This window comes from Streptomyces sp. NPDC031497, assembly GCF_055580905.1.
This window is the reverse complement of sequence record NZ_JBVIKO010000033.1, coordinates 1-54,676: the sequence shown is the minus strand read 5'-3', so window position 1 is coordinate 54,676 and position 54,676 is coordinate 1. Positions and strand designations below refer to the sequence as shown.

The following is a 54,676-nucleotide window of genomic DNA, read 5'->3' as shown; positions in this document are numbered from 1 at the left end:
AACTTCAAGGGCCTCGGCGCCGGTCACGGCACCCAGCGCAAGCACCGCTCTCCCGGTTCCATCGGTGGCTGCGCCACCCCGGGCCGCGTGTTCAAGGGCCTCCGCATGGCGGGTCGCATGGGCAACGAGCGTGTCACCACCCAGAACCTGACCGTCCACGCCGTTGACGCGGAGAAGGGTCTGCTGCTCATCAAGGGCGCGGTTCCCGGTCCGAACGGCGGCCTCGTCCTGGTCCGCACCGCGGCCAAGGGGGCCTGAGGTAACCGATGAGCACTGTTGACATCCTTTCGCCTGCCGGCGAGAAGACCGGAAGCGTCGAGCTCCCCGCGGAGATCTTCGGCGTGGAGAAGGTCAGCATCCCGCTGATCCACCAGGTCGTCGTCGCGCAGAACGCGGCCGCCCGCCAGGGCACACACAAGACGAAGACCCGTGGCGAGGTCCGTGGTGGCGGCAAGAAGCCGTACCGCCAGAAGGGCACCGGCCGCGCCCGTCAGGGCTCGACCCGCGCCCCGCAGTTCGCCGGCGGTGGCGTCGTCCACGGCCCGCAGCCGCGTGACTACTCGCAGCGCACCCCGAAGAAGATGAAGGCTGCCGCTCTGCGTCACGCCCTCACCGACCGGGCGCGCCACAACCGCATCCACGTCGTCTCCGGCGTGGTCGAGGGCGAGAACCCCAGCACCAAGGCCGCTCGCACGCTGTTCGGCAAGATCTCGGAGCGCAAGAACCTGCTCCTGGTCGTCGACCGCGCCGACGAGGCCGCGTGGCTGTCCGCCCGCAACCTGCCCCAGGTCCACATCCTGGAGCCGGGCCAGCTGAACACGTACGACGTGATCGTCTCGGACGACGTGGTCTTCACCCAGGCCGCTCTCGAGTCCTTCGTCGCCGGCCCGAAGGCCAACGACACCGAAGGGACCGAGGTCTGATGGCTACCCGTCACCCGAGCATCGCCTCGAAGGCCGCCAAGGCCGCCAAGGCCGCGCGCGTCGCCAAGGCGCGCCGCCACGAGGCCGAGGGCAAGAACACCGTCGAGACCCCGCTGAGCAAGTCCTTCACGGACCACCGTGACGTGCTGCTCAAGCCGGTCGTCTCGGAGAAGAGCTACGCGCTTCTGGACGAGGGCAAGTACACGTTCATCGTCGCCCCGGGCGCCAACAAGACCCAGATCAAGCAGGCCGTCCAGGCGGTCTTCGACGTCAAGGTCACCGGGGTCAACACCCTCAACCGCCAGGGCAAGCGCAAGCGCACCAAGACCGGTTTCGGTCAGCGCGCGGGCTCCAAGCGCGCGATCGTGACCCTCGCCGAGGGCGACCGTATCGACATCTTCGGCGGTCCGACCGCGTAAGCGGGTCGGATCGTCCGATATCGGACGAGGACTGAGAAATGGGAATCCGCAAGTACAAGCCGACTACGCCGGGCCGTCGTGGCGCCAGCGTCGCCGACTTCGTCGAGGTCACGCGGTCCACGCCGGAGAAGTCGCTGGTCCGCCCGCTGCACAGCAAGGGCGGCCGTAACAACGCCGGTCGTGTGACCGTTCGCCACCAGGGTGGCGGACACAAGCGCGCCTTCCGAGTGATCGACTTCCGTCGTCACGACAAGGACGGCGTGCCGGCGAAGGTCGCGCACATCGAGTACGACCCCAACCGCACCGCGCGCATCGCGCTGCTGCACTACGCGGACGGCGAGAAGCGCTACATCCTCGCCCCGCGCAACCTGCAGCAGGGCGACACCGTGGAGAACGGTCCCGGGGCCGACATCAAGCCGGGCAACAACCTGGCCCTCCGCAACATCCCGGTCGGTACCACGATCCACGCGATCGAGCTCCGTCCCGGTGGTGGCGCCAAGTTCGCCCGTTCCGCGGGTGCCTCGGTGCAGCTGCTCGCCCGTGAGGGCGCCATGGCGACCCTCCGTATGCCGTCCGGCGAGATCCGCATGGTGGACGCGCGCTGCCGCGCCACCGTCGGTGAGGTCGGCAACGCCGAGCAGTCGAACATCAACTGGGGCAAGGCCGGCCGCAAGCGGTGGCTGGGCGTTCGCCCGACCGTCCGTGGTGTCGTCATGAACCCGGTCGACCACCCGCACGGTGGTGGTGAGGGCCGGACGTCCGGTGGTCGTCACCCCGTCTCCCCGTGGGGCAAGAAGGAAGGTCGTACTCGTTCGCCCAAGAAGGCGTCGAACAAGTACATCGTCCGCCGCCGCAAGACGAACAAGAAGCGTTAAGGACTGGTTGAGATGCCTCGTAGCTTGAAGAAGGGGCCCTTCGTAGACGACCACCTGATCAAGAAGGTGGATGTCCAGAACGAAGCCGGCACCAAGAACGTCATCAAGACCTGGTCCCGTCGCTCGATGATCGTCCCGGCCATGCTCGGTCACACGATCGCGGTGCACAACGGCAAGACCCACATCCCGGTGTTCGTCACCGAGTCGATGGTCGGCCACAAGCTCGGCGAGTTCTCGCCGACCCGCACCTTCCGGGGCCACGTCAAGGACGACCGGAAGTCGAAGCGCCGCTAACAGCGGATCGCATTCAGACACGTAAGAAACTGAAGGGACAACCATGGAAGCCAGGGCCCAGGCGCGGTACATCCGCGTCACGCCCATGAAGGCCCGCCGCGTGGTGGACCTCATCCGTGGCATGGATGCCACGGAGGCCCAGGCTGTTCTGCGATTCGCTCCGCAGGCAGCCTCCGTGCCGGTCGGCAAGGTGCTCGACAGCGCCATCGCCAACGCCGCGCACAACTACGACCACACCGACGCCGACAGCCTCTTCATCTCCGAGGCGTACGTCGACGAGGGTCCGACCCTGAAGCGGTTCCGGCCGCGCGCCCAGGGCCGTGCCTACCGGATCCGCAAGCGGACCAGCCACATCACCGTGGTCGTCAGCAGCAAGGAAGGAACCCGGTAATGGGCCAGAAGGTAAACCCGCATGGGTTCCGGCTCGGTGTCACGACCGACTTCAAGTCGCGTTGGTACGCCGACAAGCTGTACAAGGACTACGTCAAGGAAGACGTCGCCATCCGTCGGATGATGACGTCCGGCATGGAGCGCGCCGGTATCTCGAAGGTCGAGATCGAGCGCACCCGTGACCGTGTCCGCGTGGACATCCACACCGCGCGTCCGGGCATCGTCATCGGCCGCCGCGGCGCCGAGGCCGACCGCATCCGCGGTGACCTGGAGAAGCTGACCGGCAAGCAGGTCCAGCTGAACATCCTCGAGGTCAAGAACCCGGAGACGGACGCTCAGCTGGTGGCCCAGGCCGTCGCCGAGCAGCTGTCCTCCCGCGTCTCCTTCCGTCGCGCCATGCGTAAGAGCATGCAGTCGGCGATGAAGGCCGGCGCCAAGGGCATCAAGATCCAGTGCGGTGGCCGCCTCGGCGGCGCCGAGATGTCCCGCTCGGAGTTCTACCGCGAGGGCCGTGTGCCCCTGCACACGCTCCGCGCGAACGTGGACTACGGCTTCTTCGAGGCCAAGACGACCTTCGGCCGTATCGGTGTGAAGGTCTGGATCTACAAGGGCGACGTCAAGAACATCGCCGAGGTCCGCGCCGAGAACGCCGCAGCCCGTGCCGGCAACCGCCCGGCCCGTGGCGGTGGCGCTGGTGACCGCCCGGCCCGTGGTGGCCGTGGTGGCGAGCGGCGCGGTCGCAAGCCGCAGCAGGCTCCCGCTGCCGAGGCCCCCCAGGCCGAGGCCGCCGCCGCTCCGGCTGCTGAGAGCACCGGAACGGAGGCCTGACCGACATGCTGATCCCCCGTAGGGTCAAGCACCGCAAGCAGCACCACCCGAAGCGTCGTGGTGAGGCCAAGGGCGGTACCACGGTCGCGTTCGGCGAGTACGGCATCCAGGCCCTCACGCCGGCGTACGTGACCAACCGCCAGATCGAGGCGGCTCGTATCGCGATGACCCGCCACATCAAGCGTGGCGGCAAGGTCTGGATCAACATCTACCCGGACCGCCCGCTGACGAAGAAGCCTGCCGAGACCCGCATGGGTTCCGGTAAGGGTTCTCCGGAGTGGTGGATCGCGAACGTGCACCCGGGCCGGGTCATGTTCGAGCTGTCCTACCCCAACGAGAAGATCGCCCGTGAGGCCCTGACTCGCGCAGCCCACAAGCTGCCGATGAAGTGCCGGATCGTCAAGCGCGAGGCAGGTGAAGCGTGATGTCGGCCGGTACCAAGGCGTCCGAGCTGCGCGAGCTGGGCAACGAGGAGCTTCTGAACAAGCTCCGCGAGGCCAAGGAAGAGCTGTTCAACCTCCGCTTCCAGGCGGCGACGGGTCAGCTCGAGAACCACGGTCGGCTCAAGGCCGTCCGTAAGGACATCGCGCGGATCTACACCCTGATGCGTGAGCGCGAGCTGGGCATCGAGACGGTGGAGAGCGCCTGATGAGCGAGAGCAACGTGACTGAGAACGCAACCGAGGCGCGCGGTTTCCGCAAGACCCGTGAGGGTCTCGTCGTCAGCGACAAGATGGACAAGACCGTCGTCGTCGCCGTCGAGGACCGCGTCAAGCACGCGCTGTACGGCAAGGTCATCCGCCGTACGAACAAGCTCAAGGCGCACGACGAGCAGAACGCCGCGGGCGTCGGCGACCGTGTCCTCCTCGCGGAGACCCGGCCGCTGTCCGCGACGAAGCGCTGGCGCATCGTCGAGATCCTCGAGAAGGCCAAGTAGGTAATTCCCGCAAGGGAATTCCAAAAGTAAGTTCCTGCGGGGCATCCCTCGCAGGACAGTTCCGCCAGGCTCGGCAGGGGTTCCGTAACAGGACCCCTGCCGGGAACCGGCAGACACACAGGAGATAGACGTGATCCAGCAGGAGTCGCGACTGCGCGTCGCCGACAACACTGGTGCGAAGGAAATCCTTTGCATCCGTGTGCTCGGTGGCTCCGGTCGCCGCTACGCGGGCATCGGTGACGTCATCGTCGCCACCGTCAAGGACGCGATCCCCGGCGGCAACGTGAAGAAGGGTGACGTCATCAAGGCGGTCATCGTTCGCACCGTCAAGGAGCGCCGCCGTCCGGACGGCTCGTACATCCGCTTCGACGAGAACGCCGCTGTCATTCTCAAGAACGACGGCGACCCTCGTGGCACCCGTATCTTCGGCCCGGTCGGCCGTGAGCTGCGCGAGAAGAAGTTCATGAAGATCATCTCGCTGGCTCCGGAGGTGCTGTAAGCATGAAGATCAAGAAGGGCGACCTGGTCCAGGTCATCACCGGTAAGGACAAGGGCAAGCAGGGCAAGGTCATCGCGGCCTACCCCCGCGAGGACCGGGTCCTGGTCGAGGGTGTCAACCGGGTCAAGAAGCACACCAAGGCCGGTCCGACCGCTCGCGGTTCGCAGGCCGGCGGCATCGTCACGACCGAGGCGCCCGTCCACGTCTCCAACGTCCAGCTGGTCGTTGAGAAGGACGGCAACAAGGTTGTCACGCGTGTCGGTTACCGCTTCGACGACGAAGGCAACAAGATCCGCGTTGCCAAGCGGACGGGTGAGGACATCTGATGGCTACCACCACTGCTCCGCGTCTGAAGCTGAAGTACCGCGAGGAGATCGCGGGCAAGCTGCGTGACGAGTTCAAGTACGAGAACGTCATGCAGATCCCCGGCCTCGTCAAGATCGTGGTCAACATGGGTGTCGGCGACGCCGCCCGTGACTCGAAGCTGATCGAGGGCGCGATCCGCGACCTGACCACGATCACCGGTCAGAAGCCGGCCGTCACCAAGGCCCGCAAGTCCATCGCGCAGTTCAAGCTGCGTGAGGGTCAGCCGATCGGTGCCCACGTCACGCTCCGTGGCGACCGCATGTGGGAGTTCCTGGACCGCACCCTGTCGCTCGCGCTCCCGCGCATCCGCGACTTCCGTGGTCTGTCCCCCAAGCAGTTCGACGGCCGTGGCAACTACACCTTCGGTCTCACGGAGCAGGTCATGTTCCACGAGATCGACCAGGACAAGATCGACCGTACCCGGGGTATGGACATCACCGTGGTCACCACGGCGACCAACGACGCTGAGGGCCGCGCGCTCCTTCGTCACCTCGGCTTCCCGTTCAAGGAGGCGTGAGCGAGATGGCGAAGAAGGCTCTGATTGCCAAGGCTGCTCGCAAGCCCAAGTTCGGTGTGCGTGGCTACACGCGCTGCCAGCGCTGCGGCCGTCCGCACTCCGTGTACCGCAAGTTCGGCCTCTGCCGCGTGTGCCTTCGTGAGATGGCTCACCGTGGCGAGCTGCCGGGCGTGACCAAGAGCTCCTGGTAATCCCCCTTTTAGGGATTCCGGAGGCTCTCGGTAAGCAATGGGCGTGTCAGGTGCCCACCTCTTCATGGCTTAGGCTTGGAGGGTTGGGCGCCTGACGGTCGCCCGTACGACTTACTACGCCGTAGGTCCACCGCACCGCACCCGCCTCGTCTCGGATCGAGGAGAGGGATGGGCACCTGGAAACCCCGGCGAGAGAGGCCGAAGGCCAATTCATGACCATGACTGATCCGATCGCAGACATGCTTACGCGTCTGCGGAACGCGAACTCGGCATACCACGACTCCGTGACGATGCCGGCGTCGAAGATCAAGTCTCACATCGCGGAGATCCTCCAGCAGGAGGGCTTCATCACGGGCTGGAAGGTCGAGGACGCCGAGGTCGGCAAGAACCTCGTCCTGGACCTGAAGTTCGGTCCCAACCGTGAGCGCTCCATCGCGGGCATCAAGCGGATCTCCAAGCCCGGTCTCCGGGTGTACGCGAAGTCCACCTCCCTGCCCAAGGTGCTGGGCGGCCTCGGCGTGGCGATCATCTCCACGTCGCACGGCCTCCTCACCGACAAGCAGGCCGGCAAGAAGGGCGTAGGCGGGGAAGTCCTCGCCTACGTCTGGTAGCAGAAGGGAACGGAGGAAACAGCTATGTCGCGTATTGGCAAGCTCCCCATCACGGTTCCCGCCGGCGTGGACGTCACCATCGACGGCCAGACGGTCTCGGTCAAGGGGCCCAAGGGCTCGCTGACCCACACCGTTGTGGCGCCGATCGAGATCGCCAAGGGTGAGGACGGCGTTCTGAACGTCACCCGCCCCAACGACGAGCGTCAGAGCAAGGCCCTGCACGGCCTGTCCCGCACGCTGGTGGCGAACATGATCACCGGCGTGACCCAGGGTTACGTGAAGAAGCTCGAGATCAGCGGTGTCGGTTACCGCGTGACCGCCAAGGGCTCGAACCTCGAGTTCGCGCTCGGTTACAGCCACCCGATCCTCGTCGAGGCCCCCGAGGGCATCAGCTTCAAGGTCGAGAACCCCACCCGGTTCTCGGTCGAGGGCATCGACAAGCAGAAGGTCGGCGAGGTCGCGGCCAACATCCGCAAGCTGCGCAAGCCCGACCCGTACAAGGCCAAGGGCGTCAAGTACGAGGGCGAAGTCATCCGCCGCAAGGTCGGAAAGGCGGGTAAGTAAGCCATGGCATACGGACAGAAGATCCTCAAGGGCGACGCCTACAAGCGCGCCGCGATCAAGCGCCGCCACATCCGGATCCGTAAGAACATTTCCGGTACGGCGGAGCGTCCCCGTCTGGTCGTTACCCGCTCCAACCGCCACATCGTGGCCCAGGTGATCGACGACATCAAGGGTCACACCCTGGCGTCGGCGTCCACCCTGGACACCTCGGTCCGTGGTGGCGAGGGTGACAAGTCCGCGCAGGCCAAGCAGGTCGGCGCCCTGGTCGCCGAGCGTGCCAAGGCCGCCGGTGTCGAGGCCGTGGTGTTCGACCGTGGTGGCAACCAGTACGCCGGGCGCATCGCTGCCCTGGCGGACGCCGCCCGCGAAGCCGGGCTCAAGTTCTGAGCCGCTTGTAGCTAGCGGAAAGAGAGAGGTAATCCAATGGCTGGACCCCAGCGCCGCGGTGGCGGTGCCGGTGGCGGCGAGCGGCGGGACCGGAAGGGCCGTGACGGCGGCGCTGCTGCCGCCGAGAAGACCGCGTACGTTGAGCGCGTTGTCGCGATCAACCGCGTCGCCAAGGTTGTGAAGGGTGGTCGTCGCTTCAGCTTCACCGCGCTGGTCGTGGTGGGCGACGGTGACGGCACCGTGGGTGTCGGTTACGGCAAGGCCAAGGAGGTGCCGGCCGCCATCGCCAAGGGTGTTGAGGAGGCCAAGAAGCACTTCTTCAAGGTCCCCCGTATCCAGGGCACCATCCCTCACCCCATCCAGGGTGAGAAGGCCGCGGGCGTCGTCCTGCTCAAGCCGGCTTCGCCGGGTACCGGTGTTATCGCCGGTGGTCCCGTGCGCGCCGTGCTGGAGTGCGCGGGCGTTCACGACATCCTGTCGAAGTCCCTGGGCTCCGACAACGCGATCAACATCGTGCACGCGACCGTGGCGGCCCTCAAGGGCCTGCAGCGTCCCGAGGAGATCGCGGCCCGCCGCGGTCTGCCCCTCGAGGACGTCGCCCCCGCGGCTCTGCTTCGTGCGCGTGCGGGAGCGGGTGCGTAATGGCTCGCCTCAAGGTCACGCAGACGAAGTCGTACATCGGCAGCAAGCAGAACCACCGTGACACCCTGCGGTCCCTTGGTCTCAAGGGGATCAACACCGTGGTCGTCAAGGAGGACCGCCCCGAGTTCCGCGGCATGGTGCACACCGTCCGCCACCTCGTGACGGTTGAGGAGGTCGACTGATCATGGCGGAGAACAACCCGCTCAAGATCCACAACCTCCGTCCCGCCCCGGGCGCCAAGACCGCCAAGACCCGTGTGGGTCGTGGTGAGGCGTCGAAGGGTAAGACGGCCGGTCGTGGTACCAAGGGTACGAAGGCCCGTTACCAGGTTCCGGAGCGCTTCGAGGGTGGCCAGATGCCCCTCCACATGCGTCTTCCGAAGCTGAAGGGCTTCAAGAACCCGTTCAAGACCGAGTTCCAGGTCGTGAACCTCGACAAGCTGGCCGCGCTGTACCCGGAGGGTGGCGAGGTCACCGTCGAGGGGCTCGTCGCCAAGGGTGCCGTTCGCAAGAACAGCCTCGTCAAGGTGCTCGGCCAGGGTGAGGTCTCCGTGGCGCTGCAGGTGACGGTCGACGCCGTCTCCGGCTCCGCCAAGGAGAAGATCACCGCCGCCGGCGGCACCGTCACCGAGCTCGTCTGAGCACTCGGACGTCATCGATGACGTAAGCGATCCCGACCGGGGATACCCTCACAGTGGGGTATCCCCGGTTGGTCGTTCCTAGGGGGCGTGGTCGCCGGTAAGGTGGCCTGCGCTGTTCTTTTTCCTCATTCGTCGAACCTCAAGACCGTCACCCTTGACGCAGTTGCGCGGGGGTCGCAGGAGGCACCGTGCTCACCGCGTTCGCCCGGGCGTTCAGGACGCCCGACCTGCGCAAGAAACTGCTCTTCACGCTGGCCATCATCGTGGTCTACCGGGTCGGTACCCATATCCCGATCCCCGGCGTCAACTACAAAGCCGTCCAGACGTGTGTGAACGAGGCCTCCGGCAACCAGGGCCTGTTCGGTCTCGTCAACATGTTCAGCGGCGGCGCGCTGCTGCAGATCACGATCTTCGCGCTCGGCATCATGCCGTACATCACCGCCAGCATCATTCTGCAGCTGCTGACCGTGGTCATCCCGCGCCTGGAAGCCCTGAAGAAGGAGGGCCAGGCAGGTACGACGAAGATCACCCAGTACACCCGTTACCTGACGGTGGCCCTCGCCATCCTGCAGGGCACCGGCCTGGTGGCCACCGCCCGCAGCGGCGCCCTCTTCTCCGGCTGCACGGTCGCCTCCAGCATCGTGCCGGACCAGGCGATCTTCACCACCATCACGATGGTGATCTGCATGACCGCCGGTACGGCCGTCGTCATGTGGCTCGGTGAGCTGATCACCGACCGCGGCATCGGCAACGGCATGTCGATCCTGATGTTCATCTCGATCGCCGCGACGTTCCCGTCCGCGCTGTGGGCCATCAAGAAGCAGGGCACCCTGGCGGGCGGCTGGATCGAGTTCGGCACCGTCATCGCGGTCGGCCTGATCATGGTCGCCCTGGTGGTCTTCGTCGAGCAGGCCCAGCGCCGGATCCCGGTCCAGTACGCCAAGCGCATGATCGGCCGCCGGTCCTACGGCGGCACGTCCACGTACATCCCGCTCAAGGTGAACCAGGCCGGTGTGATCCCGGTCATCTTCGCCTCGTCGCTGCTCTACATCCCGGCACTCGTGGCACAGTTCGCCGGCGGCAACTCGGGCTGGAAGCAGTGGATCTCCACGAACCTGACCAAGGGTGACCACCCGATTTACATCACCCTGTACTTCTTGCTCATCGTTTTCTTCGCGTTCTTCTATGTCGCCATCTCCTTCAACCCCGAAGAAGTAGCCGACAACATGAAGAAGTATGGTGGCTTCATCCCGGGCATCCGGGCTGGCCGACCGACCGCTGAGTACCTGTCGTACGTGCTCAACCGGATCACCTGGCCGGGTTCGCTGTATCTGGGCCTGATCGCTCTCGTACCGACGATGGCGTTGGTTGGCTTTGGGGCAAGCCAGAACTTCCCGTTCGGTGGCACCAGCATCCTGATCATCGTGGGTGTGGGCCTCGAAACGGTGAAGCAGATCGAGAGCCAGCTCCAGCAGCGCAATTACGAAGGGTTCCTCCGCTGATGCGAATCGTCCTCGTCGGGCCGCCGGGAGCCGGTAAGGGAACGCAAGCCGTTCGCCTCGCCGAGAAGCTGAAGATCCCGCACATCTCCACGGGCGACCTGTTCCGGGCCAACATCAGCCAGCAGACGGAGCTCGGAAAGCTCGCGAAGTCCTACATGGACGCCGGCAACCTCGTCCCGGACGAGGTCACCATCGCCATGGCCAAGGACCGCATGGAGCAGCCGGACGCCACCGGCGGTTTCCTGCTGGACGGGTTCCCGCGCAACGTCTCGCAGGCCGAGGCGCTCGACGAGCTCCTGAAGAGCGAGGGCATCAAGCTCGACGCGGTACTCGACCTCGAGGTCCCGGAGGACGAGGTCGTCAAGCGGATCGCGGGCCGCCGCATCTGCCGCAACGACTCGTCCCACGTCTTCCACGTGACGTACACCCCGCCGAAGGTCGAGGGTGTCTGCGACATCTGCGGCGGCGAGCTGTACCAGCGCGACGACGACTCCGAGGACACCGTCCGTACGCGGCTGGAGGTCTACCACACACAGACCGAGCCCATCATCGACTACTACAAGTCGCAGGGCCTGGTCCGTACGATCTCCTCGCTTGGCCCGGTGGAGGAGATCACCCGGCGCGCGCTGGAGGCGCTGGGGCAGAACGAGGACGACAAGAAGTAGTTCCACGGCGGTTCCGGCCGCGGTGCCCCCTCGGGTGCCGCGGCCGTACTGTTGTACAGGTATCCGGTTGACGTTGACGTGAGTGACGGAGAGCGCAGGCCCCCATGGTGCAGATCAAGTCCCCCGAGCAGATCGCCAAGATGCGGGCGGCGGGCCTGGTCGTAGCCGCCATCCACGCGGCCACCCGGGAGGTGGCGGTCCCCGGTGCCAGCACCAAGGACCTGGACGAGGTGGCCCGCAAGGTCCTCGCCGAGCACGGCGCCAGGTCGAACTTCCTCGGGTACGGCGGCTTCCCGGCCACCATCTGCACGTCCGTCAACGACGTGGTCGTCCACGGCATCCCCGCGGAGAACGTCGTCCTCAAGGACGGCGACATCATCTCCATCGACTGCGGTGCGATCGTCGACGGCTGGCACGGTGACGCGGCCTACACGGCCTTCGTGGGCTCCGGCCACGCTCCGGAGCTGATCGAGCTCTCCCGGGTGACCGAGGAGTCGATGTGGGCCGGCATCGCGGCGATGAAGCAGGGCAGCCGGCTGGTGGACGTGTCCAGGGCGATCGAGACGTACATCCGCCGGCAGCCGAAGCCGGGCGGCGGCCGGTACGGGATCATCGAGGACTACGGCGGCCACGGCATCGGCACCGAGATGCACATGGACCCGCACCTGCTGAACTACGTCGACCGGCGGCGGGGGAAGGGGCCGAAGCTGGTTCCCGGGTTCTGCCTGGCCATCGAGCCGATGGTGTCGCTGGGGACGCCGCGGACCGAGGTGCTGGAGGACGACTGGACGGTCATCACGACCGACGGGACGTGGTCCTCGCACTGGGAGCACAGCGTTGCGCTGACCGAAGAGGGTCCCCTGGTGCTGACGTCTCCCGACGGGGGTAAGGCGAAGCTGGCCGAGCACGGGATCACGGCTGCGCCGGATCCCCTGGGCTGAGCACCTTTCGACGCCGCGGCTGGGTGGGGGCTGGTCGCGCCCGCGCGGCGGCGCCGCATATCGAAACAGCCCCGCGCCCCTGACGGGGTGCTGTGGTTCCGTGCGCTTAATGATCTGCTCTGTGGGGCAGACTCCACCGATTCGTCTTTCCGGGTGCGCTGACGTAGACTGACTCGTCGGCTCTCGTGCACCCGCATGTCCGCATGCGCCCGTGGGGTATCCCAAGCGGGACGCGTGGGAGTCGATCAAGGTAGTCGATTCGAAGGGCGAAGCGTGGCCAAGAAGCAAGGTGCCATCGAGATCGAGGGCACTGTCGTCGAGTCTCTTCCGAACGCGATGTTCAAGGTGGAGCTCCAGAACGGCCACCAGGTCCTGGCACACATCAGCGGCAAGATGCGTATGCACTACATCCGCATCCTCCCTGACGACCGGGTCGTGGTGGAGCTGTCTCCGTACGACCTGACGCGTGGCCGGATCGTCTACCGATACAAGTAGATCTTGCCCAGGTCCCGTGCGAGCGGGGCTGCCGGCAACTGACCCGGAGAACCTCAATCCCATGAAGGTCAAGCCGAGCGTCAAGAAGATCTGCGACAAGTGCAGGGTGATCCGCCGTCACGGTCGGGTCATGGTCATTTGCGAGAACCCGCGCCACAAGCAGCGCCAGGGCTGACGCACGACCGATCCCTCTGCATTCATCGCAGAGATTCGCGCGACGCAAGCTGAATTTGTTCATACGCAGGACCCGAGCCGGAGACGGCTCGACACCCCCGGTTCGGAGGCCGGGGACCCAGGCCGTACCAAATCTTTGAAACACAAGAGGCCGGCGGCTGGGATCCGGTCCTGCGGAAGACCTCCGAAGATCACCAGGAGCCATTGAAGTGGCACGCGTTTCCGGTGTTGACATCCCGCGCGAAAAGCGTGTGGAAGTCGCCCTCACCTACGTGTTCGGCATCGGCCGTACGCTCTCCCAGCTGACGCTGGCCGAGACCGGCATCGACCCGAACACCCGCGTCCGTGACCTGACTGAAGAGCAGCTGGTCGCGATTCGTGAGTACGTCGACAACAACATCAAGACCGAGGGTGACCTCCGTCGCGAGATCCAGGCCGACATCCGCCGCAAGGTCGAGATCGGCTGCTACCAGGGTCTGCGGCACCGCCGCGGTCTGCCCGTCCGCGGTCAGCGCACCAGCACCAACGCCCGCACCCGCAAGGGCCCGCGTCGCGCCATCGCCGGCAAGAAGAAGCCGGGCAAGAAGTAGTCCACAGCGGACAACGCTTCATCAGCGGTCTTCGCTGTAGGACCGACCACCTCCCCGTAGGAGTTACTAGATGCCCCCCAAGGGTCGTCAGGGCGCTGCCAAGAAGGTGCGCCGCAAGGAAAAGAAGAACGTCGCTCACGGCCACGCGCACATCAAGAGCACGTTCAACAACACGATCGTCTCCATCACGGACCCGTCCGGCAACGTGATCTCCTGGGCCTCCGCCGGCCACGTCGGCTTCAAGGGCTCCCGGAAGTCCACGCCGTTCGCCGCGCAGATGGCCGCCGAGTCGGCTGCCCGCCGCGCGCAGGAGCACGGCATGCGCAAGGTCGACGTGTTCGTGAAGGGCCCGGGTTCCGGTCGTGAGACCGCCATCCGTTCCCTGCAGGCCACGGGCCTCGAGGTCGGCTCCATCCAGGACGTCACCCCGACCCCGCACAACGGCTGCCGTCCGCCGAAGCGCCGCCGCGTCTGACGCGACGCCTTCGGGCCTGAGGTTTCCGGGCGGTACGGCTCCGTAAAAGGGCCGTATCGCCCGTACCCTTGCAGTACCAGTAGGGCGTCAAATAGCGGGCGCCCGCAACTGAAGGATCCACACCATGCTGATCGCTCAGCGTCCCTCGTTGACCGAAGAGGTCGTCGACGAGTTCCGCTCCCGGTTCGTGATCGAGCCGCTGGAGCCGGGCTTCGGCTACACCCTCGGCAACTCCCTGCGTCGCACCCTCCTGTCGTCGATCCCCGGCGCTGCTGTCACCAGCATCCGCATCGACGGTGTCCTGCACGAGTTCACCACCGTGCCGGGCGTCAAGGAGGACGTCACCGACCTGATCCTCAACATCAAGCAGCTGGTCGTCTCCTCGGAGCACGACGAGCCGGTCGTGATGTACCTGCGCAAGCAGGGCCCGGGTCTGGTCACCGCCGCCGACATCGCGCCCCCGGCCGGTGTCGAGGTGCACAACCCCGACCTGGTCCTCGCCACGCTCAACGGCAAGGGCAAGCTGGAGATGGAGCTGACGGTCGAGCGTGGCCGCGGTTACGTCTCCGCCGTGCAGAACAAGCAGGTGGGCCAGGAGATCGGCCGAATCCCGGTCGACTCCATCTACTCGCCGGTGCTCAAGGTCACGTACAAGGTCGAGGCGACCCGTGTCGAGCAGCGCACCGACTTCGACAAGCTGATCGTCGACGTCGAGACGAAGCAGGCGATGCGTCCCCGTGACGCCATGGCCTCCGCCGGTAAGACCCTGGTCGAGCTGTTCGGTCTCGCCCGCGAGCTGAACATCGACGCCGAGGGCATCGACATGGGCCCGTCCCCCACGGACGCCGCCCTGGCCGCGGACCTGGCGCTGCCGATCGAGGAGCTGGAGCTCACGGTCCGCTCCTACAACTGCCTCAAGCGTGAGGGCATCCACTCCGTGGGTGAGCTCGTCGCCCGCTCCGAGGCCGACCTCCTGGACATCCGCAACTTCGGTGCGAAGTCCATCGACGAGGTCAAGGCGAAGCTGGCCGGCATGGGCCTGGCCCTCAAGGACAGCCCGCCCGGATTCGACCCGACGGCTGCGGCTGACGCCTTCGGGGCCGATGACGACGTCGACGCCGGGTTCGTCGAGACCGAGCAGTACTAAGAGCTCGGGACCGACTGCCCGTTCCAGGCTGCGGGACCGTTGTGGCTGGTCGCGCAGTTCCCCGCGCCCCTTGGGGCGCGGGGTCTCCGACAGACGACCGTCTGCTCGGATACTGACTCCGGTACCTGATACGGCCGGGGCAGACACACAGGAGAAGAACCATGCCGAAGCCCACCAAGGGTGCCCGTCTGGGCGGCAGTGCCGCGCACGAGAAGCTGCTCCTCGCGAACCTCGCGAAGGCGCTGTTCGAGCACGGCCGTATCACCACCACCGAGGCGAAGGCCCGCCGTCTGCGGCCGTACGCCGAGCGTCTGGTCACCAAGGCGAAGAAGGGCGACCTTCACAACCGCCGTCAGGTGCTCCAGGTCATCACGGACAAGAGCATCGTGCACACGCTCTTCACCGAGATCGGCCCGCGGTACGAGAACCGTCCGGGTGGTTACACCCGTATCACCAAGATCGGTAACCGTCGTGGCGACAACGCGCCGATGGCTGTCATCGAGCTGGTCGAGGCGCTGACGGTCGCGCAGCAGGCGACGGGTGAGGCCGAGGCCGCGACGCGGCGTGCCGCCAAGGACGCCGACGAGGTCAAGGCTGCTGAGACTGTCGAGGTCGAGGACGCCAAGGTCGACGTGACCAAGGCCGACGAGGCCGAGGACGCTGCCGAGGAGTCGAAGGAGGCGTAAGGCCGTCCTTTGACTGCGGCGCCGTAGTGGCTGGTCGCGCAGTTCCCCGCGCCCCTGAGGGGCGCGCTGGTGGGCCCGTTCCTTTCGAGGGGCGGGCCCGCTTCTGTGTTCCTGAGAGGATCTCCGTGTGAGTGACGAAGTTCAGCCCGGCCACGTCCGCATCCGCCTCGACCTGTCCTACGACGGGAGCGGGTTCCACGGATGGGCCAAGCAGGCCGGGGGGAAGCGGACCGTACAGGGGGAGATCGAGGAGGCGCTGCGGGTCGTCACCCGGTCACAGGAGACGACGTACGACCTGACCGTGGCCGGACGGACGGACGCCGGGGTGCACGCGCGCGGGCAGGTGGCGCATGTCGATCTGCCGGCCGGGGTGTGGGAGGAGCAGCGCGAGAAGCTCCTGAAGCGGCTCGCGGGGAGGCTGCCGAAGGACGTGCGGGTGTGGGCGCTGGGTGAGGCGCCGGCGGGGTTCAACGCGCGGTTCGCGGCGCTGTGGCGGCGCTATGTGTACCGGGTCGGGGACCGGCCGGGGGGCGTGGATCCGCTGCTGCGCAACCACGTCCTGTGGCACGACTGGGAGTTGGACGTCGCCGTGATGGACGCGGCCGCCAAGTCACTGGTCGGGGAGCACGACTTCGCGGCGTACGCGAAGAAGCGGGAGGGCGCCTCGACGGTCCGGGAGATCCTCGACTTCGGGGTGCGCCGTACCGCCGGCGGTGTCGTCGAGATCGAGGTCCGGGCCGATGCCTTCTGCCACAACCAAGTGCGGTCCATGGTGGGCGCGTTGCTGTTCGTCGGCGACGGGCACCGGGGTGTGGAGTGGCCGCGGAAGGTGCTGGACGCGCGGGTGCGGGACAGCGCCGTGCACGTCGTGCGGCCGCACGGGCTGACGTTGGAGGAGGTCGCGTATCCGGCGGACGACCGGCTTGCCGAGCGGCAGCGGGAGGCCCGCCGGGTACGCGGCGAGGTGCATGGGGTCAGCCGGCCAGGACCTTCTTGAGGGTCGGCTTGAGATACGGGATCAGTGTCTTGGCGTAGCCCGAGGTGATGTGGCTGTCGTCGGTGAAGACGACCTGGTCGCCGATGACGGCCGGGCAGACTTCCTGCGCGCAGAACAAGGGCACCGTGTCGATGATGTAGGCGCCGTGTTTCTCGGCCACCTGCTGCTCCATGGTCCGGAATTTCGGGAACTCGAGCGCTTCGCTCCTCTTCCGGTTGCAGGCGGACAGGTCATTGGTGTGGGTGGCGAGGCAGTCCGGGATGTTCTGGCCGGGCTCCGGGGTGTCCGTCATGTAGACCAGTTGGGCGCTGTTGTTCTTCAGGGCCGCGAACAGGGCTTCGGCTCCCGCTCTGGTCGCTTCCCGGCGAGCACGGTCGGAAATGACGATGATGTCGGGCTTGATCTCGTCAAGTGCCGCGAAGGCGGAATTCCGCCAGCTGGTGCATTCCGTGTATTCGCGGTTGAGCTCGGGGTTGGTGATGTCGTAGACCTGCGGGGAGCATCCTCCCTTGGACACGATCACGATCCTGGTGTGCAGCTCCTGCCCGATCTTGTCGAAGGCGTCGCTCCACTGCCAGGCGTGCGAGTCCCCCATGAGGACCATGGTCTGCTTGCCCTTCGCATCCCCCAGTACGCAGGCGTCCGCCAGGTTGAACTCCTTGTCGGTGGTGCTGTCGATGCAGCTCTTGTTCGCGTGGTCATCGGGGGATTTCTGCAGCGAACTCTGTCCGGCCGCGGACAGCCGGGTCTGGAGTGCGGCGTCTTCCACCGAGGCCTGGTTGCTGTATCCGGACGCGACGGTGGTGGTGGACGCCACCGTGTCGAGGTTCAGGGGAAGGAAGATCGCCAGGGCAGTCGCCCCGGCCGCGGTGGCGGTGGTCGTACCGCCGAGCAGGATTCCCTTCCACGGGCGCAGTACCAGGTCCACGTTGTTGCGGAACCGGCGTTCGACCACGTAGTGCATGGCGACGGCCAGGATGAACGACGCCGACGCGACCCGGAAGCGGTCGGAGTAAGTGATGTCCCGGTCGGCGATGTACGGCCAGAGGATCAGGAGTGGCCAGTGCAGGAGGTACCAGCCGTAGCTGACATTGCCGACGAAGTTGAACACGGGATTGTCGAGGAGCCGTTCCACGCCGAGCCGTGGCGCAGCACAGCCACCCGCGATGATCATGGCGGCTCCGAGGACGGGACCCGCGACCGCGTACCCCGGCAGCGGGGTTTCGTCGGAGATGAGCAGCGCCGTGACCAGGGTGGTCGCGAGCCCCAGCCAGGAAACGGCCGCCGCCAGAGCCGAGTTCAGGCGGGAGAGGGACCGGGCCACAAGGGCGAGGAAGACACCGGTGGTGAGTTCCCAGATACGGGTGTGGGTGGAGAAGTAGGCGAGGGGCTGGTTGACCGAGGTCAGGGTGTAACCCAGGTAGAACGAGCTGCCGATGACGGCCGTCAGGAACAGCCCGACCAGGGCCCGGTTACGGAACATCTTGCGGCTCAGCCAGACGGTGACGACCAGCGCCACCGGGGCGACGAGGTAGAACTGTTCCTCGATGCCCAGCGACCAGAAGTGCTGATACGGGGACTGGCTGCCGTCGTTGGCGAAGTAGTCGGTACCGGTTTCGACGAGGCGCCAGTTCATGATGCTGAGGGCCGAGCTGAGCCCGTCCTTCATATACGTGTCGAAGCGGAGCGGGCTGCCGAACACCCAGGCCACGATCGCGGTGGCGATGATGGTGACCGCCATGGCGGGGCCGAGGCGCCGGAAGCGGCGGGCCCAGAACTTGGTCAGGGAGACCTTGCCGGTCTTGTCGATCTCGGCGAGCAGCTGGCCGCCGATGAGGAACCCGCTGAGGACGAAGCTGACGTCCACGCCGCCGTGGATGTCGACGATGCCACAGTGCATGGCGACGACCATCATGATGGCGACGGCACGCAGGCCCTGGATGTCCGGCCGATACTTGCGAAGGCGCTGTTCACTCGCGGCCGTTGAACGATGGCTGGTCACGTCTCTCCAGTAACTGTCCGGTCGGGCCGGTGAATTCAGTGGGCCGTCGGGCAGGCGGCAGCCGTCCCGCTGACGCGCACCCCCTGGGCGGGAATGCGGATGCCGCAGGACAGCCGCAACTGGGCGGGCAGTTCGTTCTCCGCGCCGACGTGGGAGTGGCAGCCCACCACGGCCTCGCGCAGAAACGATTCGCTGCCGATCGAGGAGTCGTGGTCCACCACGGACTCATGGATCCGGGCGCCCTCGGCCACGGTGACGCGCTCGCCCACGATGGAGCGGTCGACGACCACACGCGGGCCGATGACGGCGTGCGGGCCGATCGTCGAACCGCCCGTGACGCGGGCGGTCGGGTCGACGGTGGCGGTGGGGTGGATCAGGGCCTCGGCGGGCGGGCCGACCAGCGGCGAGGCCGCGCGGCCGGTGACCAGGTCGGCGGAGCCGTGCACGAAGGCCAGCGGGGTGCCGAGGTCACGCCAGTAGTCGGCGGTGGTGTGGCCGAAGACGCGGCCGCCCCGGGCGACGAGCCCCGGGAAGGTCTCCTGCTCGACCGAGACCTCGCGGTCGGCCGGGATGGCGTCCAGGACCGACCGGCGGAAGACGTAGCAGCCGGCGTTGATCTGGTCGGTGACGCACTCCTCGGCCGTCTTGGGCTTCTCCAGGAAGGAGAGCACCCGCCCGTCCCCGTCGGTGGGGACGAGCCCGAAGGCGCGCGGGTCGGCGACCCGGGTGAGGTGCAGGGTGACGTCGGCCCGCCGGGCCTCGTGCCGCTCCAGGACGGCGCGCAGGTCGACGCCGGAGAGGATGTCGCCGTTGAGGACGAGGACCGGGGCGTCGGACGGGCCGCGCAGCAGGCGGCCGGCGTTGCGGATGGCGCCGCCGGTGCCCAGCGGGACCTCCTCGACGGCGTAGGAGATCTCCAGGTCCTGGGAGAAGCCCCGGAACTCGTCCTCGAAGAGGTCGGCGAGATACGAGGTGGCGAACACCAGGTGCTCGACACCGGCCGCCATCAGCTTGGCCACCTGGTGGCGGATGAAGGAGGAGCCCGCGACGCCGAGAAGCGGCTTCGGGGTGTGGTTGGTCAGTGGGCGCAGGCGGGTTCCCTTGCCGCCCACCAGAATGATGGCTTCTTGCATGATTGCCTCGCTCGGTCAGCTAGCGGTGTCAGTCCCGGGGCCCGCGTAGTCGGAGGTGAAACAGGACTTGATCGCCTTCTCGGAGAGGGGGCGGCCGGCGAAGTCGAGCCGGGAGGCAACCTTGTCGTCGGGCTTGTCGTTGGGGTCGTCGTCGAAGTAGATCGACCACCAGTAGACGCCGCTCATCTTCCGTTCCTGGACCACCCGGCAGACGGCGGTGTACCAGTTGGCCTGCACCTGGAGGTTGACGGCGCGCTTGGTGTAGAAGTTGCCGGGGGAGCGGTAGGCACCGTTCATGGCGCCGATGCCGGCCTCGGCGACGGTGATCTTCGGCAGGGTGCCGGTGGCCTTCTTGTCCAGCCAGTCGTCCCAGCCGTTGACGAGGGTGTCCACCGAGGCGTCGTCGCCGACCTTGACGGGGAAGTACGCGTCGATGCCGAGGTGGCTGACGGGCATGGAGATCGGGCCGCTGACGTAGTTGTCCCAGTTCGCGTCGTACGCGACCTCGCCGGTGAACTCCTTCTCGGCCCTGTCCACGAGCGCGTTCCAGCGGTCGTCGCCCTCCATGGAGTTCAGCTCGGTGCCGATGACGAAGGTCGCCGCCTTCTCGCCCTGGGCCGCCTTCAGGTAGGGCGTCAGGAACTTCTCGTACGAGGCGAACCAGGCGTCACGGTCGGAGGGGGCGATGTTGCCGCGCCAGTTGCCGTCCGCGATGTCGAGCGACGTCTCGTCCATGAGCGGCCGTACGGTCGTGCGCAGTCCGGCCTCGTGGAAGATCGCCAGTATCCGGGCGAGCCGCTCGGGGGTGGGGGTCTTGGTGCCGCCGGTGATCTTCGTCGAGGACTTCTTCCCGGTGAAGAACGGGAAGGAGACGCTGACGGAGTTGGCGTGCAGGCCGACCAGGTAGTTCGCGTGGAGCCGGGCCTGCTTCTCCACGTAGGTGAGGGAGTGCTCCGGGTTGTCCTCCCAGTAGAGCTGGACGCCCCACTGCGGCATGCCCTTCTTCCACTCCTTGCCGACCTTGGCGACCTCGGTGTTCTCCGAAGCGGTCGCGGTGCCGGTGCCGGACTTCGACCCGGCCGGGTGGGTGGGCTCGCTGCCGTCGAGCACCAGGTGGGGCATGAGCGATCCGGACGACCACTGCAGGGGGTGGTCGCCGATCACGAAGGGGGCCGCGACCACGAGGGAGACGACGGTGACGGGGAGCACGGCGAGCATGGGCAGGCGTGCGCGCTTCATGGGTGTGAGGTCTCTTCCGGGTCAGGCGGGCTTGGCGATGACGACGAACTTGTTCTCCTCACGGCGGAGGAACTTCCAGAGGCCCTTGATGCCCCCGATTCCTTCGATGAGGGAGAAGTAGGGCAGCAGCAGGAGGACCGCCACCGGCTCCCACCACCTGCGCCGGCCGCTGACCGAGGCGATCGCGTTGAGCCGCAGCCCTTCCCAGTACGCCCAGATCACATACGCGAAGCTGATCGACCACAGAATGACCACGGACTGGGTCACGGGCGAGGTGTTCATGTCGCCGATGAACCAGGCGACGAAGATGATCGTGCCGACGTGCTGAAGAGGTCCGAGGATCCAGCTCGTCACGCAGATGGTCAGGAACCAGCGGTAGCGCAGCGGGACCCTGCGGTTGAAGCAGAGGGCGACCAGGCCCCAGGCCCAGCGCTCGCGCTGCTTGATGAAGTCCTTGGCGTTGGCCGGTGAGGCACCGTAGCAGCGGCCGTTGAACCAGTCGCTGCGACCCGGGTAGAGACGGCAGAAGGTCAGGGCGAGCCGGGCGTCCTCGACGATCTCCCTGGGGCCGAAGTCCCAGCCGATCTCGGCCTCGATGGAGGCACGGATGACGAGCAGCTCGCCGTGCACGCCGGCGGCCGGGGTGCCGAGGCCGGTGAAGGCCCGGAAGCGCGCGATGTCGTCGGCGGGGCGGATGGCGTCGGCGAACCAGGTCAGCAGGGACACCGCGTTCTCGCGCGGGTAGGTCAGGATGCCCTGCGCCATGTGCTTGACCTCTTCGGGGGTCGCGCGGCGCTGGCGGTTGATGAACTGGGCGAGGGACGCCGAGGTGTCGGGGCCGACACCGGTGTCGTCGTCCATGTGCAGCACCCAGACGTGCTCGAGGGCCTCGCGTTCCTCGATGCGCAGCTCGTGGGCGTAGTTGTTGGCCCGGGCCTTGAAGCGGGTGCCGTTCTCGGTCTCGTACGCCTTGGGCACGGTGACGACGCGGATCAGCGGGCTGACCGCGGCCAGCTCGTCGATCCGGGCCCCGGCCTCGCAGCCCTCCTCGGTGAGCACGTCCACGCGCATGTACGGGAACCACTCCGGGAGGTGCTCCACGTAGGAGAGGACGGAGCGCTCCAGGGCCGGGTAGGTGTCGTGCCGTCCGATGGTGGGGACGAGAACGATCAGGAAGTCCTGGTCCACCAGGGCCGGCGGGGTCATCAGATGCGCCTTGCGGAGCCGGCGTCGGATGAGGAAGAAGCCCTGTACTGACACGAGTACACCGGGAACCGGCAGCGCCCAGCAGATGGTGACGAGCCACGCCAGCGGCGAGTCGCTGGGCGTGTACGACCACAGGCTGAACAGGGTCAGGAAGACCAGCGGGATCAGGAACGGCAGGATGCCCGGTTTCCAGGCGGCGGTGCGCTTCGCCAGTTTCGCGGCGTGCCGCGAGTGCGGCGCACCGCTGTCGACCGTTGTCGATGCCATGACGGCTGTGGAACTCCCCGTGAGATCGGTGGCGCGCGGAGGCATCGACGGACCTCGGCCGCGGCGTGGCAGGGCATGCCAGGACGGCTTCGCTGTTCCGGGTTCGATCCCCCCGCGCCTTCTATGGCGCCTCGGCCAGCCGCCTCTCAGATGCCCCCCCGGGCGCCCGAACCACTGACCGAACAGAGCAGCGATCATTGCATGTATGTGCGGTACATGGGAATGCGTGTGTGGAAGTTGTGTTCAGAAGTTAACCTCAGGGACTCTTGTGCAGCGTTCCCCAGTCCAGGTCCCCGACGTGCGCGGGGCGTCCACCGGTGATCACTTTCGGTGAGCCGTAGGTCCGCTTCACGTCGGCCGTGGTGTTCTTCGTCCGGGGCTCGGCGAGATTGTCGTACGACAGCGCCTGGCCCCACACCGTCCACATGACCCACGGCGTCCGGGTGAGGGTCCGGGGCTGCGCCGCGTTCAGCGGGACATGGAAGGACTCGGCGACGATGCGCGGCCTGCGGTACTCCTCCAGGCCCCGGTACCAGACCTCGGTCCAGGCGCCCCCGAGCGGCTTGGCCGGGGTGTCGCTGTAGGCGTCCACGCCGACGACGTCGACATAGCGGCCGCCCGGGTAGTACGCGCCGGGCCGGTGGCCGTAGGTGCCGTCCCAGGAACTCGGCGACCAGACGAAGATCAGGTTGTGCAGGCCGCGACGGTGCACCAGGTGGTCGTGGGCCAGCCGCCACAGCTTCCGGAAGGCGGCCGGATCCTGCCCCGCCCACCAGAAGCCGTGGCCCGGCCGGGTGTTCATCTCGTGGTACGGGCGCAGCAGCACCGGTACCCCCTGGCCGGCGAGATAGCCGAGATGGTCCGCGAGGAAGTCGAGGTCGTGCAGCAGGGCCCGGTGCTCGGCGCTGCCCGGGGTGACCACCCGGCCGAACCAGCCCCGGTCCTCGGCGCCGGGGGAGTTGCGCAGCAGGGTCTGCTCGAACCCCTTGACCGCGCTGCCCGGGTAGGGCTGGTGGAAGGAGAAGCCGACCAGGCCCGCGGGGCCGCCGCCGTTGTGCGGCAGGGAGACCTCGGCGCCGGAGGCGCAGTCCTGGTGGGTGCCGGAGGGCCGGTAGGAGCCGTCGGCGGCCCGGGGCAGGCCCGACCACACACCGACCGCGAGGTCCACGGCGTCCTCGGTGTACCCCCAGAAGCGTCGGCAGGCCGGCCAGGCCCGGGAGTAGGAGCGTGCCGTGCCCACCGCCCAGCCCGGCTGCCCGTAACCGGGGCCGAGGTCCAGCTCCACGAAACCGGGCAGCCGTCCGGTGATGTCCCGGGCCTTGCGGTAGTAGTAGCCCGGCTGTTTGGTGCCCCGGTAGTCGCCGTACCCCGCGTTGTAGCGCTCGTTCTGCAGCTCCACGTGCTGCCCGATCACCGTGCGGGTGGCACGGCCGCGGCGGGCGTCGTTCTCCAGGCCGGCCAGCAGCGCGTAGACCCGGCGGGCCGCGGGCGTCGCCTCGGGGTCACGGTCCCGCAGATCGGTGGGGACGAGTTGCGGCATCTGCGCGCCGTCCGCGTCGTCCCGCAGGGCCCGCCACAGTGCCAGCGGACCCAGCAGCCCGGCGGCGGCACCCGCCCCGACGAGCCCGACCCGTCCCCGCATGCGCATGACCCTCGCCCGCCCCCGTTCCGTCACCGACCGGACCCCGCGGCCATTCTGCCGCCGGTCAGGACCTGGGCGGGTTCGGTGAGGCCGTGGCTGTGGCCGTCGTTGTCGACGCGGTGCACCTGGTGGAGCCGGCAGTCGGACGTGCTCTGGGCGTCCAGGCCGTGACCGGTGCGGCGCGGGACCGTCACCTCGTCCATGCCGACGTCCTTGACGTCCGGGTCGCTCCGGACGCCGTCGGCCGCCGCGCCGGTGGCGTCCTTCTGGTCGCGGCCGTCCAGGGTGAGGCCGTGGAGGCGGCGGCCGTCGCGGTGGGCGGAGTCGGTGTCCCGCACGTTCAGCCGGCCCGCGCCGGGGCCGGAGACGGCGCCGGCCGGGGCCGCGGCGGCGGCCGTGGTGGCGAGAGCCGGGCCGCCGAGGCCGGCCGCGCCGGTGAGCAGTCTGCGTCCGGACGTGTGGGTCATGAGTCCCCCCAAGGGCTCGACGACCGGTGATCTCCTTGATCACCGGTCGGGCCCGGGGAGAGTCTCACGCGCTCCGCGGATACGTCACTGGTTCGCGGCCGCCGAGGCCTGGGCCTCGCCCCGCCTGCGGATCTGCCGGAAGGTGAACTCCGCCAGGTCGTCACCGGTCTGGAAGACCTTGGTGTCCTTGGTGGTGACGTCCTTGCCGTTGAGGAAACCGGCGGTGGTGAAGTAGGCGTACCGGCCGTAGGAGTTGGTCGTCGTACGGCAGACGCCGGAGGCGCAGAAGGCCTTCACCCCGGAGCCGGCCAGTGCGGTGACGAAGCCCTTCTTGTCGGCCTCGGTCTTGGCCTTGGCCGCCTGCGCCTCGGTGTCGAAGACGGCCACGCCGACCGTCACCGCGGCGCCGTCCTTGAAGTAGGTGACGCGCAGCAGCCGGGTGCAGTCGTTCTTGGTGAGGATGTTCGGGAGGGTGCCCTTGGCGGCCGTGGCGCACTTCTTGGTGTCGGCCGTGGCGCCCTTCTTGTACACCGTCTCGCCCATGGTCAGCTGGGTGCCCGGGAAGAGGGTCTCGGCGCTGAGCGGCGCCGTGTCCTTCTTCACACTGGATATGAACTCCTCGGGGTCCAGCGGCGGCGGCGCACTGGTCGGCGCGAAGGACGGCGTCGAGTCCGCCGAGTCGCTCGGCAGCGAGGCGCTCGCCGGCAGGTTGCTGGGTGTGCCGGAGGCGTTGTTGTCGCCGTTCGCGGACACCACGGCCATGGCGACGGCCGTGCCGATCGCCAGCGTGGCGACCACGCCACCACCGATGAACAGCACTCTGCGCCGCTTGTTCCGCGTCTCCGAGGCCTCGGCGAGCGCGGCCCAGTCCGGGGTCTGGTCGGCGCCGCCGTTCCAGGGCTGCTGCGACTGCGGTTTCCAGGGATCCCACTGGGACTGGGGTCCCCCCTGCCCATAGCTCATGGGGCGCATCTTAGACGGGGCCCGGGGGTACTGGTGTGACAGTACGAAGGGTGATAGTGGACCTTTGGGGCACGGCGGAGCATCCCGGCGTCATCGCGCGCCTCCGATGTCTGCGCGAGCTCGTTTTGACCCGTCCGGGGGCGCCCCGGTACGCTGACTCTTCGTTGTGTATTGGCTTGCTCATTCTCACGGGACGGGCCCTTACACCGGTCCACCGGGCCGATGACCAGCAATCCCACGTACGCGGTATGCGTCGCCGCAGTGGATCGGGCTGTCGTGATCGTTTCGGTGACCTGTTCAGGACCATTCACTCGAAGCGAAGGCTACGAACCGTGCGTACGTACAGCCCCAAGCCCGGCGATGTGACGCGCCAGTGGCACGTCATCGACGCTCAGGACATCGTCCTGGGTCGTCTCGCCACCACCGCCGCGTCCCTTCTGCGGGGCAAGCACAAGCCGATCTACGCTCCTCACGTCGACACCGGTGACTTCGTCATCATCATCAACGCCGACAAGGTGCACCTGTCCGGCAACAAGCGGACCCAGAAGATGGCGTACCGCCACTCCGGCTACCCGGGCGGTCTGCGCTCCGTCCGCTACGACGAGCTGCTGGACAAGAACCCCGAGAAGGCCATCGAGAAGGCCGTCAAGGGCATGCTCCCCAAGAACACGCTGGGCCGTCAGATGCTCTCGAAGCTGAAGGTCTACAAGGGTGACGTGCACCCGCACGCTGCGCAGCAGCCGGTGCCGTTCGAGATCACCCAGGTCGCGCAGTAAGTCCGGCCACCCCCTAAGACTGAAGAGAATCTGAGGAGAATCGTGGCCGAGACCACTGTTGAGCAGCCGGTCGAAGAGACCGAGCTCGTCGACATCGACAGCTACACCACCGAGTCGGACGTCCCCGTCGAGGGCGAGTACACCTCCGAGTCGCTCGCGTCCCGCTTCGGCGACCCGCAGCCGGCCGCCGGCCTGGGCCGTCGCAAGAACGCCATCGCCCGCGTCCGGATCGTCCCGGGCACCGGCAAGTGGAAGATCAACGGTCGCACCCTTGAGGACTACTTCCCCAACAAGGTGCACCAGCAGGAAGTCAACGAGCCCTTCAAGGTGCTGGAGCTCGAGGGCCGCTACGACGTCGTCGCCCGCATCGCCGGTGGCGGTGTCTCCGGTCAGGCCGGTGCGCTCCGTCTCGGTGTCGCCCGCGCCCTGAACGAGGCCGACGTCGACAACAACCGCGGCCCGCTCAAGAAGGCCGGCTTCCTCAAGCGCGACGACCGTGCGGTCGAGCGCAAGAAGGCCGGTCTGAAGAAGGCCCGCAAGGCCCCGCAGTACAGCAAGCGTTAATCGCTCGCTGCCTGCCCGTACGCATATACGGGCCTGGCCCGCGTATCCGGGTTCTGGGTCGGCGCGTACTCCGAACGCCCCGGCGGCACGCCACATGTGCCGTCGGGGCGTTCGTTTATCCCAGCCAAGGGCGTATAACGACACAAGACGCTCAAAGGCTGGTGTGATCGCATGACTAAGCGCCTGCCATCATTTCCTGGCAGCAAAGACGCTTCTTCAGGAGGACAAGTGGGACGACTCTTCGGCACGGACGGCGTGCGCGGCGTCGCCAACGCGGACCTGACGGCCGAGATGGCGCTCGCGCTGTCGGTGGCCGCGGCGCACGTGCTGGCCGAGGCGGGCACGTTCGAGGGCCACCGGCCGAAGGCGGTCGTCGGACGGGATCCCCGCGCGTCCGGGGAGTTCCTGGAAGCGGCCGTGGTCGCGGGCCTGGCGAGCGCGGGCGTCGACGTCCTGCGCGTCGGGGTGCTGCCCACCCCGGCGGTCGCCTTCCTGACCGGCGCACTCGGCGCCGACCTCGGCGTCATGCTCTCCGCCAGCCACAACGCCATGCCCGACAACGGCATCAAGTTCTTCGCCCGCGGCGGCCACAAGCTCGCCGACGAGCTGGAGGACCGGATCGAGGCGGTCTACGAGTCCCACCGCCACGGCGAGCCCTGGGAGCGGCCCACCGGCGCGGGCGTCGGCCGGGTACGGTCCTACGAAGAGGGCTCCGAGCAGTACATCGCCCACCTGCTGTCGGTCCTCCCGAACCGGCTGGACGGGCTGAGGATCGTCCTGGACGAAGCGCACGGCGCGGCCGCGGGGGTCTCGCCGGAGGCGTTCCGCCGGGCCGGCGCGGACCTCGTCACGATCGGCGCGGAGCCGGACGGCCTCAACATCAACGACGGCTGCGGCTCCACCCACCTGGACAAGCTGAAGGCCGCGGTCGTCGAGCACGGGGCCGCCTTCGGCATCGCGCACGACGGCGACGCGGACCGGTGCCTCGCCGTCGACCACACCGGCGAGGAGATCGACGGCGACCAGATCCTGGCCGTGCTGGCGCTGGCCATGCGGGAACGGGGTGCGCTGCGCTCCGACACCGTCGTCGCCACCGTCATGTCCAACCTCGGATTCAAGCTGGCGCTGGAGCGGGAGGGGCTGCACCTCGTCCAGACCGCGGTCGGCGACCGGTACGTCCTGGAGGAGATGAAGGAGCACGGGTACGCCCTCGGCGGCGAGCAGTCCGGGCACGTCATCATCCTCGACCACGCGACGACCGGTGACGGCACGCTGACCGGGCTGCTGCTGGCGGCGCGGGTCGCGCAGACCGGGCGGTCGCTGCGGGAGCTGGCGGGCGTGATGGAGCGGCTGCCGCAGGTGCTGATCAACGTGCCGGACGTCGACAAGTCCCGGGTGAAGACCTCCGGGGACCTGGCGGCGGCGGTCGCGGAGGCGGAGCGGGAGCTGGGGGAGACGGGGCGCGTGCTGCTTCGCCCTTCGGGCACCGAGCCGTTGGTACGGGTGATGGTGGAGGCCGCGGACATCGAGCAGGCCCGGTCGGTGGCGGGGCGGCTGGCCGACGCCGTGAAGTCCGCGCTGGGGTAGGTTTTTCGCCGGGTTCGGGGCGGCGGGGACGGGCGCGGCGGGCTGCCGGTTCGCCGTGGCCGGTCACGCCCACGCGGCGGAGCCGCACATGGCACAGCCTGGCGCCCCTTTCGGGGCGCCCTGCCTCGGGTCAGGTGCCGGCAAGGCCGTTCTAGAGCTTGCGCAGCCTCAGTCGCTGCACCTTGTGGTCCGGGCCCTTGCGGACGACCAGGGTGGCGCGGCCCCGGGTGGGGGCGATGTTCTCGACCAGGTTGGCCCTGTTGATGGTCCGCCACAGACCGCGGGCGTACTCCAGGGCCTCCTCCTCGGACACCTGGGTGTACTTGGTGAAGTACGAGTCCGGGTTCTGGAAGGCGGTCGCGCGCAGCTTGCGGAAGCGGTTGAGGTACCAGCGCTCGATGTCCTCGGCGCTCGCGTCGACGTACACGCTGAAGTCGAAGTAGTCGGCGAGGCCGACCCGGGTGCGGCCGTCCTTGCCGGGCAGGGCGGGCTGGAGGACGTTGAGCCCTTCGACGATCAGGATGTCCGGACGCCGGACGGTGAGCTTCCGGTCCGGCACGATGTCGTAGATCAGGTGCGAGTAGACGGGGGCGGTGACCTCGTCCTTGCCGGCCTTGATGTCGGCGACGAAGCGGGTCAGGGCCCGGCGGTCGTACGACTCGGGGAAACCCTTGCGTGCCATCAGACCGCGGGCTTCGAGCTCCTTGGTGGGGAGCAGGAAGCCGTCCGTCGTCACCAGCTCCACGCGCGGGTGCTCGGGCCAGCGGGAGAGCAGGGCCTGCAGGAGCCGGGCGACGGTCGACTTCCCGACGGCGACCGAGCCGGCCACGCCTATGACGAACGGGGTGCCGGACTGGGAGCCCTGCTCGCCGAGGAAGGTGTTCAGGGCGCCCCTGAGCCCGTCGGTGGCACCGACGTACAGATTGAGCAGGCGGGACAGCGGGAGGTAGATGTCCCGCACCTCGTCGAGGTCGATGACGTCGCCGAGGCCACGCAGCTTCTCGACCTCCTCGGCGGTGAGCGGCAATGGCGTCTTGTCGCGCAGCGCGCTCCACTCGGAACGGGTGAGGTCGACATAGGGAGTCGCCTCCGGCCTGTGCCGGTGGGCGCTCCGGGGCATCGGGGAGACCGGAGAGATCACAATCCATTGTTAACGGAGTTTGAACTGGGTGGGGGGTGGGGTCGGTCACGTGCGGCTTCGGTCATGTGAAGTCGGCATAGGCGAGGTGGATGTCGCAGACCCGGCACCGGAAGAGGTAGGCGGTCGGCCGGCCGTCCTTGTCGAGCGAGTCCAGCAGGCCGTCGCCCTGACCGGCCGGCCACTGCCGGCGCAGGTGCTCGACCGCGCTCGGATACGCCTCGAGTTCCCCGGCCCCGACGCGGCCGAGGAAGGCGGCGCCGTCGCCGCAGTGCGTCAGCCAGTACGGGGACTGCCAGGCGTGGAACCCCGGGGTGCGTTCCAGGATGGTCAGCACGACGTCTCGGGGTACGTCACCGTCGACGGTGTCGGTGAAGGAGGCGCCGTAGCGTTCGGCGGCGGTGCCGAAGGCGATGCAGTACGGGCAGATGCCGGTGTCCGGGGCGTCGGCGGCGTGGACGGGGCCGGTGTAGACCCACCCGCGTCTCTGCCCGCAGCACGCGCATGCCTCGTCGGAGGCGGTCACGGAGCCGGTGGCGACCGGGCTCGGGTGGTACGGGAAGTGCGGAAGGACCGGCCGTCGGGGCTCTTCCGGCTGCGGGTCGATGACCTGGGAGACGGTCCGGCCGGTCAGGGCGGCGGGCGGCACCACGATCGCGTCCGCGCGGAGGGACTCCGGAAGGTGCTCGCGCCCGGCCTCGTGTCCCAGGATCGCCGGGCCGTCCTGAGGCAGCATCACCGCGCCCGCGCGACGGGCGAGTTCGGCTATGCGGTCGAGGACGGCCCCGGTGGAGAATCTGCTGAAGGAGAGCCCCTCGGAACCGCCGTAGACCTCTGAGCCCCCTCCGTCCTCGGCTTCGAGATCCCAGGACTCCGGCAGCCCGGAGGCGGGCATGCCGCCGACGGTGACGGGACCGAGCACCTCGCGTATAGCGGTCTCGTCCATGGGCACCGGCTCGCCGCCGACGAACCGGCAGAGGTGGATGCTGTAGCTCACGCTGCCGTCCTTGGTCTGTTCCGGGGGTGAGGGAGCTGTGTTCACGGCGCGCCCACGGTAGTCCTGTGGCATTCCTGCGTGCGGGACCGGTGGAGGGGAGCTGCGGGCGACCGGTGACGGCCGGATGAGGTCGGCCGGGTTTCATCAGCACGGATCGGCGCGATGATTTCCGATTTCGGGCACGCTGAGCCGTGTTCGGGTGGGGGTCGGCACTTAGGCTGCCGCTCATGTGCGGAATCGTGGGATACGTGGGGGCGCAGTCGGCGCTCGATGTGGTGGTCGCCGGGCTGAAGCGGCTGGAGTACCGCGGGTACGACTCCGCGGGCGTCGCCGTGCTCGCGGACGGCGGGCTGGCCTCGGCGAAGAAGGCCGGAAAGCTGGTCAACCTGGAGAAGGAGCTGACGGAGCGGCCGCTGCCGGCCGGTGCCACCGGGATCGGGCACACCCGCTGGGCCACACACGGCGGGCCGACGGACGCCAACGCGCATCCGCACCTCGACAACGCGGGCCGGGTCGCCGTCGTCCACAACGGGATCATCGAGAACTTCGCCGCGCTGCGCGCCGAGTTGGCGGAGCGCGGGCACGACCTCGCCTCCGAGACGGACACCGAGGTGGTCGCGCACCTGCTGGCGGAGGAGTTCTCCGTCACCGCCGATCTCGCGGAGGCGATGCGGCTGGTGTGCCGGCGTCTGGAGGGCGCGTTCACGCTGGTCGCGGTGCACGCCGACGACCCGGACGTGGTGGTGGGCGCACGCCGGAACTCCCCGCTGGTGGTGGGCGTTGGAGAAGGCGAGGCCTTTCTCGCCTCGGACGTCGCCGCGTTCATCGCCCACACGCGGGCGGCGATCGAGCTGGGCCAGGACCAGGTGGTGGAGCTGCGCCGGGACGGCGTGACGGTGACGGGCTTCGACGGCGCCCCGGCGGACGTCCGCTCGTACCACGTCGACTGGGACGCGTCGGCAGCGGAAAAGGGGGGTTATGACTACTTCATGCTCAAGGAGATCGCCGAGCAGCCCAAGGCGGTCGCCGATACGCTCCTGGGCCGCATCGACGCGGCCGGCTCCCTGACCCTCGACGAGGTCCGGATCGGCGCCACCGAGCTGCGCGAGGTGGACAAGGTCGTCATCGTCGCCTGCGGTACGGCCTTCCACGCCGGCCTGATCGCCAAGTACGCCATCGAGCACTGGACCCGCATCCCCTGCGAGGTGGAGCTGGCCAGCGAGTTCCGGTACCGGGACCCGATCCTGGACTCACGGAGCCTGGTGATCGCCATCTCCCAGTCCGGCGAGACCATGGACACCCTGATGGCCCTGCGGCATGCGCGGGAACAGGGCTCCAAGGTCCTGGCGATCTGCAACACCAACGGCTCGACGATCCCGCGCGAGTCGGACGCGGTGCTGTACACCCACGCCGGTCCGGAGGTCGCGGTCGCCTCGACCAAGGCGTTCCTCACCCAGCTGGTGGCCTGCTACCTGGTCGCCCTGTACCTCGGTCAGGTGCGGGGCACCAAGTGGGGCGACGAGGTCGGCGCCGTGATCCGGGACCTCTCGCACATCTCCGGCGAGGTCGAGCGGGTCCTGGAGACCATGGAGCCGGTACGGGTGCTCGCGCGCTCCCTCGCCGACAAGAAGACGGTGCTGTTCCTCGGCCGGCACGTCGGCTACCCGGTCGCCCTCGAAGGCGCCCTGAAGCTCAAGGAACTGGCCTACATGCACGCCGAGGGCTTCGCGGCGGGCGAGCTGAAGCACGGCCCGATCGCGCTGATCGAGGAGGACCTGCCGGTGGTGGTCGTCGTCCCCTCGCCGCGCGGCCGGTCCGTCCTCCACGACAAGATCGTCTCCAACATCCAGGAGATCCGGGCCCGGGGCGCGCGCACGATCGTGATCGCGGAGGAAGGCGACGAGGCGGTGGTCCCGTACGCCGACCACCTGATCCGCATCCCGGCCACTCCCACCCTGCTCCAGCCCCTCGTCTCCACGGTCCCCCTCCAGGTCTTCGCCTGCGAACTGGCCACGGCCCGCGGCAACGAGGTCGACCAGCCGCGCAACCTGGCGAAGTCGGTGACGGTGGAGTGAGGCGGGGCGGCCGGGCGGGCCTGCGGCGGCCGGGCGGCTCGTAGAGTGCCCGGGTGAGCATCATCGGGGTAGGGATCGACGTCGCCGAGATCGACCGGTTCCGGGAGTCGCTGGAGCGGACTCCCGGGCTGGCCGGGCGGCTGTTCGTGGAGCGGGAGTTGTTCCTGCCGAGCGGGGAGCGGCGCGGTATCGCCTCGCTCGCGGCCCGGTTCGCGGCCAAGGAGGCGCTGGCCAAGGCGCTGGGCGCACCGCCCGGGCTGCTCTGGACGGACGCGGAGGTGGTCGTGGAGGACAGCGGGCGGCCGCTCCTGCGCGTGAAGGGCAGCGTGGCCGCGTGTGCGGCGGAACTCGGCGTACGGTCCTGGCATGTGTCGCTCAGCCATGACGCCGGGGTGGCGTCCGCGGTGGTGATCGCGGAGGGGTGACCCGGGCGGCCGGGCGGATGCGCGCCCCGGCGGTTCCGGGGGAGACTCGGGGCATGCGGACTGCTTACAGCGTGGAGACGGTACGGGCGGCCGAGCGGGAGTTGATGGCGCGGCTGCCGGAAGGGGCGCTGATGCAGCGGGCCGCCGCGGGGCTGGCCGCCGCCTGCGCCGAGTTGCTCGGACGGGTGTACGGCAGCCGGGTGGTGCTGCTGGTCGGCAGCGGTGACAACGGCGGCGACGCGCTGTACGCCGGGGCGCGGCTGGCCAGGAGAGGTGCGGGGGTCGCGGCCGTGCTGCTCGCGCCGGAGCGCACCCACGCCGGCGGCCTGGCGGCGCTGCGCCGGGCCGGCGGTACGGCCGTACTCGCCGGTGCCGCCGAGGAGTTGATTCTGCGGTCCGATCTCGTCGTGGACGGCATCGTGGGGATCGGGGGGTCGGGCGGGCTGCGGCCCGAGGCGGCCGCGCTGGTCGCCGTGGTGGAGCGCTCGCGGGCCGTCGTCGTCGCCGTGGACCTGCCCAGCGGGGTGGAGGCGGACAGCGGCGAGGTGCGGGGAGCGGCCGTACGGGCGGACCTGACCGTCACCTTCGGGACGCACAAGCCGGGGCTGCTGATCGATCCGGCGCGGGAGTACGCCGGTTCGGTGCGGCTGGTCGACATCGGGCTCGAACTGCCCGAGGAGGCCGAGCTGGAGGCGTTGCAGGACGTGGACGTGGCGCGGCTGCTGCCGACGCCGTCCGCGGAGAGCGACAAGTACCGGCGGGGAGTGGTGGGGATCGCCGCCGGGTCGGCCCGTTATCCCGGGGCCGCGGTGCTGGCCGTCGCGGGGGCGTTGCGGGGCGGGGCCGGGGCCGTACGGTACGTCGGGCCCGCCGGGGACGAGGTGCTGGCGCGCTTTCCCGAGACGCTGGTGTCGGACGGGGGGCCGCGCAAGGCCGGGCGGGTACAGGCATGGGTGGCCGGGCCGGGGGTCGGGGACGACGCCGAGGCCGTCGCCGAGGTACTGGAGGCGGACGTGCCGGTGCTGGTCGACGCGGACGGGCTGCGGCTCGCCGACCGGGACGTGGTGCGCGCTCGTACGGCGCCGACGCTGATGACCCCGCACGCCGGGGAGGCGGCGGCACTGCTGGGGGTACCGCGGGAGGAGGTCGAGGCCGGCCGGCTCGCGGCGGTGCGGGAGCTGGCGGGGGCGTATCGGGCGACGGTGCTGTTGAAGGGGTCGACGACGCTGGTGGCGGAGCCGGGGGGAGGGGCGGCCGTGCGGGTGAACGCGACGGGGACGCCGTGGCTGGCCACCGCGGGGAGTGGGGATGTGCTGTCGGGGCTGGCGGGGTCGCTGCTGGCGTGCGGTCTTGACGGGCGGGACGCGGGGAGTGTGGCGGCGTATCTGCACGGGCTCGCGGGGCGGTTCGCGGCGCAGGGGGCGCCGACGGTCGCGCATGCGGTGGCCGAGGAGTTGGGGGCGGCGTGGAGGGGTGTTTTCCCACCCACCCGCCCGACTCGGTAGGCCAGGACCTCACCGTCACGGGGCAGCGCCGCGGTTCAGGTGCGGGTGGGTGGGGGCTGAGCGCGCTCACGCGGCGGTAGCCGCACATCCGATTCAGCCCCGCGCCCCTGAGGGATGCGTGCTGCTCGCGTCGGCCGCGGAGTTGGGCTCCGTGCCCCTGAGGGGTGTGGCCCGCTTGCGTCGGTCGCCGAGTCAGGTCCCGTGCCGTTGAGGGGTGTGTCCTGCTCGTGTCGGTCGTGGGGTGAGGTCGGCTCCGTGCCTCTCAGGGGTGTCCCCCGTCTCGCCCGAGACGCCTGCATCCGTCGGGTGACCTGGCCGCGCGGCTTCGTCGGATTCCTGGGTGCGCGGGGTTGTCTGATCGCATGATTAGTGGACGAATCATGTGTTATCGGGGCGGTTCTGTGCGTGGGGTCGCGGGAGCCCTCGTCGCCGCCGTGGTCGTTCTCTGCCTCGGGGCCGGGAGCGCCGCCGCGGACACCGCCCCCAACCCGCCCTCCGCCGTCGCCGAGTCGGAGCTGGTGCCGGGGGTCGCCCCCGGGCCCGGGCAGCCCTGGCAGGTCGACACCCCCGACCAGATGCTGGCGCCGAAGGTGTACACGCCCAGCGCCAAGGAGGACGCCGTCGAGCCCAAGCCGGCGCCGCCGGGGGCGTACGACCTCGTCGAGTACGTGCCGCTCAGCGACGCCGTCGCCAAGGTGAGCTGCTCCAAGCTGACCGGGCCGTATCAGAAGCAGATCGAGCAGTGGCTGAAGCTGAAGGTGGACGGCAAGCAGTCCACCGCCGACTGCAAGGCCATCCAGAAGTTCCAGAAGACGTACAAGATCAAGCCGGCCATCGGGTTCGCGGGGCCCGTGACCTGGTACCAGATGATGCTCCTCTCGGCGAAGAAGAACCCGAACGCCAAGAAGAACTGCCCCGTGAAGTCGTACCGGGTCGCCTGCGTCGATCTCAACCGGCAGGTCACCTGGGTGCAGAAGGGCGGCAAGGTGGTCTTCGGGCCGGTGCAGATGCGCAGCGGACGCAAGGGGTACGCGACCCGGGCCGGGTGGCACACCGTCTACTGGCGGCACAAGAACCACTGGTCGACCCTGTACAACTCGCCCATGCCGTACGCCCAGTTCTTCGACGGCGGCCAGGCCTTCCACGCGGTCTACGGCTCCATCTACACCACCGTCGGCTCCTGGGGCTGTGTGAACCTCAAGCTCGGCGACGCGAAGAAGCTGTGGGGCGTGCTGAAGAAGGGCGACAAGGTGTACGTGTGGGGGCACCGGACGGGTACCTGAACCGGTGCCGGCGGGTACCCGAAGGCGACCGGGGCCCGTACCGGGGCCTGTGCCGGAGGGCTGTCAGGGGCCTCTGAGACACTGGGGGCGCGATGAGTGAGACAGCTACTGCACCGACCGCGCCCCTGCGGGCCCGCGCCGAGATCGACCTGGCCGCCCTGCGGGCCAACGTACGGACCCTGCGCGCCCTCGCGCCGGGCGCGGCCCTGATGGCCGTGGTGAAGTCCGACGCCTACGGCCACGGGGCCGTCCGGTGTGCCCGCGCGGCCGTCGAGGCGGGCGCGAGCTGGCTCGGTACGGCCACCCCGGAGGAGGCCCTGGCGCTGCGCGCGGACCCCGGGCTGCCCGCGGACGTGCGGATCATGTGCTGGCTGTGGGCCCCGGGCGGGCCGTGGCGGGAGGCCGTCGAGGCCGACCTAGACGTGTCGGTGAGCGGGATGTGGGCGCTGCGGGAGGTCGTCGCGGCCGCCCGTGCCGCCGGTCGCCCCGCGCGTGTGCAGCTCAAGGCCGACACCGGGCTCGGGCGCAACGGCTGCCAGCCCGGTGACTGGCCCGGGCTGGTCGCCGAGGCGCTGCGCGCGCAGACGGCGGGCCTGGTCCGGATCACGGGGCTCTGGTCGCACTTCGCCTGCGCCGACGAGCCCGGCCATCCCTCCATCACCGCCCAGCTCACCCTCTTCCGCGAGATGCTCGCCCACGCCGAGGAGCAGGGCGTGCGCCCCGAGGTGCGGCACATCGCCAACTCGCCGGCCACCCTCACCCTCCCCGAGTCCCACTTCGACATGGTCCGCACCGGTATCGCCCTCTACGGCCTCTCGCCCAGCCCCGAGCTGGGCAGCGCGGCCGACTTGGGGCTGCGCCCGGTGATGACCCTCTCCGCCTCCCTCGCCCTGGTGAAGCACGTCCCGGGCGGCCACGGCGTGAGCTACGGGCACCACTACGTCACGCCCGGCGAGACCACCCTCGGGCTGGTCCCCGTCGGCTACGCGGACGGCATCCCGCGCCATGCCTCCGGCACCGGACCGGTGCTGGTCGGCGGCAAGTGGCGGACGGTCGCCGGTCGCGTCGCGATGGACCAGTTCGTCGTCGACCTCGGCGGCGACGAACCCGAAGTCGGCTCCGAGGCCGTGCTGTTCGGTCCGGGCGACCGGGGCGAGCCCACCGCCGAGGACTGGGCCCAGGCCGCGGGCACCATCGCCTACGAAATCGTCACCCGCATCGGAACCCGGGTTCCCCGCGTCTATGTGAACGGGCAACCGAGTGGGCAAGAACCAGGGGACGGGGACTGACCTCCGGGGTTCGGCAACGGCAGAACCCGGTTACATCTGTAACAGCAGCAACAGAGGCAACACTCACCTCGTCAGCATCACCCGTATCACCTAACGAGCGAACTGCAGTACGGCGAAGAGGAGCGGTACGTGAGCGAGAGCAGTGCGGAGGCCGTAGCGGACGCCGCGGCGGCCGTCGCTTCCGCCACGGGGGCGGACGGGAGTTGGCTCAAGGTCACCGGTATCGCCGGGGCCGCCATAGGAGTGCTCGCCGCCGGGGCGGCCGCGGGGGTCGCCCTGGAGCGGATGACCGTCGGCCGCGGGATGCGCCGCAAGGCCCGGCTGGCCCTGGACTCGGCGGGACCGTACGGCACCCTGCGCGGCACGCCCGGCAAGGCGTACTCCGACGACGGCACCGAGCTGTACTACGAGGTGGACGAGGTGGAGCCCGACCTCGGCCCGGCCGTCTCCCCGCGCCGCCGGCGGCTCTTCGGCCGCAAGGCCCCCGCCCCCGTCACCGTCGTCTTCAGCCACGGCTACTGCCTCAACCAGGACTCCTGGCACTTCCAGCGGGCGGCCCTGCGCGGGGTCGTCCGTACCGTGCACTGGGACCAGCGCAGCCACGGCCGCTCAGGGCGGGGCGTCGACCAGCACGAGCGGGGCGTTCCGCTCACCATCGACCAGCTGGGCCGGGACCTGAAGGCCGTCCTCGACGCGGCCGTCCCCGAGGGGCCGATCGTGCTGGTCGGGCACTCGATGGGCGGCATGACCGTGATGGCGCTCGCCGCGCAGTACCCCGAGCTGATCCGCGAGCGGGTCGTCGCCACCGTCTTCGTCGGTACGTCGTCCGGGCGGCTCGGCGAGGTCAACTTCGGGCTGCCGGTCGCCGGCGTCAACGCGGTGCGCCGGGTGCTGCCCGGAGTGCTGAAAGCGCTGGGCACCCAGGCCGCGCTGGTGGAGAAGGGACGGCGGGCCACCGCCGACCTGTTCGCCGGGATCATCAAGCGGTACTCGTTCGCGTCCCGGGACGTCGACCCGGCGGTCGAGCGGTTCGCCGAGCGGATGATCGAGTCCACCCCGATCGACGTGGTCGCCGAGTTCTACCCGGCCTTCACCGACCACGACAAGACCGCGGCCCTCGCCTACTTCCAGGATCTGCCGGTGCTGGTGCTGGCCGGAGTGCAGGATCTCGTCACCCCCAGCGAGCACAGCGAGGTCATCGCCGATCTGCTGCCCGACGCCGAACTGGTGCTGGTCCCGGACGCCGGGCACCTGGTCATGCTGGAACACCCGGAAGTGGTCACCGACCGCCTCGCCGACCTGCTCACCCGCGCGGGTGCCGTGCCGGCAGGGGCTACGGTAAGTGGCTATGGAAGCACCAGCAGCACGGCACAGCCAGGCTGACGGCCTGGCCGGGGCCGAGGCCGGCAACGGCACGGAGTTGATCGTTAACTCTCCCGGGCAGATGGGGGAACTGGGGCGCCGACTGGCCAAGTTGCTGCGCGCCGGTGACCTCGTGATGCTCAGCGGGGAACTCGGCGCCGGCAAGACGACGCTGGCCCGCGGGCTGGGCGAGGGGCTCGGTGTGCGCGGGGCCGTCACCTCGCCGACCTTCGTGATCGCCCGCGTCCATCCGTCCCTCGTGGCCGGGCCGCCGCTCGTCCACGTCGACGCGTACCGCCTGGACGGCGGCCTCGACGAGATGGAGGACCTGGATCTCGACGTCTCGCTGCCCGAGTCGGTGATCGTCGTGGAGTGGGGCGAGGGCAAGGTCGAGGAGCTGACCGAGGACCGGCTCGTCGTACGGATCCACCGGGCCGTCGGGGACACCACGGACGAGGTGCGGCACGTGACCCTGACGGGGCTCGGGGAGCGGTGGGCCGGGGTGGCTCTGGGGGCCCTGTCCGCCTGACCGGCGGGCGGAGCCGTGTCCGCCGTCGCGGTGGGTGCGGGCCGGGGGTCGCGTGAACACCCCGACCGTGAACATCCCGACCGTGAACATCCCGACCGTGAACACCCCGGCTGAACATTCCGACCGTGAACATTCCGACAAGGCGTCGGCAAGATATTGCGTTTCGTGACTCGGGCGTGGTCACATGGTACCCAGCCCGTAGTTAGGTGTACCTAACTTCGTCCGCCCCGCAGCTCAGGAGGCGTCCATGCCCGCGTCCACGTCCCAGGAGCGGCGGCCGGTCCCGGTCGCCGGAGTTTCCATGCGCGAGCTTCTGGCGTCCTGTGCGGCCGCTGACGCGGTGTCTCGGCCGCCGAGAGTGCCGGAGCTGCCTCTGAGGCCGGTCGAGCAGGGCCGTAGGGCTGCCTAGGCGGGGCGGCCGGTAGGTTCTCCGGCGCGGCTGTGTGGGGGCTGAGCGCGCAGTTCCCCGCGCCCCTTACGGGGTGCGTTCCTCGGGGGCGTTCAACGGATCACCATCACCTTCACGCCGATCGTCGCGAACATCCACATCGCGTAGCCGTCGGGGCGGGTTTCGCGGATGCCGCCTGTTCTGACCGTCGGGTCGGGGGGTTCGATCGTGGTGGTACCGGTGACCGCGCTGAAACCGATCGCCGAGCCGTCCTTCGTGGTGGTGAAGCGGACCACGTGCTCGATGGGAAGACCGTCCGTGCCCGTGACCGCCTTCGAGCGGGACGTCACCCAGTAGGCGCCCACCGGCGGGTCGATCGTGCCGGGCCGCACCGGGAAGGTGCGCTCGACGCGCTCGTGCTCGTTGACGAGCCAGACCCGGTCGTCGTCCACCGAGTACACCACCCGTTCACCCGTTCCGGAGTTGTTCGGCAGGGCGGTGGGATGGAGCTGGTCGCGGGGTGCCTTGGCCGCCGGTTCTCCCGGGGCGGGGCTCGACGAGGGCCGGGAGCCGAGGCCGGGCGGAACGGTGGCCGAGGCCTGGTAGGCGAGGAGACCGACCGCCCCGACGGCCGCCGCGGTGAGGCCGGCCACGATTCCCGAGCTGGTCCCTGACACGTGCGCCACCTCTGACTCGCCGTATATGTCGTACTTCGTACAGACCGTAGCAGCCAGTGACCGTCGGCCCCTGGCGGCCGTGCTCGCGGCGTCGGAGCCGTAGGCTGTTCGCGTGCTCTTGCTCGCTCTGGATACCGCCACCCCCGCCGTCACCGTCGCGTTGCACGACGGTGAGGCCGTCATCGCCTCGTCGAGCCAGGTGGACGCGCGCCGGCACGGCGAGCTGCTGCTGCCGGCCGTCGACCGCGTTCTCGCCGAGGCCGGGGTCAAGCTGGACGCCGTCACCGGGATCGTCACAGGCGTCGGTCCCGGTCCCTACACCGGCCTGCGGGTCGGTCTGATGACCGCCGACACCTTCGGGCTCGCGCTGGGCGTGCCCGTGCACGGCCTGTGCACGCTCGACGGGCTCGCCTACGCGGCCGACATCGAGGACGGCCCGTTCGTCGTGGCGACCGACGCCCGCCGCAAGGAGGTCTACTGGGCGACGTACGCCGACTCGCGCACCCGGCTCACGGATCCGGCCGTCGACCGGCCCGCCGACATCGCCGAGCGGGTCGCCGGGATGCCCGCCGTCGGAGCCGGGGCGATGCTCTACCCCGACGCCTTCCCGGTCGTGCACGCACCCGAGCACGTCTCCGCGGCCGCCCTCGCCTCGCTCGCGGTCGAGCTGCTGGCCGCCGGCGAGGAGCTGCCCGCGCCCCGGCCGCTGTATCTGCGCCGGCCGGACGCCCAGGTGCCCAAGAACTACAAGGTGGTCACGCCCAAGTGACAGCACAGTTGCGCGAGATGCGCTGGTGGGACATCGACCGGGTCCTGGAGCTGGAGAAGGGCCTGTTCCCCGAGGACGCCTGGTCGCGGGGGATGTTCTGGTCCGAGCTGGCACACTCCAGGGGCCCGGAGGCGAGCCGGCGGTACGTGGTCGCCCTGGCCGACGAGCAGGTCATCGGGTACGCGGGGCTGGCCGCCCAGGGCGAACTCGGGGACGTCCAGACCATCGCCGTCGCCCGCGACCACTGGGGCACCGGGCTCGGCGGACAGCTCCTCACCGAACTGCTGCGGGCCGCGACCGCCTTCGAGTGCGCCGAGGTCATGCTGGAGTGCCGGGTCGACAACACCCGTGCGCAGAAGCTCTACGAGCGGTTCGGCTTCGAGGCCATCGGGTTCAGACGCGGCTACTACCAGCCGGGGAACGTGGACGCCCTGGTGATGCGCCTGACGACGAAACCGGGCGGCGGCCCCGCCGACGGCCCCACTTCCGGACAAGGAACCGAGATCAATGGCTGACGAACCCCTGGTTCTGGGGATCGAGACCTCCTGCGACGAGACCGGCGTCGGCATCGTCCGGGGCACCACCCTGCTCGCCGACGCCATCGCCTCGTCCGTCGACGAGCACGCCCGCTTCGGCGGAGTGGTGCCCGAGGTGGCGTCCCGGGCGCACCTGGAGGCGATGGTCCCGACCATCCAGCGCGCGCTGAAGGACGCGGGCGTGAGCGCGAAGGACCTGGACGGCATCGCGGTCACGGCCGGCCCCGGCCTGGCCGGGGCGCTGCTGGTGGGTGTCTCGGCCGCGAAGGCGTACGCGTACGCGCTCGGCAAGCCCCTGTACGGCGTGAACCACCTCGCCTCCCACATCTGCGTCGACCAGCTGGAACACGGTCCGCTGCCGGAGCCGACGATGGCCCTGCTGGTGTCCGGCGGGCACAGCTCCCTGCTGCTCTCCTCGGACATCACCTCCGACGTACGGCCGCTCGGCGCGACCATCGACGACGCGGCCGGCGAGGCCTTCGACAAGATCGCCCGCGTGCTGAACCTGGGCTTCCCCGGCGGCCCGGTCATCGACCGCTACGCGAAGGAGGGGGACCCGCGGGCCATCGCCTTCCCGCGCGGTCTCACCGGCCCCCGCGACCCCGCCTACGACTTCTCCTTCTCCGGCCTCAAGACCGCCGTGGCCCGCTGGATCGAGGCGAAGCGGGCGGCCGGCGAGGACGTCCCGGTCCGCGACGTGTCCGCCTCCTTCCAGGAGGCGGTCGTGGACGTCCTGACCCGCAAGGCCGTCCGGGCCTGCCGCGACGAGGGCGTCGACCACCTGATGATCGGCGGCGGAGTGGCCGCCAACTCCCGCCTGCGTGCCCTGGCCCAGGAGCGCTGCGAGGCCGCGGGCATCCGGCTCCGCGTCCCGCGCCCGAAGCTGTGCACGGACAACGGCGCGATGGTGGCCGCTCTCGGCGCCGAGATGGTCGCGCGCAACCGGGCCGCGTCCAGCTGGGACCTCTCGGCGGACAGCTCCCTGCCGGTGACGGACCCGCATGTGCCGGGCCACCACCACGACCATGTGCACGAGGTCAGCAAGGAGAACCTGTACACGTGACGGTCGCGTTGATGTGGGAGGCACGGGCGGTGGCGGGCCGGGGCGCGGAGCTGCTGACGTGGGCGCGCGGGCAGAGCCTTGCCGGGACCCCGTTGCGCCGGGAGACCTTCCGGGCACCGCAGGACCGGGTACTGGTCGTCACGTGGTGGCAGGCGTCGTACGACGACCAGGGCCTGCCCGAACTCGCGGACCCACCCGGTGACCTGGTGGACCGGCCGGTGCACCGCTGGCGGTTCGAGTCGGTGGGAGAGGGCTAGGGCCTGTCTGACAATTCCCGTCTGCCTCGCGACGCCATGCACGCACTCTCGCCGCACCGGGCGCAGACCCGAGTACGTCCAGTACGAGGGCCTACGCCCGGCGCGCCGAGAGCACGCACCTGACGCCGCGAGGCCGCCCTCCGGGCGACGACGGGAATTGTCAGACAGGCCCTAGCCTTCGGCGTTTCCGGGCTTCGGCCAGATCTGGAGGGCCTGGGCGTCGGTCATCGCGGGCGGGTGTGGCGCCGGGGCGGGGGTCAGACCGAAGCCGGTCAGCAGCAGCTCGGCGTAGCGGCGCCAGGCGTCGGGCGCGGCGTCCGCGGTGCGGTCGGCGACCGTACCGATCATGAGGAGGAACGCGTAGACGTCGGCGGCGGCGAAGTCCTCGCGGACCGCGCCCGCGGCCACCGCACGTTCCGCCAGGCCGTCCACGTGGCGGCCGAGTTCGTCGCGGAGCTTGGTGATCGGCTCTGCCGAGACGTCCGCGTGGGCGAGGATGACCTCCAGCGCCCGGTCCCGCGCCCGCCAGCCGGCCGCCTCCAGCAGGTAGTGGCGCAGCGCCTGCCCCGGGTCCTGGTGCCGCTCGGCCGCCGCCGCGAGCCCCAGGAACGTCGTGAACCGCTCGGTGAACAGGGCGTCGATCAGCGCCTGGAGGTCGGCGAAGCGGCGGTAGACCGTGCCGACGCCGACCCCCGCCTCGTGGGCGATCTCGTTGAGGGTGGCGACGGTCCCCCGCCGGGCGAACAGGGAGTCGGCGGTCTCCATGATCAGCCGGCGGTTTCGTTCCGCGTCCGCGCGCAGCGGGCGTTGGGTATCCGGGGTCACGCCACGACATTCTCCACGACGGCGGTCCGGCGGGACTGTCCGGCCAGGACCAGGACACCCGTCACGGCGCTCCACAGCAGCCAGGAGTAGACCCCGCCGCGCTCGAACACACCGGCCGTAGCGGTGGAGACGGACACGAGGAGTTCGCTCAGCAGGCCGAGGACGCCGACCGTGACGCTGAAGACGCGGTACGGCTTCGGCAGGCCGAGGCTCAGGGCCAGGCTCCGTGACGCCCCCGCCATGATCGCCAGGGCGTTCGCGCACAGGATGCCGACACCGGCCGCCACGACGTGGACGACCAGGCTGTAGTCCGGCCCGTTCGCGGAGCCGTGGAAGAGCCCGACCAGCACGAACGCCACGCCATGGGTGGCGGCGAGGGCGACGACGACGCGTCGCGCACGGCCGCCGACCAGCAGGGACAGCAGGATCACGCCGGTCGCGAAGAGGATCCCCTGGAGCATGAACGAGGTGTTCATCAGCTGGTGCGCGGGGGAGCACAGCTCGCGGCCCTGGAACTTCGTGCCGCAGTCCGGCACGCCGAGGTCGCTGATGTAGTTGGTGGCGTAGCTGTAGGGCGGATCGTTCCAGGCCGCCGCGGTGACGGCTTCGGCGATCACCCATTGCAGGGCGTTCACCACCAGGACGACGGCGCCCAGCGACAGCCGACGGCTGCGTGACATCGGGACTCCTCACGTTTCGGACCAGGCCGGCACGCACCACTGTAACACTAACCGGATAACTCTATCCGCTTAGTCCTGCGGTGGGCCGTGAAGAGTGCCTTGCCGCACTTCAGGAAGGCGTCTGCCGTGCCCTGGCGGTCACCCCACCTCCGTCTCGCAGCGCAGAACCCGGTCCGGCCCCAACCGTCGCACCGGACCTGTCAGTTGCAGCCGTACCGTGGCCCGGACCTCGGTGCTCGAAGCGCCCACCCGCAGCTCCAGAGCCCCCGGTTCCACCACCCGCGCCCCCTCCCGGTCCGTGAACGCCGACAGGTCCGCGTGGAAGCGGAAGGTCAGCCGGCGGGACTCGCCCGGCGCCAGGTCCAGGCGCCGGTAGCCGACCAGGCGGACGTCCGGGCGGGTCACCGACGCCACCGGGTCGTGCAGGTAGAGCTGTACGACCTCGGTGCCGGCCCGGTCGCCGGTGTTGCGGACCGCCACGGTCACGTCGTACGAACCGTCCGTGCCGATCCCGGCCGTGCCCTGTGACACCGGTTCCCACGCGAACGTCGTGTACGAGCGGCCGTGCCCGAACGGGTACAGCGGGGTCGGGTCCAGGTTGCTGACCTCGCCCGCCAGGCCGAGCGGGGGCTGGAGGTAGGTCCAGGGCTGGCCGCCGGGCACCCGCGGGACGCTCACCGGCAGCCGCCCCGACGGGTTGACGCGGCCCGACAGCACTCCCGCCACCGCCGGGCCGCCCTCCTCCCCGGGGAAGAACGCCTGCACCACCGCGCCGAGCCGGCCCTGCCAGCGGCCCAGCGCGTAGGGGCGCCCGGTGAGCAGGACCAGGACCACCGGAACGCCCGTCGAGAGCAGCGCGTCCAGCAGGTCGGCCTGGACGCCGGGCAGCGACAGGTCGGCGACGTCGCAGCCCTCGCCCGACGTGCCGCGTCCGAACAGGCCCGCCCGGTCGCCCAGCACCGCCACGCACACGTCCGCCTCCGCCGCGCGTGCCACCGCCTCCTCGAAGCCGGCGGTGTCCGGGTCCAAGACGTCGCAGCCCTCGGCGAACGTCACCTTCGCGTCCGGGAGTTCGGCGCGCAGCGACTCCAGGACGGTGGGGACGGCGATGCCCAGGTCGACCTCCGGGTGATGGGCCAGGACATGGGACGGGAAGGAGTAGCAGCCGAGCATGGCCAGGGCGTCGGCCGCGCGCGGGCCGACCACCGCGACACGGGTGCCGGGGGCCAGCGGCAGGACGCCGTCCGGGTTGTCCAGCAGGACCACCGACTCCTCCGCCAGCCGGCGGGCCAGGTCGCGGTTGGCCGCCGAGTCGAGGTCGATCGGGCCCCGCGGCTCCGGATCCCAGCCCTCGTCCAGTAGTCCCAGTTCGCACTTCTGGAGCAGCACCCGGCGGACCGCCCGGTCCACCAGGGACTCGGGGACCGTGCCCTCCCGCACCGCCGCCACCAGTGGGCGGCCGTAGCACTTGAGGGTCGGCAGTTCGACGTCGATGCCCGCCGCCAGCGCCAGATGTGCCGCCTCCGCCTCCGTGCCGGCCACCCGGTGCAGGGTCTGCAGGAAGCCGATGCCGAAGTAGTCGGCGACGACGGTTCCGGTGAAGTCCCAGTCGTCGCGGAGCAGTTCGGTCAGCAGGCGGGGGTCCGCGGACGCCGGGACGCCGTCCGTCTCGTTGTAGGCCGCCATCACCGAGCGGGCCCCGCCCTCGCGCAGCGCCATCTCGAACGGGGGGAGGGTGACGTCCGCGAACTCCCGCACCCCCGCCCGGACCGGGGCCAGGTTGCGGGCGCCGGCCGAGGAGGCGTACCCCGCGAAGTGCTTGAGCGTGGCGATGATCCCGGCCGACTCCAGGCCGCGGACATAGGCCGTGCCGACCGTGCCCACCAGGTACGGGTCCTCGCCGATCGTCTCCTCGACCCGTCCCCAGCGCGGGTCGCGGACCACGTCCAGGACGGGGGCCAGACCCTGGTGCACGCCGACCGAGCGCAGATCCGCGCCGATGCTCCGGCCCAGCTCCTCCACCAGCGGCGGGTCGAAGGCGGCGCCCCAGGCCAGCGGGACCGGATAGGCCGTGGCCCGCCAGGCCGTGAAGCCGGCCAGGCACTCCTCGTGGGCGATCGCCGGGATGCCGAAGCGGCCGGCGGCGGTGATCCGGCGCTGGGCGCGGGCCAGTGCGCGCGCGCCCAGCGCCGGGTCCACGGGGGCGGTGCCGAAGGAGCGGGTCAGCTGGCCGAGACCGAGGGTGACCAACTCGTCCCAGACGTACTCGGCGGTCATCTCGCGTTGCAGCGGGGCGACCCCGTCGCCGTCGGTGGCGGCGCCCACCCACACGCCATAGAGCTGCGCGGTCTTCTCCTCCAGGGTCATCCGGGGGAGCAGGTCGTCGACGCGGGCCGGGGCGGGCAGTGCGGGGTCTCGCCAAGGAGCGGTGGTCATGAAACTCCCGTCACGAATGTTTCGTACAACTCACCGAATGTTCCGGGAACCTATGGCGTGCGCAGGTCTTCGTCAAGGGGGAGCGCAGGGATACGATCGCGGGCATGACGCCTCCGAAGCCCGCAGAAACGCAGACGGCGACGCTCGCCGAAATCGCCCGTGAGGCCGGCGTGTCCGCTCCGACTGTTTCGAAGGTCCTGAACGGGCGCGCGGATGTCGCTCCGGCGACCCGCACCCGGGTCGAGGACCTGCTGCGCGCCTACGGCTACCGACGGCGGCGCGCCGAGGCCTCCCGGTCGCCACTCATCGACCTGGTCTTCCACGAGCTGGAGAGCGCCTGGGCGATGGAGGTCATCCGGGGGGTGGAGAACGTGGCCCGGGACGCCGGGCTGAGCGTGGTGCTCAGCGAGAGCGCCGGCCGTCTCACCCCGGGGCGGACCTGGGCCGACCAGGTGGCGGCGCGGCGGCCGCACGGGGTGGTGCTGGTGCTGTCGGGTCTTGACGAGTCGCAGCGGGCGCTGCTGCTGAGCCGGTCGATCCCCTTCGTGGTGATGGACCCGGCGGGGGACCCGGGGCCCGACGTCCCCTCGATCGGCGCGACGAACTGGCAGGGGGGCCTGGCCGCCACCCGGCACCTGGTCGAGCTGGGGCACCGGCGCATCGGGGCGATCAGCGGGCCCTCCCGGATGATGTGCAGCCGGGCCCGGGTGGACGGCTACCGGGCCGCGCTGGAGACCGCCGGGCTCCCCGTCGACCAGCGCCTGGTCAAGGCCGGGGACTTCCACCACGACGCCGGCTACCGGCTCGGCCTGGAGCTGCTGCGCATGCCCGACCGGCCCACCGCCGTCTTCACCGGCAACGACCTCCAGGCCCTCGGGCTCTACGAGGCGGCGCGCGAGCTGGGGCTGCGGATCCCGGAGGACGTGAGCGTCGTCGGGTTCGACGATCTGCCGGTGGCCCGCTGGGTGGGGCCGCCGCTGACGACCGTACGGCAGCCGCTCACCGAGATGGCCGAGGCGGCGGCCCGGCTGGTGCTGGAGATGGGGCGGGCGGAGGAGGCCACCACCGCGACCCGGGTGGAGCTGGCGACCAGCCTGGTGGTGCGGTCGAGCACGGCGGCGCCCGCGGCCGGTTGAGACGGGCTGGCCGGAAGTTGACCTATTGACGGGTGGTGCGGGCGTCTCCACACTCCACCGAAGCCAATCGGTTGTACGACCGAAAGTTTCGGAGGCACCCGCCATGAGATCTCTGAGAACAGGCTTCTTCCCCCGCTGGTCCACCCGCTTATCCACGGGCGTGTCCCTGGCGGCACTCGTCACCGGCGCCGCGCTGCTGTTCACGGCGCCCGCGGCGCACGCCGCCGACACCCCGCTGCGCGACCTCGCCGCCGCCAAGGGCAAGGTCATCGGTACCGCGGTCACCGGCTCCAAGCTCACCGGGACCTACGGCGACGTGGCCGGCGCCCAGTTCAGCTCGCTGACCCCGGGCAACGCCATGAAGTGGGGGTCGGTCGAGCCCACCCAGGGCTCCTTCAACTGGACCGAGGCCGACCAGATCGTCGCCTTCGCCCAGGCCCACAACCAGCAGGTACGCGGTCACACCCTGGTCTGGCACAGCCAGAACCCCGGCTGGCTGACGAACGGCACCTGGACGTCCGCCCAGCTGAGCAGCCTGCTGCAGAACCACATCAGCACCGAGGTCGGCCGCTACAAGGGCAGGATCGCCGCCTGGGACGTCGTCAACGAGCCCTTCAACGAGGACGGCACCTACCGCTCCACCCTCTGGTACAACGGCCTCGGCGCCGACTACATCGCCAACGCCCTGACCTGGGCACACGCGGCCGACCCCGCCGCCAAGCTGTACATCAACGACTACAACGTCGAGGGCGTCAACGCGAAGTCCACCGCCCTGTACAACCTGGTCAAGTCGCTCAAGGCGGCCGGCGTCCCGATCGACGGGGTCGGGCTCCAGGCCCACCTCGTCCTCGGCCAGGTGCCTGCCACCCTCCAGCAGAACATCCAGCGCTTCGCCGACCTCGGCGTGGACGTGGCGATCACCGAGCTGGACATCAGGATGGCGCTGCCCTCCGACAGCACCAAGCTCGCCCAGCAGAAGGCCGACTTCAAGTCGGTGGTGGCCGCGTGCGTGGCCGTGAGCCGCTGCGTCAACGTCACCGTGTGGGGCTTCACCGACTCCGACTCCTGGGTGGACAGCACCTTCCCCGGGTACGGGGCCGCGACGCCGTACGACGCGAACTACGTGCCGAAACCGGCGTACTACGGGATCGCGGAGGCGCTCGGCGGGACCACGACCACACCGCCGCCGACCGGTGCCTGCTCGGCCGCCTACAGCGTGGGCAGCCAGTGGAACACCGGCTTCACCGGCCAGGTGACCATCTCCTGCTCGGGTGCCTCCCTCGCCTCCTGGAAGGTGAACTGGACGTACGGAGCCGGGCAGCAGATCACCCAGGCCTGGAACGCCGTCTGCACCCAGTCGGGCACGGCAGTCTCCTGCGCGAACGCCTCCTACAACGGGACGGTCGCGGACGGTGGTTCGGTGACCTTCGGGTTCAACGCGTCCTGGAGCGGGAGCAATCCGGTGCCGACGCTCACGCTGAGTTCGGCGTGAGAAGGGTGAGATTTTCCGAAGAAAACCTCTTCGCGGCGCTCGCGCTAACAGTCCCCTAATAATTCGGACTTACGTTCCTGTCTCGTGACGGGACACGAGGAGCAGGACGGCGCGGGCAGACAGGTGGGCCGGCGGTCGAGAGGGCTGAAGATCGTCGGCCTCACCCTGGCGGGGGTCATGACGCTGGGCATCGCGGGCGCGGGATGGGTCTACTGGCACCTCAACGACAACATCAAGAGCGTCGACATCAACAGCGCGCTCGGCGACGACCGCCCGGCGAAGGCGGTGACGACGCCGACGGCCACCGCGTCCGCCTCCGCCTCGCCGCTGCCCACCGGCTCCGTCAACATCCTGGTGCTGGGTTCGGACTCGCGCAGCGGCAAGGAGAACCAGCAACTCGGCGGCGGCGACAGCTCGGGCGCCCGCTCCGACACCGCGATGGTCGTCCATGTCGACGCCGGCCGGACGTCGGCCACCGTCGTCAGCATCCCCCGCGACACCCTGGTCACCCGCCCCTCCTGCCCGCTGTCCTCCGGCGGCTCGACCTCCGTCGCCTACGGCGCGATGTTCAACAGCGCCTATTCGGTGGGCGGGGCGGTGTGCGCGGTGAAGACGGTCGAGTCGATCACCGGCGTCCGCATGGACCACTACCTGGAGATCGACTTCTCGGGCTTCGCCAAGCTGGTGGACGCGCTCGGCGGGGTGACCGTGACCACCGACCAGGACATCGACGACGACGACAGCCATCTGCACCTGAAGAAGGGCACCCACCACCTCGACGGCACCACGGCCCTGGCGCTCGCCCGCACCCGGCACGGCATAGGCGACGGCAGCGACCTCGGCCGGATAGGCCTCCAGCAGAAACTGGTCAAGGCCCTGCTGGACCAGATGGCCTCCGTCAGCCTCCTGACCAACCCGGCCAAGCTCTACGAGGTCGCCGACGCGGTCACCTCCAGCCTCACCACCGACACGGGCCTGGACTCGCTCAGCGAGCTGATGCGCCTCGGCCAGAGCCTCAAGGGCCTGACCTCGGACCACCTCAAGACGGTGATGATGCCCGTGGTGACAGCGCCCTCCGACCCCAACCGGGTGGTCGCCGACGAGCCCGAGGCGAGCGACCTGTGGAAGTCGCTGCGCTAGGGCCCTGCGGCCGGCGCGGAAAAAAACTTCGGGAAATTCCGGCGCGCGTGTCGATCCGGTCCCGGCGCGTTCGACGCAAGGGTGAGATGCGGGGGGAGAGACCCCGCACCGCACCCGAATCCCAGGAGTCACCATGCCCCGTTACCTGTCGCTCGTGAAGATCGACGAGTCCGCCGCCCCCGCCGAAGGTCCCAGCCAGGAGCTGATGCAGCGGATGGGCGAGCTGATCGAGGAGATCACCAAGGCCGGCGTGATGCTGGACACCGCGGGGCTCACGCCGACCGCCCAGGGCACCCGGGTGCACTGGGAGGGCGGGAAGATCTCCGTCACCGATGGGCCGTTCACCGAGTCCAAGGAGGTCGTCGGCGGCTACGCGATCATGCAGTGCAAGGACATGGCCGAGGCTCTGGAGTGGACCAAGCGGTTCCTGAAGGTGCACGAGGAGTTCTGGACGGTGACCTGCGAGGTGCGGGAGATCGCGGAGGGCTGATCCTCCTGGCGTACCGCCGTCCGGAGGTGTCGAATGGAGGGCTGTGAGCACACAGCCCTCCGTCGACGCCGAGGCCCGGCACGCCATCGAGACCGTCTTCCGCCTGGAGTCGCCCCGCGTGATCGCCGTCGTCGCCCGCATCGTCCGGGACGTCGGCATCGCGGAGGAACTGGCGCAGGACGCCCTCGTCGCCGCCCTGGAGCAGTGGCCCCGGGAGGGGGTGCCCGACAACCCGGGCGCCTGGCTCACGGCCACCGCCCGCCACCGCGCCGTCGACCTGGTCCGGCGCCGGGAGAACTACACCCGCAAGCTCCGGGAGATCGGCCGGAGCCTCGCGGACGTGCCCCCGCCGGAGGAGCCCGCCGACCCCGACGACATCGACGACGACCTGCTCCGTCTGGTCTTCACCGCCTGCCACCCGGTGCTGTCGCCGGAGGCCCGCACCGCCCTCACCCTGCGGCTCCTCGGCGGTCTGAGCACGGCCGAGATCGCCCGCGCCTTCCTGGTCCCCGAGCCGACCATCGCCCAGCGCATCGTCCGCGCCAAGCGCACCCTCGCCACCAGGAACATTGCCTTCGAGGTGCCGTACGGCCCGGACCGCGAGGCCCGGCTCGGCTCCGTGCTCGACGTCATCTACCTGATCCACAACGAGGGGTACGCGGCCACGGCGGGCGACGACTGGCTGCGCCCCTCGCTGTGCGAGGACGCGCTGCGGCTGGCCCGCGTGCTGTCCTCGCTGATGCCGAAGGAGCCGGAGGTGCACGCCCTCACCTCGCTCCTCGAGTTCCAGTCCTCCCGCACGGCCGCCCGCACCGGCCCGGACGGCGAGCCGGTCCTGCTCGGGGACCAGAACCGCCGCCGCTGGAACCGCATGCTCATCGCCCGCGGCATCAGGGCGCTCGCCCGCGCGGACGCCACGGCGACGGGTGCCCCGGGGCCGTACGCCCTGCAGGCGGCCATCGCGGCCTGTCACGCGCACGCGTACACCTACGAGGAGACCGACTGGAGATCCATCGCCACCCTGTACGGCCTGCTGGCGGCCCGGTCCCCGTCGCCGGTCGTCGAGCTGAACCGGGCGGTGGCCGTGTCGATGGCGGACGGCCCGGCGGCGGCCCTGGCGATCGTGGACCCGCTGACGGCCGAACCCGCTTTGCGGGACTACCATCTGCTGCCCAGCGTGCGGGGTGACCTGCTGGCCCGCCTCGGGCGTACGGCGGAGGCGGGCGCGGAGTTCGAACGGGCGGCGGGGCTGGCGCGCAACGAGCGGGAGCGGGAGCTGCTGCTGGCCAGGGCACGGGAGTGCGCTTCGTAACCTGGAAGCAGACAGCTGTTCATCCGCAACTCTGTTCCCATGGCAACTAGTTGGTCACTACAGTGACCCGGCCCCTGTGCAGGGGCTGTACAGACCATGGGGGGTCGACAACTTGAGAATGTTCACGCGCCGCCGTGCGGCGGCGCTCGCGACCGCGGCCGTACTGGCCGCGACGGGCACCCTGGCGCTCGCGCCGGGCGCCGTCGCCGACGACGCCGGCAGCTGGCCCGGCACCGAGGGCAAGATCCTCGTCGACGGGGGCATGCTGATCGACCCGGCGACGGGCAGAACCACGCAGATTCCGGGCGTCGGCGGCGACTACGCCGCCTGGGCGCCGGACGGCAGCCGACTGGTCACCAGCGCGGGCCAGATCTCCAGCTACCGTCCCAGCGGCTCCACCAAGATCACCCTTCCCTGGGCAACCGGTGTGCGCTCCAGCGCCGTCTACGAGGACCTCGCCTACGGCTGGAGCGGCCGGTACGTCGTCTTCTCCACCGCGGGCCAGCTCGTCTACGGCCCCTCGGACGGGTCCTGGGCCCCCGAGCCGCTGCTCAGCAGCGCCCTGGAGCCGTCCACCGTCTGCGACACCCACCCGACGGTGAACCCGGCATCGGGTCTCGTCGCCTTCCAGCGCAACGTCAACTACGGCTGCTACGACAACGCCGGCGTCTACGTCTACGACTCGGACGCGAAGACGGTCAAGCGCGTCCTGACCGACGCCGAGCAGCCCGACTGGTCGCCCGACGGCACCAGGCTGGCCTTCGTCCGCAAGGACACCGACGGCAACTACCAGGTGTTCACGGCGAACGCGGACGGCACCGGCGTCAAGCAACTGACGACGGGGCCGCGCTCGTACGCCAACCCGTCCTGGTCGCCGACCGGCACCCGGATCGTCTTCGACGCGCACACCTCGCCCGACAGCGGCGATGTGCACACCGTCGAGTACGCGGACGTGGCCACCGGCGAGCTGACCAAGGTCGCGGACACCGCCGGACAGAACTTCAGCGTCAATCCCAGCTGGCAGCCGGTCCGCAAGAACACCACCGCCCGGGTCTGGGGCGCCGACGCGGGCGCCACCGACATCGCCTCCTCCCACTGGAGCTGGAACACCGTCGGGCAGAGCGAGCCGGGCCTGCTGGACGCCAAGTCCGCCGTGCTGCTCAACCAGGACGACTCGGCCGACGCGCCGACCGCCACCGCCCTCGCCGGCAAGCGGCAGGGCCCGGTGCTGACGACCGTGAAGACCGGGCTGTCGACGGCGGTGAAGAACGAGCTGAAGCGCACCCTGAAGAAGGGCGCGAACGTCTGGATGGTCGGCGGGACCTCGGTCCTCACCACCAACGTCTCCACGCAGCTGAAGTCCCTCGGCTACGTCCCGAAGCGGGTCTCGGGCACCGACCGCTACGACACCTCGGTCAAGGCCGCGCAGACGGTCACGACCAGCCCTTCGTACGTCTTCCTGGCCAGCGGCACCGACTACCAGGCGGCGCTCCCGGCGGCCGCCGCGGCCGGCGCCGAGGGCACCGGCAGCACCGGCAGCGTGGTTCTGACCAGCGGCAAGTCGCTGACGTCGGCGGTGAAGTCGTACCTCAACAGCCTCAACCCGGCCAAGACCATGGTCATCACGGTCGGGTCGGACGCGAAGTACGCGCTGACCCACGCGTCGTTCTCCAAGTGGCCGTCGACGTACTACTACTACCCGATCACGGGGGCCAACAGCGAGGCGCTGTCGGTGGCCGTCGCCAAGTTCTGGTGGACCACCCCCGGCCAGGCCGCCGTCGCCTACGCAGGCTCCTGGCGGGACGGGGTCTCCGCGGGCTCGGCGATGAACGTCTACGGGCCCGTCCTGTGGACCTCCCGGCCGGCCCTGTCCGACGAGGTCAAGAGCTATCTGCTGCGCGAGTCCGCCGGCACCCAGGCCGTGATCGCCTTCGGCGACACCGGCTCGGTGACGGCCGGCGCGCTGAACACGGCCGGCTCGTCGATCAGCGCGAGCGGCAACGACTTCGTGTACCGGCCGTACTTCAACGGCGTCGCCTCGGCCGCGCGCGCGTTCGCGCTGCGCACGGACGCCGGTGACCCCGTCTCGGCCGGGACCAAGTCCGCCCGTCCGGCCGCCGGGCCGAACCTGGGCACGATCAGGACGGCCCAGCACCAGTAGCCGGCCGCGGGGGGGGGGGGGGGGGGGGGGGGGGGGGGGGGGGGGGGGGGGGGGGGAGGAAGGGGGGGGGGGGGGGGGGGGGGGGGGGGGGTTGTTTCTTTTTGTTTTTTT

The 54,676-nt window shown here is 69.7% G+C and carries 63 protein-coding genes (1 of these 63 cut by a window edge); 50 read left to right on the top strand and 13 right to left on the bottom strand.

All coding sequences use genetic code 11. The annotated features are described in order from the left end of the window. From rplC to truA, 30 genes are all read left to right on the top strand, one after another. Positions 1-258: the 3' portion of a 50S ribosomal protein L3 gene (gene rplC, locus ACZ5K7_RS42305; protein ID WP_351318159.1), read on the top strand. The gene continues 387 nt to the left of window position 1, outside the view; the window shows 258 of its 645 coding nt (coding positions 388-645); its start codon lies beyond the left edge, outside the window; its stop codon occupies positions 256-258. 8 nt (positions 259-266) lie between these two features. Then, the gene (gene rplD / locus ACZ5K7_RS42300; RefSeq protein ID WP_351693717.1) at positions 267-923 is read left to right on the top strand and encodes a 50S ribosomal protein L4; all 657 of its coding nucleotides are present in this window, start codon (positions 267-269) and stop codon (positions 921-923) included. Next, positions 923-1,342, top strand: coding sequence for a 50S ribosomal protein L23 (gene rplW / locus ACZ5K7_RS42295; protein WP_351693714.1), 420 nt, complete (start codon positions 923-925; stop codon positions 1,340-1,342). The genes rplD and rplW overlap by 1 nt, the downstream gene beginning before the upstream one ends. A gap of 38 nt (positions 1,343-1,380) precedes the next feature. Then, the gene (rplB, locus tag ACZ5K7_RS42290; protein ID WP_189268841.1) at positions 1,381-2,217 is read left to right on the top strand and encodes a 50S ribosomal protein L2; all 837 of its coding nucleotides are present in this window, start codon (positions 1,381-1,383) and stop codon (positions 2,215-2,217) included. Positions 2,218-2,229: 12 nt separating this feature from the next. Beyond that, positions 2,230-2,511 (top strand): 30S ribosomal protein S19, encoded by a 282-nt coding sequence (rpsS, locus tag ACZ5K7_RS42285; RefSeq protein ID WP_003948639.1) that lies wholly within the window; start codon positions 2,230-2,232, stop codon positions 2,509-2,511. A 43-nt stretch (positions 2,512-2,554) separates the two neighbouring features. Further along, complete coding sequence (rplV, locus tag ACZ5K7_RS42280) at positions 2,555-2,902, top strand: 50S ribosomal protein L22 (protein WP_003974262.1); 348 nt, start codon at positions 2,555-2,557, stop codon at positions 2,900-2,902. Next, positions 2,902-3,729 carry a 30S ribosomal protein S3 gene (rpsC, locus tag ACZ5K7_RS42275; RefSeq protein WP_093499641.1) on the top strand — a complete coding sequence of 276 codons (828 nt, stop codon included), beginning with the start codon at positions 2,902-2,904 and terminating at the stop codon, positions 3,727-3,729. Before rplV ends, rpsC begins: the two co-directional genes overlap by 1 nt. Before the next feature lie 5 nt (positions 3,730-3,734). Beyond that, positions 3,735-4,154 carry a 50S ribosomal protein L16 gene (rplP, locus tag ACZ5K7_RS42270; RefSeq protein WP_030788270.1) on the top strand — a complete coding sequence of 140 codons (420 nt, stop codon included), beginning with the start codon at positions 3,735-3,737 and terminating at the stop codon, positions 4,152-4,154. Next, positions 4,154-4,378: a 50S ribosomal protein L29 gene (gene rpmC / locus ACZ5K7_RS42265; RefSeq protein WP_010036720.1), complete on the top strand. Its 225-nt coding sequence runs from the start codon at positions 4,154-4,156 to the stop codon at positions 4,376-4,378. Before rplP ends, rpmC begins: the two co-directional genes overlap by 1 nt. Then, on the top strand, positions 4,378-4,665 hold the full coding sequence (gene rpsQ / locus ACZ5K7_RS42260; RefSeq protein WP_351748630.1) for a 30S ribosomal protein S17: 288 nt from the start codon (positions 4,378-4,380) through the stop codon (positions 4,663-4,665). Before rpmC ends, rpsQ begins: the two co-directional genes overlap by 1 nt. Before the next feature lie 130 nt (positions 4,666-4,795). Next, positions 4,796-5,164 carry a 50S ribosomal protein L14 gene (gene rplN / locus ACZ5K7_RS42255; RefSeq protein ID WP_003992364.1) on the top strand — a complete coding sequence of 123 codons (369 nt, stop codon included), beginning with the start codon at positions 4,796-4,798 and terminating at the stop codon, positions 5,162-5,164. A 2-nt stretch (positions 5,165-5,166) separates the two neighbouring features. Further along, positions 5,167-5,490 (top strand): 50S ribosomal protein L24, encoded by a 324-nt coding sequence (rplX, locus tag ACZ5K7_RS42250; protein WP_030967306.1) that lies wholly within the window; start codon positions 5,167-5,169, stop codon positions 5,488-5,490. After that, positions 5,490-6,047 carry a 50S ribosomal protein L5 gene (rplE, locus tag ACZ5K7_RS42245; protein ID WP_093499638.1) on the top strand — a complete coding sequence of 186 codons (558 nt, stop codon included), beginning with the start codon at positions 5,490-5,492 and terminating at the stop codon, positions 6,045-6,047. The genes rplX and rplE overlap by 1 nt, the downstream gene beginning before the upstream one ends. Before the next feature lie 5 nt (positions 6,048-6,052). Continuing rightward, positions 6,053-6,238 (top strand): type Z 30S ribosomal protein S14, encoded by a 186-nt coding sequence (locus tag ACZ5K7_RS42240; protein ID WP_003948630.1) that lies wholly within the window; start codon positions 6,053-6,055, stop codon positions 6,236-6,238. A gap of 212 nt (positions 6,239-6,450) precedes the next feature. Then, positions 6,451-6,849: a 30S ribosomal protein S8 gene (gene rpsH / locus ACZ5K7_RS42235; protein WP_089099428.1), complete on the top strand. Its 399-nt coding sequence runs from the start codon at positions 6,451-6,453 to the stop codon at positions 6,847-6,849. Positions 6,850-6,873: 24 nt separating this feature from the next. Further along, a complete protein-coding gene (gene rplF, locus ACZ5K7_RS42230; protein WP_351693707.1) occupies positions 6,874-7,413 on the top strand; it encodes a 50S ribosomal protein L6 in 540 nt (179 codons plus the stop codon). A 3-nt stretch (positions 7,414-7,416) separates the two neighbouring features. Next, the gene (gene rplR / locus ACZ5K7_RS42225; RefSeq protein WP_089099426.1) at positions 7,417-7,800 is read left to right on the top strand and encodes a 50S ribosomal protein L18; all 384 of its coding nucleotides are present in this window, start codon (positions 7,417-7,419) and stop codon (positions 7,798-7,800) included. A gap of 36 nt (positions 7,801-7,836) precedes the next feature. Continuing rightward, a complete protein-coding gene (gene rpsE / locus ACZ5K7_RS42220) occupies positions 7,837-8,442 on the top strand; it encodes a 30S ribosomal protein S5 (protein WP_016645168.1) in 606 nt (201 codons plus the stop codon). After that, positions 8,442-8,624 carry a 50S ribosomal protein L30 gene (gene rpmD, locus ACZ5K7_RS42215; RefSeq protein WP_006376032.1) on the top strand — a complete coding sequence of 61 codons (183 nt, stop codon included), beginning with the start codon at positions 8,442-8,444 and terminating at the stop codon, positions 8,622-8,624. The genes rpsE and rpmD overlap by 1 nt, the downstream gene beginning before the upstream one ends. A gap of 2 nt (positions 8,625-8,626) precedes the next feature. After that, positions 8,627-9,082, top strand: a complete 456-nt coding sequence (gene rplO, locus ACZ5K7_RS42210; RefSeq protein WP_007443991.1) for a 50S ribosomal protein L15 — start codon at positions 8,627-8,629, stop codon at positions 9,080-9,082. 188 nt (positions 9,083-9,270) lie between these two features. Then, the gene (gene secY / locus ACZ5K7_RS42205; RefSeq protein WP_351693704.1) at positions 9,271-10,584 is read left to right on the top strand and encodes a preprotein translocase subunit SecY; all 1,314 of its coding nucleotides are present in this window, start codon (positions 9,271-9,273) and stop codon (positions 10,582-10,584) included. Beyond that, positions 10,584-11,249, top strand: coding sequence for an adenylate kinase (locus ACZ5K7_RS42200; RefSeq protein WP_351693701.1), 666 nt, complete (start codon positions 10,584-10,586; stop codon positions 11,247-11,249). Before secY ends, ACZ5K7_RS42200 begins: the two co-directional genes overlap by 1 nt. 104 nt (positions 11,250-11,353) lie before the next feature. Further along, positions 11,354-12,190, top strand: a complete 837-nt coding sequence (gene map, locus ACZ5K7_RS42195) for a type I methionyl aminopeptidase (RefSeq protein ID WP_351693699.1) — start codon at positions 11,354-11,356, stop codon at positions 12,188-12,190. Between the two features lie 273 nt (positions 12,191-12,463). Next, positions 12,464-12,685 carry a translation initiation factor IF-1 gene (gene infA / locus ACZ5K7_RS42190; protein ID WP_003948620.1) on the top strand — a complete coding sequence of 74 codons (222 nt, stop codon included), beginning with the start codon at positions 12,464-12,466 and terminating at the stop codon, positions 12,683-12,685. Positions 12,686-12,746: 61 nt separating this feature from the next. After that, positions 12,747-12,860, top strand: a complete 114-nt coding sequence (rpmJ, locus tag ACZ5K7_RS42185) for a 50S ribosomal protein L36 (protein ID WP_003998809.1) — start codon at positions 12,747-12,749, stop codon at positions 12,858-12,860. A gap of 208 nt (positions 12,861-13,068) precedes the next feature. Further along, on the top strand, positions 13,069-13,449 hold the full coding sequence (gene rpsM, locus ACZ5K7_RS42180) for a 30S ribosomal protein S13 (protein ID WP_020941684.1): 381 nt from the start codon (positions 13,069-13,071) through the stop codon (positions 13,447-13,449). Positions 13,450-13,519: 70 nt separating this feature from the next. Continuing rightward, a complete protein-coding gene (gene rpsK / locus ACZ5K7_RS42175; protein ID WP_003956432.1) occupies positions 13,520-13,924 on the top strand; it encodes a 30S ribosomal protein S11 in 405 nt (134 codons plus the stop codon). A gap of 124 nt (positions 13,925-14,048) precedes the next feature. Then, on the top strand, positions 14,049-15,071 hold the full coding sequence (locus tag ACZ5K7_RS42170; RefSeq protein ID WP_019055532.1) for a DNA-directed RNA polymerase subunit alpha: 1,023 nt from the start codon (positions 14,049-14,051) through the stop codon (positions 15,069-15,071). 161 nt (positions 15,072-15,232) lie between these two features. After that, the gene (gene rplQ / locus ACZ5K7_RS42165; protein ID WP_468922673.1) at positions 15,233-15,757 is read left to right on the top strand and encodes a 50S ribosomal protein L17; all 525 of its coding nucleotides are present in this window, start codon (positions 15,233-15,235) and stop codon (positions 15,755-15,757) included. A gap of 127 nt (positions 15,758-15,884) precedes the next feature. After that, complete coding sequence (gene truA / locus ACZ5K7_RS42160; RefSeq protein WP_468922671.1) at positions 15,885-16,754, top strand: tRNA pseudouridine(38-40) synthase TruA; 870 nt, start codon at positions 15,885-15,887, stop codon at positions 16,752-16,754. On the opposite strand, the gene ACZ5K7_RS42155 is transcribed toward truA, so the two are convergent. The 7 genes from ACZ5K7_RS42155 to ACZ5K7_RS42125 form a co-directional block, all read right to left on the bottom strand. After that, complete coding sequence (locus ACZ5K7_RS42155; RefSeq protein ID WP_468922668.1) at positions 16,732-18,756, bottom strand: acyltransferase family protein; 2,025 nt, start codon at positions 18,754-18,756, stop codon at positions 16,732-16,734. The two genes, truA and ACZ5K7_RS42155, sit on opposite strands and share 23 nt — an antisense overlap. 35 nt (positions 18,757-18,791) lie before the next feature. Next, entirely contained in the window at positions 18,792-19,889 is a 1,098-nt protein-coding gene (gene manB, locus ACZ5K7_RS42150; protein WP_468922665.1) for a mannose-1-phosphate guanylyltransferase, read from the bottom strand. 15 nt (positions 19,890-19,904) lie between these two features. Continuing rightward, the gene (locus tag ACZ5K7_RS42145) at positions 19,905-21,128 is read right to left on the bottom strand and encodes a glycoside hydrolase family 113 (RefSeq protein ID WP_468922662.1); all 1,224 of its coding nucleotides are present in this window, start codon (positions 21,126-21,128) and stop codon (positions 19,905-19,907) included. Positions 21,129-21,149: 21 nt separating this feature from the next. After that, the gene (locus tag ACZ5K7_RS42140; RefSeq protein WP_351693680.1) at positions 21,150-22,601 is read right to left on the bottom strand and encodes a glycosyltransferase family 2 protein; all 1,452 of its coding nucleotides are present in this window, start codon (positions 22,599-22,601) and stop codon (positions 21,150-21,152) included. Between the two features lie 256 nt (positions 22,602-22,857). Then, a complete protein-coding gene (locus ACZ5K7_RS42135) occupies positions 22,858-24,243 on the bottom strand; it encodes a glycoside hydrolase family 26 protein (RefSeq protein ID WP_468922659.1) in 1,386 nt (461 codons plus the stop codon). A gap of 29 nt (positions 24,244-24,272) precedes the next feature. After that, complete coding sequence (locus ACZ5K7_RS42130) at positions 24,273-24,710, bottom strand: hypothetical protein (protein ID WP_468922656.1); 438 nt, start codon at positions 24,708-24,710, stop codon at positions 24,273-24,275. A gap of 84 nt (positions 24,711-24,794) precedes the next feature. Next, the gene (locus tag ACZ5K7_RS42125; protein WP_351693671.1) at positions 24,795-25,673 is read right to left on the bottom strand and encodes a hypothetical protein; all 879 of its coding nucleotides are present in this window, start codon (positions 25,671-25,673) and stop codon (positions 24,795-24,797) included. Positions 25,674-26,005: 332 nt separating this feature from the next. On the opposite strand from ACZ5K7_RS42125, the gene rplM reads away from it, so the two are divergent. From rplM to glmM, 3 genes are all read left to right on the top strand, one after another. Beyond that, on the top strand, positions 26,006-26,449 hold the full coding sequence (rplM, locus tag ACZ5K7_RS42120) for a 50S ribosomal protein L13 (RefSeq protein WP_046730621.1): 444 nt from the start codon (positions 26,006-26,008) through the stop codon (positions 26,447-26,449). Between the two features lie 42 nt (positions 26,450-26,491). After that, on the top strand, positions 26,492-27,013 hold the full coding sequence (gene rpsI, locus ACZ5K7_RS42115; RefSeq protein ID WP_351714120.1) for a 30S ribosomal protein S9: 522 nt from the start codon (positions 26,492-26,494) through the stop codon (positions 27,011-27,013). 228 nt (positions 27,014-27,241) lie between these two features. Continuing rightward, positions 27,242-28,600 (top strand): phosphoglucosamine mutase, encoded by a 1,359-nt coding sequence (gene glmM / locus ACZ5K7_RS42110; protein WP_468922652.1) that lies wholly within the window; start codon positions 27,242-27,244, stop codon positions 28,598-28,600. Between the two features lie 151 nt (positions 28,601-28,751). On the opposite strand, the gene coaA is transcribed toward glmM, so the two are convergent. Together coaA and ACZ5K7_RS42100 are read right to left on the bottom strand one after the other, a co-directional pair. Then, positions 28,752-29,720, bottom strand: a complete 969-nt coding sequence (gene coaA, locus ACZ5K7_RS42105) for a type I pantothenate kinase (protein WP_351693661.1) — start codon at positions 29,718-29,720, stop codon at positions 28,752-28,754. An 82-nt stretch (positions 29,721-29,802) separates the two neighbouring features. Continuing rightward, on the bottom strand, positions 29,803-30,735 hold the full coding sequence (locus ACZ5K7_RS42100; protein ID WP_468922649.1) for a CbrC family protein: 933 nt from the start codon (positions 30,733-30,735) through the stop codon (positions 29,803-29,805). Between the two features lie 227 nt (positions 30,736-30,962). On the opposite strand from ACZ5K7_RS42100, the gene glmS reads away from it, so the two are divergent. The 7 genes from glmS (at position 30,963) to tsaE (ending at position 39,203) form a co-directional block, all read left to right on the top strand. Continuing rightward, a complete protein-coding gene (gene glmS, locus ACZ5K7_RS42095; RefSeq protein ID WP_351693656.1) occupies positions 30,963-32,810 on the top strand; it encodes a glutamine--fructose-6-phosphate transaminase (isomerizing) in 1,848 nt (615 codons plus the stop codon). A 53-nt stretch (positions 32,811-32,863) separates the two neighbouring features. Further along, positions 32,864-33,235 (top strand): holo-ACP synthase, encoded by a 372-nt coding sequence (locus ACZ5K7_RS42090; protein ID WP_468922646.1) that lies wholly within the window; start codon positions 32,864-32,866, stop codon positions 33,233-33,235. A 53-nt stretch (positions 33,236-33,288) separates the two neighbouring features. Beyond that, on the top strand, positions 33,289-34,740 hold the full coding sequence (locus ACZ5K7_RS42085; RefSeq protein ID WP_468922644.1) for an NAD(P)H-hydrate dehydratase: 1,452 nt from the start codon (positions 33,289-33,291) through the stop codon (positions 34,738-34,740). Between the two features lie 380 nt (positions 34,741-35,120). Further along, positions 35,121-36,023 (top strand): L,D-transpeptidase family protein, encoded by a 903-nt coding sequence (locus ACZ5K7_RS42080; RefSeq protein WP_468922747.1) that lies wholly within the window; start codon positions 35,121-35,123, stop codon positions 36,021-36,023. A 92-nt stretch (positions 36,024-36,115) separates the two neighbouring features. Next, positions 36,116-37,312, top strand: a complete 1,197-nt coding sequence (gene alr, locus ACZ5K7_RS42075; protein ID WP_468922642.1) for an alanine racemase — start codon at positions 36,116-36,118, stop codon at positions 37,310-37,312. 129 nt (positions 37,313-37,441) lie between these two features. Beyond that, the gene (locus ACZ5K7_RS42070) at positions 37,442-38,695 is read left to right on the top strand and encodes an alpha/beta fold hydrolase (protein ID WP_351693643.1); all 1,254 of its coding nucleotides are present in this window, start codon (positions 37,442-37,444) and stop codon (positions 38,693-38,695) included. Continuing rightward, complete coding sequence (tsaE, locus tag ACZ5K7_RS42065) at positions 38,661-39,203, top strand: tRNA (adenosine(37)-N6)-threonylcarbamoyltransferase complex ATPase subunit type 1 TsaE (RefSeq protein WP_468922638.1); 543 nt, start codon at positions 38,661-38,663, stop codon at positions 39,201-39,203. The genes ACZ5K7_RS42070 and tsaE overlap by 35 nt, the downstream gene beginning before the upstream one ends. 501 nt (positions 39,204-39,704) lie before the next feature. Here the strand turns inward: tsaE and ACZ5K7_RS42060 are convergent. Further along, positions 39,705-40,268 (bottom strand): hypothetical protein, encoded by a 564-nt coding sequence (locus ACZ5K7_RS42060; RefSeq protein WP_468922635.1) that lies wholly within the window; start codon positions 40,266-40,268, stop codon positions 39,705-39,707. A gap of 112 nt (positions 40,269-40,380) precedes the next feature. Between ACZ5K7_RS42060 and tsaB the strand changes: the two genes are divergently transcribed. Genes tsaB through ACZ5K7_RS42040 form a run of 4 tightly spaced genes read left to right on the top strand, consistent with a single transcriptional unit; the run spans position 40,381 to position 42,893 of the window. Further along, positions 40,381-41,037 (top strand): tRNA (adenosine(37)-N6)-threonylcarbamoyltransferase complex dimerization subunit type 1 TsaB, encoded by a 657-nt coding sequence (tsaB, locus tag ACZ5K7_RS42055; protein ID WP_351693634.1) that lies wholly within the window; start codon positions 40,381-40,383, stop codon positions 41,035-41,037. Between the two features lie 17 nt (positions 41,038-41,054). Then, the gene (gene rimI, locus ACZ5K7_RS42050) at positions 41,055-41,552 is read left to right on the top strand and encodes a ribosomal protein S18-alanine N-acetyltransferase (protein ID WP_450973586.1); all 498 of its coding nucleotides are present in this window, start codon (positions 41,055-41,057) and stop codon (positions 41,550-41,552) included. Further along, complete coding sequence (gene tsaD / locus ACZ5K7_RS42045; RefSeq protein WP_468922632.1) at positions 41,545-42,636, top strand: tRNA (adenosine(37)-N6)-threonylcarbamoyltransferase complex transferase subunit TsaD; 1,092 nt, start codon at positions 41,545-41,547, stop codon at positions 42,634-42,636. Before rimI ends, tsaD begins: the two co-directional genes overlap by 8 nt. Continuing rightward, the gene (locus tag ACZ5K7_RS42040; protein WP_351693628.1) at positions 42,633-42,893 is read left to right on the top strand and encodes a hypothetical protein; all 261 of its coding nucleotides are present in this window, start codon (positions 42,633-42,635) and stop codon (positions 42,891-42,893) included. The genes tsaD and ACZ5K7_RS42040 overlap by 4 nt, the downstream gene beginning before the upstream one ends. A gap of 171 nt (positions 42,894-43,064) precedes the next feature. Here ACZ5K7_RS42040 and ACZ5K7_RS42035 read toward each other — a convergent pair whose 3' ends face one another. From ACZ5K7_RS42035 to ACZ5K7_RS42025, 3 genes are all read right to left on the bottom strand, one after another. Further along, the gene (locus ACZ5K7_RS42035; RefSeq protein WP_351693625.1) at positions 43,065-43,718 is read right to left on the bottom strand and encodes a TetR/AcrR family transcriptional regulator; all 654 of its coding nucleotides are present in this window, start codon (positions 43,716-43,718) and stop codon (positions 43,065-43,067) included. Then, on the bottom strand, positions 43,715-44,398 hold the full coding sequence (locus ACZ5K7_RS42030) for a DUF998 domain-containing protein (RefSeq protein ID WP_468922628.1): 684 nt from the start codon (positions 44,396-44,398) through the stop codon (positions 43,715-43,717). Before ACZ5K7_RS42030 ends, ACZ5K7_RS42035 begins: the two co-directional genes overlap by 4 nt. 138 nt (positions 44,399-44,536) lie before the next feature. Continuing rightward, positions 44,537-46,834, bottom strand: coding sequence for a beta-xylosidase/alpha-l-arabinosidase (locus ACZ5K7_RS42025; protein ID WP_468922626.1), 2,298 nt, complete (start codon positions 46,832-46,834; stop codon positions 44,537-44,539). Between the two features lie 104 nt (positions 46,835-46,938). Between ACZ5K7_RS42025 and ACZ5K7_RS42020 the strand changes: the two genes are divergently transcribed. From ACZ5K7_RS42020 to ACZ5K7_RS41995, 6 genes are all read left to right on the top strand, one after another. Beyond that, positions 46,939-47,970 (top strand): LacI family DNA-binding transcriptional regulator, encoded by a 1,032-nt coding sequence (locus ACZ5K7_RS42020; RefSeq protein ID WP_450973576.1) that lies wholly within the window; start codon positions 46,939-46,941, stop codon positions 47,968-47,970. A 103-nt stretch (positions 47,971-48,073) separates the two neighbouring features. Continuing rightward, positions 48,074-49,462: an endo-1,4-beta-xylanase gene (locus ACZ5K7_RS42015; protein WP_468922623.1), complete on the top strand. Its 1,389-nt coding sequence runs from the start codon at positions 48,074-48,076 to the stop codon at positions 49,460-49,462. An 84-nt stretch (positions 49,463-49,546) separates the two neighbouring features. Beyond that, entirely contained in the window at positions 49,547-50,602 is a 1,056-nt protein-coding gene (locus ACZ5K7_RS42010; protein WP_351693610.1) for an LCP family protein, read from the top strand. Between the two features lie 133 nt (positions 50,603-50,735). After that, a complete protein-coding gene (locus ACZ5K7_RS42005; protein ID WP_351693607.1) occupies positions 50,736-51,092 on the top strand; it encodes a YciI family protein in 357 nt (118 codons plus the stop codon). A 43-nt stretch (positions 51,093-51,135) separates the two neighbouring features. After that, the gene (locus tag ACZ5K7_RS42000; RefSeq protein ID WP_468922618.1) at positions 51,136-52,404 is read left to right on the top strand and encodes an RNA polymerase sigma factor; all 1,269 of its coding nucleotides are present in this window, start codon (positions 51,136-51,138) and stop codon (positions 52,402-52,404) included. A 118-nt stretch (positions 52,405-52,522) separates the two neighbouring features. Further along, on the top strand, positions 52,523-54,565 hold the full coding sequence (locus ACZ5K7_RS41995; RefSeq protein WP_468922615.1) for a cell wall-binding repeat-containing protein: 2,043 nt from the start codon (positions 52,523-52,525) through the stop codon (positions 54,563-54,565). Positions 54,566-54,676 lie beyond the last annotated feature (111 nt).

Bases quoted from the DNA above. Each gene is read 5' to 3' on its own strand.
- rplD (WP_351693717.1), top strand. From the start codon at position 267: ATGAGCACTGTTGACATCCTTTCGCCTGCCGGCGAGAAGACCGGAAGC.
- rplW (WP_351693714.1), top strand. From the start codon at position 923: ATGGCTACCCGTCACCCGAGCATCGCCTCGAAGGCCGCCAAGGCCGCC.
- rplB (WP_189268841.1), top strand. From the start codon at position 1,381: ATGGGAATCCGCAAGTACAAGCCGACTACGCCGGGCCGTCGTGGCGCC.
- rpsS (WP_003948639.1), top strand. From the start codon at position 2,230: ATGCCTCGTAGCTTGAAGAAGGGGCCCTTCGTAGACGACCACCTGATC.
- rplV (WP_003974262.1), top strand. From the start codon at position 2,555: ATGGAAGCCAGGGCCCAGGCGCGGTACATCCGCGTCACGCCCATGAAG.
- rpsC (WP_093499641.1), top strand. From the start codon at position 2,902: ATGGGCCAGAAGGTAAACCCGCATGGGTTCCGGCTCGGTGTCACGACC.
- rplP (WP_030788270.1), top strand. From the start codon at position 3,735: ATGCTGATCCCCCGTAGGGTCAAGCACCGCAAGCAGCACCACCCGAAG.
- rpmC (WP_010036720.1), top strand. From the start codon at position 4,154: ATGTCGGCCGGTACCAAGGCGTCCGAGCTGCGCGAGCTGGGCAACGAG.
- rpsQ (WP_351748630.1), top strand. From the start codon at position 4,378: ATGAGCGAGAGCAACGTGACTGAGAACGCAACCGAGGCGCGCGGTTTC.
- rplX (WP_030967306.1), top strand. From the start codon at position 5,167: ATGAAGATCAAGAAGGGCGACCTGGTCCAGGTCATCACCGGTAAGGAC.
- rplE (WP_093499638.1), top strand. From the start codon at position 5,490: ATGGCTACCACCACTGCTCCGCGTCTGAAGCTGAAGTACCGCGAGGAG.
- ACZ5K7_RS42240 (WP_003948630.1), top strand. From the start codon at position 6,053: ATGGCGAAGAAGGCTCTGATTGCCAAGGCTGCTCGCAAGCCCAAGTTC.
- rpsH (WP_089099428.1), top strand. From the start codon at position 6,451: ATGACCATGACTGATCCGATCGCAGACATGCTTACGCGTCTGCGGAAC.
- rplF (WP_351693707.1), top strand. From the start codon at position 6,874: ATGTCGCGTATTGGCAAGCTCCCCATCACGGTTCCCGCCGGCGTGGAC.
- rplR (WP_089099426.1), top strand. From the start codon at position 7,417: ATGGCATACGGACAGAAGATCCTCAAGGGCGACGCCTACAAGCGCGCC.
- rpsE (WP_016645168.1), top strand. From the start codon at position 7,837: ATGGCTGGACCCCAGCGCCGCGGTGGCGGTGCCGGTGGCGGCGAGCGG.
- rpmD (WP_006376032.1), top strand. From the start codon at position 8,442: ATGGCTCGCCTCAAGGTCACGCAGACGAAGTCGTACATCGGCAGCAAG.
- rplO (WP_007443991.1), top strand. From the start codon at position 8,627: ATGGCGGAGAACAACCCGCTCAAGATCCACAACCTCCGTCCCGCCCCG.
- ACZ5K7_RS42200 (WP_351693701.1), top strand. From the start codon at position 10,584: ATGCGAATCGTCCTCGTCGGGCCGCCGGGAGCCGGTAAGGGAACGCAA.
- map (WP_351693699.1), top strand. From the start codon at position 11,354: ATGGTGCAGATCAAGTCCCCCGAGCAGATCGCCAAGATGCGGGCGGCG.
- rpmJ (WP_003998809.1), top strand. From the start codon at position 12,747: ATGAAGGTCAAGCCGAGCGTCAAGAAGATCTGCGACAAGTGCAGGGTG.
- rpsK (WP_003956432.1), top strand. From the start codon at position 13,520: ATGCCCCCCAAGGGTCGTCAGGGCGCTGCCAAGAAGGTGCGCCGCAAG.
- ACZ5K7_RS42170 (WP_019055532.1), top strand. From the start codon at position 14,049: ATGCTGATCGCTCAGCGTCCCTCGTTGACCGAAGAGGTCGTCGACGAG.
- rplQ (WP_468922673.1), top strand. From the start codon at position 15,233: ATGCCGAAGCCCACCAAGGGTGCCCGTCTGGGCGGCAGTGCCGCGCAC.
- manB (WP_468922665.1), bottom strand. From the start codon at position 19,889: ATGCAAGAAGCCATCATTCTGGTGGGCGGCAAGGGAACCCGCCTGCGC.
- ACZ5K7_RS42145 (WP_468922662.1), bottom strand. From the start codon at position 21,128: ATGAAGCGCGCACGCCTGCCCATGCTCGCCGTGCTCCCCGTCACCGTC.
- ACZ5K7_RS42140 (WP_351693680.1), bottom strand. From the start codon at position 22,601: ATGGCATCGACAACGGTCGACAGCGGTGCGCCGCACTCGCGGCACGCC.
- ACZ5K7_RS42135 (WP_468922659.1), bottom strand. From the start codon at position 24,243: ATGCGGGGACGGGTCGGGCTCGTCGGGGCGGGTGCCGCCGCCGGGCTG.
- ACZ5K7_RS42130 (WP_468922656.1), bottom strand. From the start codon at position 24,710: ATGACCCACACGTCCGGACGCAGACTGCTCACCGGCGCGGCCGGCCTC.
- ACZ5K7_RS42125 (WP_351693671.1), bottom strand. From the start codon at position 25,673: ATGAGCTATGGGCAGGGGGGACCCCAGTCCCAGTGGGATCCCTGGAAA.
- coaA (WP_351693661.1), bottom strand. From the start codon at position 29,720: ATGCCCCGGAGCGCCCACCGGCACAGGCCGGAGGCGACTCCCTATGTC.
- glmS (WP_351693656.1), top strand. From the start codon at position 30,963: ATGTGCGGAATCGTGGGATACGTGGGGGCGCAGTCGGCGCTCGATGTG.
- ACZ5K7_RS42085 (WP_468922644.1), top strand. From the start codon at position 33,289: ATGCGGACTGCTTACAGCGTGGAGACGGTACGGGCGGCCGAGCGGGAG.
- ACZ5K7_RS42080 (WP_468922747.1), top strand. From the start codon at position 35,121: ATGTGTTATCGGGGCGGTTCTGTGCGTGGGGTCGCGGGAGCCCTCGTC.
- alr (WP_468922642.1), top strand. From the start codon at position 36,116: ATGAGTGAGACAGCTACTGCACCGACCGCGCCCCTGCGGGCCCGCGCC.
- tsaE (WP_468922638.1), top strand. From the start codon at position 38,661: ATGGAAGCACCAGCAGCACGGCACAGCCAGGCTGACGGCCTGGCCGGG.
- rimI (WP_450973586.1), top strand. From the start codon at position 41,055: ATGCGCTGGTGGGACATCGACCGGGTCCTGGAGCTGGAGAAGGGCCTG.
- tsaD (WP_468922632.1), top strand. From the start codon at position 41,545: ATGGCTGACGAACCCCTGGTTCTGGGGATCGAGACCTCCTGCGACGAG.
- ACZ5K7_RS42030 (WP_468922628.1), bottom strand. From the start codon at position 44,398: ATGTCACGCAGCCGTCGGCTGTCGCTGGGCGCCGTCGTCCTGGTGGTG.
- ACZ5K7_RS42025 (WP_468922626.1), bottom strand. From the start codon at position 46,834: ATGACCACCGCTCCTTGGCGAGACCCCGCACTGCCCGCCCCGGCCCGC.
- ACZ5K7_RS42020 (WP_450973576.1), top strand. From the start codon at position 46,939: ATGACGCCTCCGAAGCCCGCAGAAACGCAGACGGCGACGCTCGCCGAA.
- ACZ5K7_RS42015 (WP_468922623.1), top strand. From the start codon at position 48,074: ATGAGATCTCTGAGAACAGGCTTCTTCCCCCGCTGGTCCACCCGCTTA.
- ACZ5K7_RS42005 (WP_351693607.1), top strand. From the start codon at position 50,736: ATGCCCCGTTACCTGTCGCTCGTGAAGATCGACGAGTCCGCCGCCCCC.
- ACZ5K7_RS41995 (WP_468922615.1), top strand. From the start codon at position 52,523: ATGTTCACGCGCCGCCGTGCGGCGGCGCTCGCGACCGCGGCCGTACTG.